The sequence below is a fragment of the Vibrio sp. E150_011 genome (genome assembly GCF_053544015.1).
In genome coordinates this window covers 57,672-115,342 of the sequence record NZ_JBHFOL010000009.1, presented here as the reverse complement: position 1 = coordinate 115,342, position 57,671 = coordinate 57,672, and the positions used below count along the sequence as shown (strand labels likewise).

General features: G+C 43.3%; 53 protein-coding genes (2 of these 53 cut by a window edge). 24 read left to right on the top strand and 29 right to left on the bottom strand.

Going from position 1 to position 57,671, the window contains the following annotated elements; all coding sequences use genetic code 11:
- The 3 genes from ACE1OE_RS15035 to ACE1OE_RS15025 form a co-directional block, all read right to left on the bottom strand.
- A protein-coding gene (locus ACE1OE_RS15035; protein ID WP_449211539.1) for an acetyl-CoA C-acetyltransferase crosses the window boundary here: on the bottom strand, positions 1 to 831 show its 5' portion. It extends 375 nt beyond the left edge of the window; only the first 831 of its 1,206 coding nucleotides appear in the window; the start codon lies at positions 829 to 831; its stop codon lies off the left edge, out of view.
- Positions 832 to 844: 13 nt separating this feature from the next.
- A complete protein-coding gene (locus ACE1OE_RS15030) occupies positions 845 to 1,585 on the bottom strand; it encodes an SDR family oxidoreductase (RefSeq protein ID WP_102467820.1) in 741 nt (246 codons plus the stop codon).
- Between the two features lie 479 nt (positions 1,586 to 2,064).
- Entirely contained in the window at positions 2,065 to 3,708 is a 1,644-nt protein-coding gene (locus ACE1OE_RS15025; RefSeq protein WP_449211538.1) for a methyl-accepting chemotaxis protein, read from the bottom strand.
- Positions 3,709 to 4,015: 307 nt separating this feature from the next.
- Between ACE1OE_RS15025 and ACE1OE_RS15020 the strand changes: the two genes are divergently transcribed.
- Positions 4,016 to 6,436, top strand: a complete 2,421-nt coding sequence (locus tag ACE1OE_RS15020; protein WP_449211537.1) for an ATP-binding protein — start codon at positions 4,016 to 4,018, stop codon at positions 6,434 to 6,436.
- Positions 6,437 to 6,634: 198 nt separating this feature from the next.
- Here ACE1OE_RS15020 and ACE1OE_RS15015 read toward each other — a convergent pair whose 3' ends face one another.
- Both ACE1OE_RS15015 and ACE1OE_RS15010 read right to left on the bottom strand, forming a co-directional pair.
- The gene (locus ACE1OE_RS15015) at positions 6,635 to 8,554 is read right to left on the bottom strand and encodes a PhoX family protein (protein ID WP_449211536.1); all 1,920 of its coding nucleotides are present in this window, start codon (positions 8,552 to 8,554) and stop codon (positions 6,635 to 6,637) included.
- A gap of 283 nt (positions 8,555 to 8,837) precedes the next feature.
- On the bottom strand, positions 8,838 to 9,485 hold the full coding sequence (locus ACE1OE_RS15010; RefSeq protein WP_449211535.1) for a glutathione S-transferase family protein: 648 nt from the start codon (positions 9,483 to 9,485) through the stop codon (positions 8,838 to 8,840).
- Between the two features lie 272 nt (positions 9,486 to 9,757).
- On the opposite strand from ACE1OE_RS15010, the gene sbcB reads away from it, so the two are divergent.
- From sbcB to purT, 5 genes are all read left to right on the top strand, one after another.
- Positions 9,758 to 11,179, top strand: coding sequence for an exodeoxyribonuclease I (gene sbcB / locus ACE1OE_RS15005; protein ID WP_449211534.1), 1,422 nt, complete (start codon positions 9,758 to 9,760; stop codon positions 11,177 to 11,179).
- A 149-nt stretch (positions 11,180 to 11,328) separates the two neighbouring features.
- Positions 11,329 to 11,694, top strand: a complete 366-nt coding sequence (locus ACE1OE_RS15000; protein ID WP_372060245.1) for a CidA/LrgA family protein — start codon at positions 11,329 to 11,331, stop codon at positions 11,692 to 11,694.
- Positions 11,694 to 12,380, top strand: a complete 687-nt coding sequence (locus ACE1OE_RS14995; protein ID WP_102467827.1) for a CidB/LrgB family autolysis modulator — start codon at positions 11,694 to 11,696, stop codon at positions 12,378 to 12,380. Before ACE1OE_RS15000 ends, ACE1OE_RS14995 begins: the two co-directional genes overlap by 1 nt.
- A gap of 254 nt (positions 12,381 to 12,634) precedes the next feature.
- Positions 12,635 to 13,522: a cytidine deaminase gene (gene cdd / locus ACE1OE_RS14990; protein WP_102467828.1), complete on the top strand. Its 888-nt coding sequence runs from the start codon at positions 12,635 to 12,637 to the stop codon at positions 13,520 to 13,522.
- Positions 13,523 to 13,681: 159 nt separating this feature from the next.
- Complete coding sequence (purT, locus tag ACE1OE_RS14985) at positions 13,682 to 14,857, top strand: formate-dependent phosphoribosylglycinamide formyltransferase (protein WP_449211533.1); 1,176 nt, start codon at positions 13,682 to 13,684, stop codon at positions 14,855 to 14,857.
- Between the two features lie 146 nt (positions 14,858 to 15,003).
- Here purT and ACE1OE_RS14980 read toward each other — a convergent pair whose 3' ends face one another.
- On the bottom strand, positions 15,004 to 15,657 hold the full coding sequence (locus ACE1OE_RS14980; protein WP_102467830.1) for a thiopurine S-methyltransferase: 654 nt from the start codon (positions 15,655 to 15,657) through the stop codon (positions 15,004 to 15,006).
- Positions 15,658 to 15,887: 230 nt separating this feature from the next.
- Between ACE1OE_RS14980 and ACE1OE_RS14975 the strand changes: the two genes are divergently transcribed.
- Positions 15,888 to 16,664, top strand: coding sequence for a RelA/SpoT domain-containing protein (locus ACE1OE_RS14975; RefSeq protein WP_102467831.1), 777 nt, complete (start codon positions 15,888 to 15,890; stop codon positions 16,662 to 16,664).
- An 81-nt stretch (positions 16,665 to 16,745) separates the two neighbouring features.
- Here ACE1OE_RS14975 and ihfA read toward each other — a convergent pair whose 3' ends face one another.
- The 4 genes from ihfA to ACE1OE_RS14955 all read right to left on the bottom strand — a co-directional run bounded on the left by ihfA (position 16,746) and on the right by ACE1OE_RS14955 (position 21,862).
- Complete coding sequence (gene ihfA, locus ACE1OE_RS14970) at positions 16,746 to 17,039, bottom strand: integration host factor subunit alpha (protein ID WP_102467832.1); 294 nt, start codon at positions 17,037 to 17,039, stop codon at positions 16,746 to 16,748.
- 504 nt (positions 17,040 to 17,543) lie between these two features.
- Positions 17,544 to 19,964 (bottom strand): phenylalanine--tRNA ligase subunit beta, encoded by a 2,421-nt coding sequence (gene pheT / locus ACE1OE_RS14965; RefSeq protein ID WP_449211532.1) that lies wholly within the window; start codon positions 19,962 to 19,964, stop codon positions 17,544 to 17,546.
- Positions 19,965 to 19,982: 18 nt separating this feature from the next.
- Positions 19,983 to 20,966, bottom strand: a complete 984-nt coding sequence (gene pheS / locus ACE1OE_RS14960; protein ID WP_372060249.1) for a phenylalanine--tRNA ligase subunit alpha — start codon at positions 20,964 to 20,966, stop codon at positions 19,983 to 19,985.
- Between the two features lie 194 nt (positions 20,967 to 21,160).
- Positions 21,161 to 21,862, bottom strand: coding sequence for a class I SAM-dependent DNA methyltransferase (locus ACE1OE_RS14955; RefSeq protein WP_449211531.1), 702 nt, complete (start codon positions 21,860 to 21,862; stop codon positions 21,161 to 21,163).
- Positions 21,863 to 22,030: 168 nt separating this feature from the next.
- Between ACE1OE_RS14955 and ACE1OE_RS14950 the strand changes: the two genes are divergently transcribed.
- From ACE1OE_RS14950 to ACE1OE_RS14920, 7 genes are all read left to right on the top strand, one after another.
- Positions 22,031 to 22,654 (top strand): NAD(P)H-dependent oxidoreductase, encoded by a 624-nt coding sequence (locus ACE1OE_RS14950; RefSeq protein WP_102467836.1) that lies wholly within the window; start codon positions 22,031 to 22,033, stop codon positions 22,652 to 22,654.
- A complete protein-coding gene (locus tag ACE1OE_RS14945; RefSeq protein ID WP_449211530.1) occupies positions 22,651 to 24,576 on the top strand; it encodes a monovalent cation:proton antiporter-2 (CPA2) family protein in 1,926 nt (641 codons plus the stop codon). Before ACE1OE_RS14950 ends, ACE1OE_RS14945 begins: the two co-directional genes overlap by 4 nt.
- Positions 24,577 to 24,677: 101 nt before the next feature.
- The gene (locus tag ACE1OE_RS14940) at positions 24,678 to 25,967 is read left to right on the top strand and encodes an MATE family efflux transporter (protein ID WP_449211570.1); all 1,290 of its coding nucleotides are present in this window, start codon (positions 24,678 to 24,680) and stop codon (positions 25,965 to 25,967) included.
- Between the two features lie 55 nt (positions 25,968 to 26,022).
- Positions 26,023 to 26,361, top strand: a complete 339-nt coding sequence (locus ACE1OE_RS14935) for a rhodanese-like domain-containing protein (RefSeq protein WP_449211569.1) — start codon at positions 26,023 to 26,025, stop codon at positions 26,359 to 26,361.
- 239 nt (positions 26,362 to 26,600) lie between these two features.
- Positions 26,601 to 28,709: a transporter substrate-binding domain-containing diguanylate cyclase gene (locus ACE1OE_RS14930; RefSeq protein WP_449211529.1), complete on the top strand. Its 2,109-nt coding sequence runs from the start codon at positions 26,601 to 26,603 to the stop codon at positions 28,707 to 28,709.
- Positions 28,710 to 28,964: 255 nt separating this feature from the next.
- Entirely contained in the window at positions 28,965 to 29,612 is a 648-nt protein-coding gene (locus ACE1OE_RS14925; protein ID WP_449211528.1) for a CatB-related O-acetyltransferase, read from the top strand.
- Positions 29,613 to 29,663: 51 nt separating this feature from the next.
- Positions 29,664 to 29,939, top strand: coding sequence for a nitrogenase-stabilizing/protective protein NifW (locus ACE1OE_RS14920; RefSeq protein ID WP_102467841.1), 276 nt, complete (start codon positions 29,664 to 29,666; stop codon positions 29,937 to 29,939).
- 67 nt (positions 29,940 to 30,006) lie between these two features.
- Here ACE1OE_RS14920 and ACE1OE_RS14915 read toward each other — a convergent pair whose 3' ends face one another.
- Complete coding sequence (locus ACE1OE_RS14915; protein WP_449211527.1) at positions 30,007 to 31,086, bottom strand: TRAP transporter substrate-binding protein; 1,080 nt, start codon at positions 31,084 to 31,086, stop codon at positions 30,007 to 30,009.
- Between the two features lie 677 nt (positions 31,087 to 31,763).
- Between ACE1OE_RS14915 and ACE1OE_RS14910 the strand changes: the two genes are divergently transcribed.
- The 7 genes from ACE1OE_RS14910 (at position 31,764) to ACE1OE_RS14880 (ending at position 39,115) form a co-directional block, all read left to right on the top strand.
- Entirely contained in the window at positions 31,764 to 32,384 is a 621-nt protein-coding gene (locus tag ACE1OE_RS14910; protein WP_102467843.1) for a LysE family translocator, read from the top strand.
- 357 nt (positions 32,385 to 32,741) lie between these two features.
- On the top strand, positions 32,742 to 35,300 hold the full coding sequence (gene nirB / locus ACE1OE_RS14905) for a nitrite reductase large subunit NirB (RefSeq protein ID WP_449211526.1): 2,559 nt from the start codon (positions 32,742 to 32,744) through the stop codon (positions 35,298 to 35,300).
- A gap of 2 nt (positions 35,301 to 35,302) precedes the next feature.
- Positions 35,303 to 35,626: a nitrite reductase small subunit NirD gene (gene nirD, locus ACE1OE_RS14900; protein WP_372060257.1), complete on the top strand. Its 324-nt coding sequence runs from the start codon at positions 35,303 to 35,305 to the stop codon at positions 35,624 to 35,626.
- 143 nt (positions 35,627 to 35,769) lie between these two features.
- Positions 35,770 to 36,627 carry a formate/nitrite transporter family protein gene (locus ACE1OE_RS14895; RefSeq protein WP_102467846.1) on the top strand — a complete coding sequence of 286 codons (858 nt, stop codon included), beginning with the start codon at positions 35,770 to 35,772 and terminating at the stop codon, positions 36,625 to 36,627.
- A 124-nt stretch (positions 36,628 to 36,751) separates the two neighbouring features.
- Positions 36,752 to 37,504 (top strand): uroporphyrinogen-III C-methyltransferase, encoded by a 753-nt coding sequence (cobA, locus tag ACE1OE_RS14890; protein WP_449211525.1) that lies wholly within the window; start codon positions 36,752 to 36,754, stop codon positions 37,502 to 37,504.
- Between the two features lie 232 nt (positions 37,505 to 37,736).
- Complete coding sequence (locus tag ACE1OE_RS14885; protein ID WP_449211524.1) at positions 37,737 to 38,024, top strand: CG2 omega domain protein; 288 nt, start codon at positions 37,737 to 37,739, stop codon at positions 38,022 to 38,024.
- A 44-nt stretch (positions 38,025 to 38,068) separates the two neighbouring features.
- Complete coding sequence (locus ACE1OE_RS14880) at positions 38,069 to 39,115, top strand: DUF4382 domain-containing protein (RefSeq protein ID WP_449211523.1); 1,047 nt, start codon at positions 38,069 to 38,071, stop codon at positions 39,113 to 39,115.
- 63 nt (positions 39,116 to 39,178) lie between these two features.
- On the opposite strand, the gene ACE1OE_RS14875 is transcribed toward ACE1OE_RS14880, so the two are convergent.
- From ACE1OE_RS14875 to ACE1OE_RS14810, 14 genes are all read right to left on the bottom strand, one after another.
- Positions 39,179 to 39,847, bottom strand: coding sequence for an OmpA family protein (locus tag ACE1OE_RS14875; RefSeq protein WP_449211522.1), 669 nt, complete (start codon positions 39,845 to 39,847; stop codon positions 39,179 to 39,181).
- Between the two features lie 6 nt (positions 39,848 to 39,853).
- Positions 39,854 to 41,419: a TadE/TadG family type IV pilus assembly protein gene (locus tag ACE1OE_RS14870; RefSeq protein WP_372060680.1), complete on the bottom strand. Its 1,566-nt coding sequence runs from the start codon at positions 41,417 to 41,419 to the stop codon at positions 39,854 to 39,856.
- 85 nt (positions 41,420 to 41,504) lie between these two features.
- The gene (gene tadF / locus ACE1OE_RS14865) at positions 41,505 to 42,029 is read right to left on the bottom strand and encodes a tight adherence pilus pseudopilin TadF (RefSeq protein ID WP_449211521.1); all 525 of its coding nucleotides are present in this window, start codon (positions 42,027 to 42,029) and stop codon (positions 41,505 to 41,507) included.
- Positions 42,026 to 42,514: a TadE family protein gene (locus tag ACE1OE_RS14860; protein WP_102467852.1), complete on the bottom strand. Its 489-nt coding sequence runs from the start codon at positions 42,512 to 42,514 to the stop codon at positions 42,026 to 42,028. The genes tadF and ACE1OE_RS14860 overlap by 4 nt, the downstream gene beginning before the upstream one ends.
- A 5-nt stretch (positions 42,515 to 42,519) precedes the next feature.
- Positions 42,520 to 43,233, bottom strand: a complete 714-nt coding sequence (locus ACE1OE_RS14855; protein WP_449211520.1) for a tetratricopeptide repeat protein — start codon at positions 43,231 to 43,233, stop codon at positions 42,520 to 42,522.
- Positions 43,234 to 43,235: 2 nt separating this feature from the next.
- Positions 43,236 to 44,084 (bottom strand): type II secretion system F family protein, encoded by an 849-nt coding sequence (locus ACE1OE_RS14850; protein WP_449211519.1) that lies wholly within the window; start codon positions 44,082 to 44,084, stop codon positions 43,236 to 43,238.
- The gene (locus ACE1OE_RS14845; protein ID WP_102467915.1) at positions 44,081 to 44,983 is read right to left on the bottom strand and encodes a type II secretion system F family protein; all 903 of its coding nucleotides are present in this window, start codon (positions 44,981 to 44,983) and stop codon (positions 44,081 to 44,083) included. The genes ACE1OE_RS14850 and ACE1OE_RS14845 overlap by 4 nt, the downstream gene beginning before the upstream one ends.
- The gene (locus ACE1OE_RS14840) at positions 44,983 to 46,260 is read right to left on the bottom strand and encodes a CpaF family protein (RefSeq protein WP_102467855.1); all 1,278 of its coding nucleotides are present in this window, start codon (positions 46,258 to 46,260) and stop codon (positions 44,983 to 44,985) included. Before ACE1OE_RS14840 ends, ACE1OE_RS14845 begins: the two co-directional genes overlap by 1 nt.
- Positions 46,257 to 47,498, bottom strand: coding sequence for an AAA family ATPase (locus ACE1OE_RS14835; protein ID WP_372060264.1), 1,242 nt, complete (start codon positions 47,496 to 47,498; stop codon positions 46,257 to 46,259). Before ACE1OE_RS14835 ends, ACE1OE_RS14840 begins: the two co-directional genes overlap by 4 nt.
- Positions 47,498 to 47,971 carry a hypothetical protein gene (locus ACE1OE_RS14830; protein ID WP_102467857.1) on the bottom strand — a complete coding sequence of 158 codons (474 nt, stop codon included), beginning with the start codon at positions 47,969 to 47,971 and terminating at the stop codon, positions 47,498 to 47,500. The genes ACE1OE_RS14835 and ACE1OE_RS14830 overlap by 1 nt, the downstream gene beginning before the upstream one ends.
- Positions 47,968 to 49,302 (bottom strand): type II and III secretion system protein family protein, encoded by a 1,335-nt coding sequence (locus ACE1OE_RS14825; RefSeq protein ID WP_449211568.1) that lies wholly within the window; start codon positions 49,300 to 49,302, stop codon positions 47,968 to 47,970. Before ACE1OE_RS14825 ends, ACE1OE_RS14830 begins: the two co-directional genes overlap by 4 nt.
- A gap of 26 nt (positions 49,303 to 49,328) precedes the next feature.
- The gene (gene cpaB, locus ACE1OE_RS14820) at positions 49,329 to 50,171 is read right to left on the bottom strand and encodes a Flp pilus assembly protein CpaB (RefSeq protein ID WP_449211518.1); all 843 of its coding nucleotides are present in this window, start codon (positions 50,169 to 50,171) and stop codon (positions 49,329 to 49,331) included.
- A gap of 11 nt (positions 50,172 to 50,182) precedes the next feature.
- Positions 50,183 to 50,647 (bottom strand): A24 family peptidase, encoded by a 465-nt coding sequence (locus ACE1OE_RS14815; RefSeq protein ID WP_449211517.1) that lies wholly within the window; start codon positions 50,645 to 50,647, stop codon positions 50,183 to 50,185.
- Between the two features lie 13 nt (positions 50,648 to 50,660).
- Positions 50,661 to 50,870 (bottom strand): Flp family type IVb pilin, encoded by a 210-nt coding sequence (locus tag ACE1OE_RS14810; RefSeq protein WP_449211516.1) that lies wholly within the window; start codon positions 50,868 to 50,870, stop codon positions 50,661 to 50,663.
- 329 nt (positions 50,871 to 51,199) lie between these two features.
- Between ACE1OE_RS14810 and ACE1OE_RS14805 the strand changes: the two genes are divergently transcribed.
- Both ACE1OE_RS14805 and ACE1OE_RS14800 read left to right on the top strand, forming a co-directional pair.
- Positions 51,200 to 52,054 carry a LysR family transcriptional regulator gene (locus ACE1OE_RS14805; RefSeq protein WP_449211515.1) on the top strand — a complete coding sequence of 285 codons (855 nt, stop codon included), beginning with the start codon at positions 51,200 to 51,202 and terminating at the stop codon, positions 52,052 to 52,054.
- Between the two features lie 140 nt (positions 52,055 to 52,194).
- The gene (locus ACE1OE_RS14800) at positions 52,195 to 53,004 is read left to right on the top strand and encodes a transglycosylase SLT domain-containing protein (protein ID WP_449211514.1); all 810 of its coding nucleotides are present in this window, start codon (positions 52,195 to 52,197) and stop codon (positions 53,002 to 53,004) included.
- A 27-nt stretch (positions 53,005 to 53,031) separates the two neighbouring features.
- On the opposite strand, the gene ACE1OE_RS14795 is transcribed toward ACE1OE_RS14800, so the two are convergent.
- The 3 genes from ACE1OE_RS14795 to ACE1OE_RS14785 form a co-directional block, all read right to left on the bottom strand.
- The gene (locus ACE1OE_RS14795) at positions 53,032 to 54,585 is read right to left on the bottom strand and encodes a hypothetical protein (protein WP_449211513.1); all 1,554 of its coding nucleotides are present in this window, start codon (positions 54,583 to 54,585) and stop codon (positions 53,032 to 53,034) included.
- Positions 54,586 to 54,874: 289 nt separating this feature from the next.
- Positions 54,875 to 55,783, bottom strand: coding sequence for an N-acetylglucosamine kinase (gene nagK / locus ACE1OE_RS14790; protein ID WP_102467865.1), 909 nt, complete (start codon positions 55,781 to 55,783; stop codon positions 54,875 to 54,877).
- A 153-nt stretch (positions 55,784 to 55,936) separates the two neighbouring features.
- Positions 55,937 to 56,689, bottom strand: coding sequence for a tRNA-uridine aminocarboxypropyltransferase (locus ACE1OE_RS14785; protein WP_372060682.1), 753 nt, complete (start codon positions 56,687 to 56,689; stop codon positions 55,937 to 55,939).
- Between the two features lie 91 nt (positions 56,690 to 56,780).
- On the opposite strand from ACE1OE_RS14785, the gene ACE1OE_RS14780 reads away from it, so the two are divergent.
- Complete coding sequence (locus tag ACE1OE_RS14780; protein WP_449211512.1) at positions 56,781 to 57,566, top strand: sterol desaturase family protein; 786 nt, start codon at positions 56,781 to 56,783, stop codon at positions 57,564 to 57,566.
- 21 nt (positions 57,567 to 57,587) lie between these two features.
- On the opposite strand, the gene ACE1OE_RS14775 is transcribed toward ACE1OE_RS14780, so the two are convergent.
- On the bottom strand, positions 57,588 to 57,671 hold the final stretch of the coding sequence (locus tag ACE1OE_RS14775; protein ID WP_449211511.1) for a methyl-accepting chemotaxis protein. It continues 1,959 nt past the right edge of the window; only the last 84 of its 2,043 coding nucleotides appear in the window; its start codon lies beyond the right edge, outside the window; the stop codon is at positions 57,588 to 57,590.

Sequence of the window (57,671 nt, the reverse complement as noted above, 5' to 3'; positions counted from 1 at the left end):
GACGATTTCACAGATCGGTGTTAAGCCCATGCGTTTTACTGCGCTTTCCGAGGCAACCACGACCGCGCTCGCACCGTCGTTTATACCCGATGCATTCCCAGCCGTAACTGACCCCTCTTTATCAAAGGCTGGCCTAAGCTTCGTTAATCCAGCTAACGTGGCATCTGATTTCGGGTATTCATCTGTTGCAAATGAAACGATTTGACGTTTCACCGTAATGTCGACTGGCACAATTTCATCGGCAAAACGACCTGCTTCTATCGCCGATACTGCTTTCATTTGACTTTCTATCGCATAAACATCTTGTTCCGCACGAGAAATACCGACATGTTTAGCCACATTTTCCGCGGTCACGCCCATATGGTAGCGATTGAAGACATCGGTTAACCCGTCGGAAACCAACAAATCTTTAGCTGACATATCACCCATTTTATGGCCAAAGCGAGCCGTCGCAGGTAATGCAAAAGGTATTTGGGACATGACTTCAACACCAGCCGCAACCACGACCTCGGCTTCATTTGCCTTTATATGAGCAACGGCATCCATGATCGATTTCATACCACTTCCACATACCATGTTCAGTGAATATGCCGGTACCTCGTCTGGGATTTCAGCATAAATAGCCGCTTGTCTGCCCACACCCATTCCTTGATTAGCACTGACAACATGACCAACAATGACTTCATCAATGTCTTTAACATCAACAGGGCAAGATGCTAGGGCACCCTTGATCGCTTCAGCCGCTAACAGCCCAGCTGAATAATTTTTCAGACTCCCTCCAAAACTACCAATCGGAGTACGTTTTGCGGCGACGATATATATTTTTTCCATAATAAGTGCTCCGTTAAGCCATGTATAAACCGCCATTGACAGACAAGGTTTCACCCGTAATATAAGCGGCATCATCACTTGCTAAAAAAGCGACCGCTGCCGCTATTTCTTCAGGTCGCGCTAATCGTTTAAGTGGGATCGACCCCTTGATTGAATCAAGGACTTCCTCTCGCATTGCCTCGACCATTGGTGTGCCGGTATACCCGGGCGCAATGACATTGACCGTCACGCCAGAGCGAGCACCTTCAGCAGCCAGTGCTTTTGAAAAACCAATCATGCCAGCCTTAGCAGCCGAGTAGTTAGTCTGGCCAAATTGTCCCTTCTGGCCATTCACTGAAGAGATATTAATAACGCGCCCACCACCTTTCTCACACATTGCTGAAAATACAGGTTGAGTGACGTTAAATACACTGTTCAAATTCGTATTAATCACGTCAAACCACGCATCCGCTTTCATTTTCTTAAACTGGCCATCTCGTGTAATTCCTGCATTATTGACCACGAGATCGAATGTACCCTCTTCTTCTTGAAGTTGTTCAAGCTTCTGATGACACTCTTCGGTATTCGTAACATCCAGTTCAAATAAGCGTACTTGATCATCAGAAAAACCTTTTTCTTCAAACCATTCTTTCGCACATTCATAATTGCCAGTATAATACGTAGCTACTAGCCTATAACCATTTCCAACAAGACGTGATGATATTGCAGAACCAATACCCCCTTTCGACCCTGTTATTAATGCGAGCTTATTCATCCCTTGACTCCATTCTAATTAAGTAATGCATCATTAAATAACTTGTTATTAAATACCAGTTCAAATCGCAAAGGGTTATTTATTTACAATCAAAGCTACGCAGCAAATATTACAAAAAATAGAAAGCAAAGAGGTTTAATAAAACATTAATATAGCAGTGTGACAAATGATAATTTCATTATTTAAATTAACCCATGACAACACAACAAACCTTTTAAAAACAACAAGTAATGATAGTTATTAATTTTATTGATTCATTTGTAATTATTGCTATCGTTAACACTAATAATATAAGGTAATGATTAAAATGATATTACCAAGAACGGAGCGACGATCTAACTGCCGATTACCATGAGTACACTTGATTTATATCTGAGGCCAAATATATTTTATTATCGATACGTTGACGGAAAATTATTGACATATCACTTTCGTGATACATCAATAATTTGATATGTTAACCGCAAAATAAATAGCAATTAAACTTTGAATTTCCCCACTGCTTTGTCTAAGTCCGCACATCGATATTCTAAAGTCAAACAAGCTTTTTCAGCTTGCTTTATAATGTCTGACATTTTGTGACTATCTGAAGCAATTTTTTGAATACTACCATTTAACTCTTCACTCACTGCTGTCTGTTCGGTCGCTGCGGTCGCAATATGTGCATTCATGTCATTGATGATCGTAATCGAGTTAGTAATTTCGGCTAAAGATGATGATGCTGCTTGAACCAGTACTATCGTCTCATTACTGGTAGTACGACTGGACGACATGGCATCAACCATCACCGTAGCGCCTTGCTGCAAACGCTCAATCATGGTTTGAATATCTCCGGTACTTTCTTGTGTTTTACTCGCCAATGAACGAACTTCATCTGCGACAACGGCAAAACCTCGCCCTTGCTCTCCTGCCCGCGCCGCTTCAATAGCCGCATTCAACGCCAGTAAATTAGTTTGCTCTGCTATCCCACGAATCACATCGAGTACAGAAGCGATATTCGTCACATCACATGTTAGCCTGTGTACGCTTTCTTCTGATGTCACCAACTCTTGGGCAAGACCTTCTATCGCTGTTACCGTTAATCCAATTCCGTCGTTCGCATGCCTAGCTTCATCGGTACTTCGGTCAGTCGCTTGTGCAGCTTCGTGGGCATTTTCACTCACGTTGTCACTTGTCGCGCGCATTTCATTAATCGCGGTCGCCACCATTTCACTCTCTTGTTGCTGGGAAAGAGATGCTTGTGTAATTTGGCCAGCCAAACTGGTCAGCAACGACGTATGTTCTCTTACCTGTGCTGTTGACGCGATGACTTCCGTAACCGTGCCTTGAATACGCTCGATGAAACGATTAAATGAGCCAGCTAATTGTCCTATTTCATCAACGGTGTCCACTTTGATTCGTTGCGTTAAGTCACCATCTCCAGAAGCAATCTCTGCCAATGACTTTTCCAACGCCAATACCGGTCCAACAATTAACGTCGAGACAAATACGGCCATAACAAGCGCCAGAATAATCGCAATAACGGTCCCTACCTCCATCGCTAACTCTGCTTTCTTGACCGCTTGGTCACTATCCAATCGAGCTTGTGCTTGCAGACGCTCTATTTCGTCTAAAATCACTTTCAAATTGCTGCGGATATCAGTAAAAAGTGCCGTCACCGATTCTTCTTTATCCGCAAAATACTGACGCGCCGTTTGTGGGTTGGCAAACAACGCCTCATATTCAGAGACAAATACGTTTGTATCTGAGATTAGTTTCTTTAAGTAAGGTGCAAAACGTCGATCGAGGATCCCTGCATCAAGAAGGATTTGAACCTTACTCACTCTTGGTTCGGCATTATAAGCGTTATCTTCAAACTCAAAGCGTTGTTGAGCAACCGCTTGAACGTTATTCTCGGCAAGAATAAATGCATAACCGGCTGTCGACACTTGGTAAAAATCCCTATATGCGTCCTCCAAGGAGTTCATCACAGGTTGTATTTCGTCATTGAGTTGATCGTTGATCGCTGCCTGTTTACTAAAAAGAACCACGTTGTAAATCACTAACCCACTAAAAATAGTGGCCATCAGAATAACGGGAATCAATACCTTGACTCTTAGACTTAGATTGTTAAACCACTGCATATTGCTCTCCAAATGATGATTAATTTGGCTACAGTATCGACGGTCAAACGCGCGGCTTTAGATTCTTGCTCACTTTAGGGGTATATATCGCATTAAGCCGACTGTCATTACGCCGTTTCCTACGTAATACAACATGTTTTATAAAACCCCCACGTCAATCAACTAAAATATTACAGAAAGTTACCTCTGTGATATTTCGCTTAGTCGAGTCGAGATTTCGAACAAACGACAATGTGACATTTTTGTTACAGGGCAATTTGATATACACTAAACACTGCTCATAGCCGTATCAAAAGGACTTGAATTAATGCAGCAAAACGAACCATCCCATGCGCGTCAGATTCGTAAAACACTCATTACTGGTGCCGTCACTATTTTAGGCTTCTTGGCGTTGTTTTTTTATACTGAATACACGGTAGAGCGAGCTAAAAACCAGCTAATGGCGTTAAAGTCCGACATATTAACCGCATCAAATGGGATGCTAATGATGCGACGTCATGAGAAAGATTTTATCGCTCGTGTCGATAGTCAATATATTGAAAAGATGAGTGACAGTTATAAGAGTTTGATGATTCAGCTTGGTGAAGTGAACGCAAAACTTATCGAGTCCGATATCAGTATCGAATATTCCAGCCAACAAGCACTTGCCTATGTTGACGACTATGTTGAATCTTTTTTATCTTTGGCTGATCTGGTTGTAGTGATTCACGGCAATGACAAACAAAACGGACTGATTGACCACTTCAAGGACCGCACCCTTACGTTAGGGCATCAGCTCGTCAAAGCGAATGATTCCGCTCTCGATAACATGGCACTGACTACCCAAGATTTGATGTTTCAGTTTTTTTCTGATTTTGATTCATCAACCTTGGCTCGCATTGAACATACCCTTGAGCAGATGGAGTCAGCGATAACAGAACGTCATCATTCGTTTGCATTGTTTAGCGCGTTTGCTGAATTTAAGCTGTCATTTTATGCCCTTCAATCTGCTTATGAAGACTTTGGCTACAATCATAACAGCGGTAGACATGGTGATTTACGATCAACCGTCCACCAACTTGAAATGAAACTTGACGCCATATTCAAAGTCCTCCCTGAGCAAATATCAAGACAGATCACGAGTTATGAAAATTACCGTGTGTTAGCAACTATCGCATTAGTCGCCGCGATTATACTGACATTACTTTATGTCATTCGGCAGACATCTTCACTCGAAAAACAATTGATTAATGCTCGAGAACACGAACGACAAGCAAACCGAGCAAAAAGTGCCTTTCTTGCTAATATGTCCCATGAAATTAGAACCCCACTCAATGGCATATTAGGCATGACCGAAATCTTGTCAGATTCTAAGCTCACTGCCATTCAAAAAGATTATTTGTCGACCATTAATTCATCGTCTCAAACATTATTGATGCTGATTAACGACATCTTAGACCTATCTAAAATCGAGTCCGGTCATCTGGAGATTTGCCCGCATACTTGCGCGATAAAAGAAGTCGTCTTTGACACCGCAGCGTTAATTGCACCTAAAGCACAACAAAAATCCATTAACATCGACATCAATATAGACTCCGATATTCCAAACTACGTGAAAGCAGATGAGCAAAAGGTTAGACAAGTACTCATGAACCTTGCCTCCAACGCGATTAAATTCACTGAAACTGGTTCTATTACGTTTGCAGCTAAGCTCTGTGCATCCTCCACCAATACTGTGACCCTATTCTTATCGGTAACCGATACAGGGCTGGGTATTGATAGCGATAAGCAAGCCCATATTTTTGAAGAATTTAAGCAAGAGGATACCTCCACTTCACAACAATATGGTGGTACAGGGTTAGGTCTTGCTATTTCCTCAAAAATGGTTGACATGATGGGCGGTAAAATCGCTCTAAAATCGGTAAAAGGACAAGGCAGTGAGTTTTCATTCAGGTTAACGTTTGAGCTCGACGACCAACAGCTCAAACAAGAAAACCAAACTCATGTCGTGTATGTGTCTGACCATAGTAACCCACTGTTAATGGATGAGTTACATCGGTTCGGGTTCCAGTCAAATCACGTTGATAAAGAGGCGTTTTTGACAACAACTCCCCCTCCCCACACCGTCGTTGTTGTCGACGATATAAGTACTTATCGGACACTAGAAAACGCCTTCGAACCATTTCATGTTATTTTCTTACGTGACAATCACACCGTGATCGACGGTATTCAGTTGGATGTCTCTGCCTTCATAACTGCACCGCTTTATGGGATGCGATTGAGCAACACCATCAAATCGACGTTAGAACAAGTAATCACGGTATCCCCACCATTGAGCAGCAAAGCACCAGCTCAAAACTCAACCATTCTTATTGTTGAGGATAATAAGGTTAATCAACAAATTGTAACGATCAATTTGAAAAAACTGGGCATCGAATTTATCGTCGCCAATAATGGCCAAGAAGCAGTCGACTTCTATCAGCAGCAACACGCCACGATTGGCCTAATACTAATGGATTGTATGATGCCGATCGTAGATGGTTTTCAGGCGACGAAGCTGATTCGTGCATACGAAGACACTAATAATCTGCCACGTAAACACATTATTGCGCTCACCGCTTCGGTGCTCGATGACGACATTCAAAAGTGCTTTGATAGTGGGATGGATGACTACTTACCCAAGCCCTTTAAGAGAGACGTGCTCATTGAGAAATTAGACAAACAAGTTAATTTTTTTGCGACAACTTAGAAGCCAATTATTCATTTGGATTGACTCAATTTCACGATTAAACAAAAGAAGGGTTCTGAACAATTCAGAACCCTTCTTTTGTTTTCAAACTATGGTGTATGTGCAGCACTAAGCAATAGCCACGTCAGTATGACGTAGCTATTGACTCTCTAATTATGTAGCTTTTAACTCTCTAATAGACAGCTATTAAGTCTCTAATTACGCCCCTATCACGCCGCCATCATTACGTGTAATGGCCATAACAGAAGAGCGAGGAATCGATTTTCCACCATCAGGAAAATGTGACGGCGCCAATTCTTCGCCTGGATGTTGAACCCCAACGAACATGGTTTTATTATCCGGTGACAACGTTAAACCGGTAATCTCACAGGCTATTGGCCCGGTTAGGAATCGGCGAATTTCTCCCGTTTTAGGATCACCACACAACATCTGATTGTTGCCCATTCCAGCGAAATCCCCCTTGTTTGAGTATTTACCGTCAGTTTGAATCCATAGTCGTCCTGCACGGTCAAATCCGATACCGTCGGGGCTATTAAACATGTTGTCTTGGTTGATGTTATCAGAACCAGCCATCAAGCCAGACTCATGTACATCAGGGTTACCGGCTAACACATAGATATCCCACTCGAAAGATTCAGCGGTGTGATTTCCTTCCGTTGGTCGCCAACGAACTATATGTCCGTAAGGATTTTTTTCTCGTGGGCTAACCGCATTTAACGGTTGATTCTCTTTTACACCACGATATTTGTTATTCGTGAGCGTACAAAATACCGATTGCTTATCTGGGTGTACGGCTACCCATTCAGGACGATCCATGGTGGTTGCACCGACTTGCGTTGCGGCCATTCGAGCAAAAATCATGACCGAGGCAGGGTCTGCGAAACCATTCTCAGGCGTTAAACCATTTTTGCCCCAGGTCAATTCAATCCATTGACCTTGTCCCGCCAACTCACCTTCTTCGCCAACAAATTTAGCGACATACAAGGTGCCTTCCTCTAACAAATCTCGGTTACTGTCCGCGCCTTTGACAAATTTATTTTTGGACACAAATTTGTAAAGGTGCTCGCCGCGTTCGTCATCCCCTAAGTAAACAACAACATGACCATCGTCATTCACCATTAGTGCCGCATTCTCGTGCTTAAATCGACCGAGAGCACTGCGTTTCTTTGGTGTCGAATTTGGGTTCATCGGATCAATCTCAACAACCCACCCATGGCGATGGGGTTCGTTAGGCTCCTTGGCCATATCGAAACGCGAGTCATGCTTATACCACTCGTAACCCCTATCTTGGTCTGCCAGTCCATAACGGTCATACGATTCCGAAAGAGCTGCCCCTGAGGTGTTGGCAAAATAGCCGTTAAAGTTTTCTTCACATGTTAAATAGGTGCCCCATGGCGTCTCACCATTTGCACAATTATTAAATGTGCCCATGATGGTTTTACCCGATTTGTCATCCGATGTTTTTAACAATGTGTGACCCGCAGCGACGCCCGTCATTTCCATCTCGGAAAATGCGGTTATTCGACGGTTTAGGCGACCTTCAATATTTACTTGCCATTGTCCATTTATTTTTAACAGTTCAACGACTGAAACACCATGCGCCGCTTGTGCTTTACGCACATCATCTGCAGAAATATTTTTACCTTGATGCTCATACAAATATTCATTATTGGTGTATTCATTATTAACGACTAACACCGCTCTTTCATCTGAAAGTAAGAAAAAGGTCATGCCGTCATTGTTATCACCAAATTGCCTTTCTTGCGCTTTTGAGTTATTGGATTGCTTAAAGCCCGGCGCATTGCTGAAAAGAGGATCGCCCCATGATATCAACACATCGGCTTGGTAGCCCTCTGCAACCTTAACCGAATCAGAAGTAGAAATAGGAATAGCGTCAAAACCCAGCAAGGGTGAGTCTTTCGCCATGGTATTGGCGATAGCGCTGTTGACAGGACTCGCAGCAAAGAAACCAACCGTGCCGGCCGCACCCGTTGCTTTGAGGAAAGAGCGACGTGATTGGAGCAATGCTTCATTTGCTGCAGCAGCGTCAACAAACTTGTTAAATTCAGGCTCGTGCTTAAGAGGGCGTTGATCATGGTCATGATTAAATAGCTTCACAGAACTTCCTTTCTTCTACCGGTTAAGCCTTTTGGGTAAGGCTACTAATAATATATGAAAGTGATAATGCGCTGACTATATGACATATGAGTTACATGTAATTAACATTTATGTGTCGCAATTAAATTTTAAACGCTAAGCCGAATCATTACTCATCCGTTTTGCGATAGCGCAACGCTTGCAAAGTCTATTCTCAGTTAAATCAGAAGACGAATCGCTCGTACATAAACAGATTATTCACATGTAAATAAAAAACCATTCGCATGTAAATAAATAGTGGCCATCACTCAGACAACCGAAACGGTATAAGGCTAATCCCTTCAATTCCACAAACAGCCGCGATGGTTGGGTGCCAAGATAATCTTTCTAGGTATTGCCCTAGATAGCGATATTGCATTGGAGACGGAGAAATCGTTAAGGCCCACTCAGAGAGCATAAACAAGAAAAAGTCACAAGCTGAAAGCTGATCACCAAGTAAATACTGACCTTTACTGAGTTGCTCATCGATGATGGTTAAGGCTTCTCCAATCCTCATATCTTGTGCAGCAATAATGCTGGCGATCGCGCTAGAATCCACGGTGTGTCTATGAGGGTAATACCGCACCATCAATTCAGCTTGTAAGGTGTTCGTTAAAAACATCATCCATTGAAAAAACAATGGTCGCTCAGTATCCCCAACTTTAGGTAGTAAGGTTTTTGATGGATATTTTTCGGCTAAATGTACACAAATTGCTGGGCTCTCGAAAATCGGTTGCCCATCATCGACAAGGGTGGGAATACGACCTGCGGGGTTTAATCTCAGGTAATCTGCCGATTTATGATGCTGGTTATCTCTATCGACGAGAATTAATTCATACGGCACATCCAAGTGATGCAAAATAAAATGAGGCGCTAGAGACGCGTTATTAGGATAGTAATAAAGTTGATACACGTTAGTTCCTTAACTGAGGTTCATGATGGGAGGATGCCTCAAATCCACTTAACCATAACGCATCGCATTTAACGTGTGAAGCGGCGAAGAGTGAGAATCTGATGATTATTCACACAACTACTCACCCATTTATTCAAGCATTTAGTCATCACCTTAGAATAGGGCTTTTGGCGTTTGCCTTAAACCTAACGCAGTGGTCTAATAGTTAAATCAGTCGTATCCCTATATCTGTGCTCTAACGCGCATCCTGATAGGAACAAAGGAAAGACCCCATGTCTCAACACGAACCCTCTTATTTCTTTTTTGATTATGAAACATGGGGCATTAGCCCTGCTAAAGACCGTCCATGTCAATTCGCTGGTGTTAGAACCGATATGGATTTCAACATTATAGGCGAACCCTTAGTCATTTACTGTCAACCCCCTTCTGATTATCTCCCCTCTCCAGAAGCAGCGTTGATCACCGGTATAACACCGCAAATCTGCATTGAAAAGGGATTACCTGAACCTGAGTTCATCAAAAAGATCCATCAAGAGTTGGCGACACCAAATACGACGAACCTGGGCTACAACAGCATTCGCTTCGATGATGAAGTCACACGTTATACCTGCTACCGCAACTTTATCGATCCTTACGCGTGGAGCTGGAAGAACGGCAATTCACGCTGGGATTTATTGGATTTGATGAGAACCTGTCATGCACTGCGCCCGCAAGGGATTGAGTGGCCAGAGAATGCGGACGGCTTTACCAGTTTTAAGCTAGAGCACCTTTCCATCGCTAACGGCATTGAACATGCAAATGCTCATGACGCAATGGCTGACGTCATCGCAACCATTGAACTCGCCAAAAAAGTGAAAGCGGCGCAGCCAAAACTGTTTGATTATTTTTACTCGATGCGCCAGAAACGTAAACTAAACGAACTGGTTGATATTGTTAACATGACTCCGCTTATGCATGTCTCAGGTATGCTTGGACGCGAGTGTCAATACACCAGTTGGGTTGTGCCTATTGCTTGGCACCCAACCAATCAAAACGCTGTTATTGTGGCTGATTTAGCAAAAGATCCACAACCTATCTTAGATTTAACAGTAGAAGAGTTACATACTCGCCTCTACACGAAACGGGACGACCTTGCCCCAGATGAACTTCCAGTACCACTGAAATTAATCCATTTAAATAAATGTCCAATCTTAGCCCCAGCTAAAACACTGACCGCAGACAACGCAGAAGCAATCGGCATCGACCGCCAACAATGCTTAGCAAACTTGGCTCTGCTCAAAAAGAACCCTGAGATTCGAGAAAAATTGATTGGCTTGTACAATATCGAACGCGAATTTGATAATGATAACGACGTTGATACTCAGCTTTATAGCCAGTTTTTCTCGCCGTCCGATCGCGCAGCGATGGATATCATTCTTGAGACCGACCCTAACAACCTTTCAGCGCTAGACATCAGCTTTAGTGATACAAGAATTGAACCTTTACTGTTTAGGTATCGTGCTCGACATTATCCTTGGACGCTTGATGAAACCGAGCAACAAAAGTGGGCCGGCCACTGTCGAGAATTTTTCGAGAGCCGGATTGAAAAATATATGTTCAACCTAGAAAATCTGGTGATGGAAAACGAATCTGATGAGAAGAAACTCACCGTATTGAAATCGGTGTACCGCTACGTTGAAAAATTAACGTCTTGAGCGTCCTTCCCTTCTTGCTAAACATGAGTCTGAAGGGAAAACAATTGCTACCAAAGCGTTTACGTTAGCCTTTACAACTCATTCATTTCCACTTTCAAATTGGGCATAACGTGATTTGTTGTTTGCCCAGCGCCGTCGAAGAGAATGTCATGATAAAAACTGTGCTTCACTACATCTTATCTTTTGCCTTAATTTTTGCCGCTTTGTTTGCCGGTAATACGATCCAAAGCCTGCTCGATGTCTCTATCCCGGGCAGTGTTTTCGGCATGCTGTTACTCTTTACATTAATGGCGACGGGGATTCTTCCCGTCAAAGCCGTTCAACCGGGTGCGCACGCTTTTATACGCTATATGATCCTTTTGTTTGTTCCCGTTAGCGTGGGGTTAATGAACCATTTCGATACGCTTATCGATAATGCACTTCCAATCCTTGCAAGTGCAGTCGGCGGCACCATGATCGTCCTCGTTTGTCTATCTGTATTTTTAGACAGATTTCTTAAAAAGGGGAATAAATAATGTGGATATTCGCGACAATTATCGTGTTCTTTATCGCTCGATTTATTGGACAAAAAGTCAAAAACCCGCTGTTCAACCCATTATTGATAAGTATCGCCATCCTTATTCCAACATTGCTAATTTTTAATGTGCCCTTCGACACTTACTATCAAGACAACGAATGGATAAGTTATCTATTGCAACCAGCCGTGGTTGCCCTAGCCTACCCTTTGTATGAACAACTGCCACAAATTCGCGCAAATTGGCGCATCATTATCTTAGCTTGTGGGGTAGGCAGTGTAGGCTCTATGTTTACCGCGTCCGTTATTGCGGTTTGGCTAGGTGCTGACATGCAATTAGTCGCGAGCTTATTAGGTAAATCCGTTACTACACCAATCGCAATGGAAGTCTCAAGTCATTTAGGTGGTGAGCCTGCGATCGCCGCTATACTTGTTTTATTGGTCGGCTTATTTGGTGCGATCTTGGCTTACCCTTTATATCAATTGCTCGGCGTCACACACCCGATTGCAAAAGGACTGACTATGGGCACCGTTTCCCACGCACTTGGAACCGCAACATGCGCCGAAAAAGATCCAAGAGATGCCGCTTTTAGTTCATTGGCCTTGGTTATTTGTGGGATAATAACCTCAGTGTTAGCACCTTCGTTTTTTGCCTTCGCTCTCTGGTTAAATCACGTTTTGGGCTAAGCGAGTATGGTGATTACGTCACTATCTGAGCGCAATTACGATTTTGGCTCACTTACTGTTCTGGTTGAGCTAGGTATCTTGCTAGATCGTTGCTGCGCATCTTGATGCACCAACAAACGAGCATTGCGTGATATCACTCTAATTATGCAAAATGAATCATTGTTGCACCATTAATTGTGACACAGATCGATATAAGTGATAATAAAGTTACATAGAATAAATAAAAACACTTATAGAAAATAAAGGGAACACGAATGACAGATCGTTTTGACTCTGTACTCAATGAAGCGCCAGCAATCATTAAGCAGTACTTAGAACCTATTGTCACCCATGAACAATTCGATGCGACGCTTAGCCCTAGCCAATTTGAAACGCTGCTTTCTCTTTCAGGGCTTGCCGATAATGAGCTGCGCCTGGCGTTGCTCCCTTTTGCAGCGGCATATTCCTATGCCCCTATTTCTGAGTTCTTTGTTGGTGCAATTGTTCGAGGTACGTCTGGTAAGCTCTATTTTGGTGCCAATATGGAGTTCCTTGGTGCTCAGCTCGGTCAAACGGTTCACGCAGAGCAATCGGCGATAAGTCACGCTTGGATGAAAGGTGAGCAAGGCGTCAAAGACATCACCATTAACTTCAGTCCTTGTGGGCACTGCCGCCAATTTATGAATGAATTGACCACCGCCCAACAGCTCGTCGTTCAGTTGCCTGAACGCGACGAAATGACATTACAGCAATACTTACCTGAAGCATTTGGTCCTGGGGACTTAGGGATCACTGATGGTTTAATGACGCCTCTTTCTCACGGTAAAGATATTAGCAATGTCAGTCTGTTAATGAAGCAAGCCGTTGACGCATTGAACCGTAGCCATGCACCTTATACTAATAATCTTAGCGGCGTTGCTATCAAGATGAACGATGGTCGTTTATTTCAAGGTGCTTATGCCGAAAATGCGGCGTTTAACCCTAGTTTACCGCCGCTACAGGTTGCACTTGCTCAGCTATTATTGGCGAAACAATCGTTGAATGATATTAGTCTCGTTGCTTTGGTTGAGATGGCTGACGGCAAAATTAGCCACCTAGCAGACACTCAAGCTACGCTAGAAGCCATTAATCCAGACATTCAGGTCGAATACGCTACTATTTAAGCAATAAATAACGTGCTTCCAAGCTGAAGCACGTCTGCCTTCCCAACTCAAAGTGATTCTCTTAATTACGGCATAAAACACGCGCGCAAACGATTGCTTTTTCTGTATAAATCAGTATTATTCACCGGAATTTTCCTGATTTATACACAAGGATCTAATATGTTTGGTACCGCAACGAATGAAAATGCTACCCGAGTGTTATTACTGGGCTCAGGCGAGCTTGGTAAAGAAGTCGCTATTGAATGTCAGCGTCTCGGATTAGAGGTCATTGCGTGCGATCGATATCCTAACGCACCAGCCATGCAAGTTGCTCATCGCAGCTATGTACTCGACATGCTAGACGGTGATGCACTTGAAGCGATCATCACAAAAGAAAAACCTGATTTTGTCGTCCCAGAAATTGAAGCTATCGCCACAGAAAAGCTGGTGGAACTTGAAGCTCAAGGGCTAAATGTTGTGCCAACGGCAAACGCCACCAAGTTGACGATGAACCGCGAAGGTATTCGTCGACTTGCCGCGGAAGAGCTCGGCCTTAATACCTCTCCTTATCGCTTTGCCGACAGCTACGAAGACTTCGTAAGCGCCGTAGAATACGTTGGTATCCCTTGCGTCGTAAAACCCGTAATGAGTTCTTCAGGCAAAGGCCAAAGTATCATTAAAAATCAAGACGATATCGATAACGCCTGGACGTATGCCCAAGAAGGTGGACGCACTGGTGCAGGACGTGTCATCGTAGAAGGTTTCATCGATTTTGATTATGAGATCACTCTACTCACTGTCCGTGCCGTGGACGGTGTGTCTTTTTGTGCGCCTATTGGGCACCGTCAAGAAGATGGTGATTATCGTGAATCGTGGCAACCACAAGTGATGTCTGAAAACGCGACTAAAGCCGCTGAATATACCGCTGAACAAGTGGTTAATGCGCTTGGTGGTTATGGTTTGTTTGGTGTTGAATTATTTGTAAAGGGAGATAAAGTCATTTTTAACGAAGTCTCTCCTCGCCCACATGACACTGGCTTAGTGACGCTCATTTCACAAGAAATGTCAGAGTTTGCACTTCATGTGCGCGCATTCACAGGCATGCCTATCAATCACATCGCACAGTATGGCCCATCGGCTTCTGCAGTAATTCTTGGGCAAGGCACATCAGATAACATTCGTTTTACCGGTGTATCTGAGGCGGTTTCAATGCCTCAAACACAAGTTCGTTTATTTGGTAAGCCTGATATTGATGGTCGACGCCGACTAGGCGTTTCTCTGACTCGCCGTAAGTCGATTGAAAGCGCTATCGATGATGCGATTGACAGTGCGAAGCACGTGAAAGTGGTTTACTAACCTAATTAGCGGTATGCACGGTTGTTACATACTGTACGATTGTCGCCCCCGCTGCTTTCCACCAACCTGAAACATGAATGCAGAGAGATAGTAGCCCAAATAGCCGCTATCTCTCATTATCATATCCAAACTAACCACTGATCAGACTATTTTAACGACTCAATTAGCCACACATCCTCACAGAAATGACTCAGCCCTTGTTTAATCCTTCGGTGTTCACTATCCGCTTCGTCTCTTGCTAAACGCGTCACACGAAAACCGTTATCGAAATAGTTTTCGACTTCTAGTTGCGGCACGCTATATGGCGGTCCAGCCATTTCGTCTTGAATATAATCCAAAGTCACCAGCAAAATCCGACCGCCCGGTTTAAGCACCTGCTTGAGTTTATCGATGTAAAGCAAGCGCATATCCGCAGGCATGGCAATTAACGCCGCCCGATCGTAAATCAAATCAACACTTTCTATTGGCGCTGTAAAAAAATCCCCGACATAAATATTAAGCTCATCAAACTGATACAGCTCAAATTGATGGTTAAGTGTTGTGACGAGTGGCGTATAAAAGTGTTCCGCAAAAAAAGAGCGGACCGCTATTTGGCTTAACTCAACTCCTTGTACGTTATCGTGACGCTGCGCCAACCAAACCAAATCTTCTGACTTACCGCACAATGGCACAAATACAGATTGCTCACGGGTCGGTTCTAATACTGGCCAATGTTCTATCAAAAGTGGGTTCACATCCTCAAGATGAAAACCAATTTTGTTTGCTGCCCATTTATTGTGCCAAAGCTCAAAGTCGTTCATTTTAGATTCATTTTAGGTGTGGATAATGGTTAACGTAGAGTTTACAGATTGAGGACAAAAAGTCATGTCTAGCTGGGGTATTATTTCTATGAGACAGGCATCACAATTTGCTTAAAGACCTTAACAACTGACTTGGTAACCAAATAACTGTCCCCATATCATAGTTAGCACTACTCCAAACGTTATAGCACTTTTTTTACACCGTTTTTGTAACGTAACCAGGAGAGAGCATGAGCATGTTTTTCCGTGCCGCAGCACTAACGCTGTTGGTACTCAGCCGCGCACCAGCATTTGCGGCTCCGCTTGATGAATCCAACTCTAACCAGACAAAAGGGAACCAAGAACAAAACCAAATAAGTCCATCGAACTTTAAACATAGTCTCAGTGGCCTTTATGGTATTAACCCTGTCGATACCGATGTCGCGCAACCGCATGCGGATTTTGATGTGTTGTACAGCAAAGCCCATCAGGCTCAACATGAGTTAGAATCGTTGTGTAAAAGCACAGCATTACTGACTCAAACTGACGCACAATTTTCAGGTGTTAAATCGTCAGAGCGCGCTCTGGAAAAAATCAATACTGAGTTAAACGGTGAAGTAAACCAAATTACCGATTTGGCTCGAGCGACCATCGTCGCAAATGATGTATCTTCATTGGTCAGTGCATTTGAAGCCCTCAGCCGAGAGGCTAAGGTCGTTAGAGTGAAGAATCGATTTAAGTCCCCTAACCCATCCGGCTATAGAGACCTTAATCTTTTAGTACAACTTCCTAAAACGGGTATTGTCGCGGAGGTTCAGCTGCACTTAAAAGCCATTGCAGATGTTAAGAACGGACCAGAACATGACCTTTATGAAATTATTCAAGGTATTGAGCGAAATGCAGCTACACACAATCGTTCTTTGAACGACATTGAAACGGCTCAAATTACTAGCCTACGCCGCCAATCCATGGAGCTGTATCAAAATGCATGGCAACCTTATATCACTACGCATATTCAAGCCGCGTAATTACGCTTAATGACAGTAATAACATCATCACCAGAAACAAAAAGACCACGCATTGCGTGGTCTTTTCGTAACAATCAAATATTAATCTAGTTTGATGTTTTCAACACGAGCCTTCAGTTTTTGTCCTGGACGAAACGTCACGACACGTCTAGCGGAGATAGGGATATCTTCTCCAGTCTTAGGGTTGCGACCTGGACGTTCGTTTTTGTCTCGAAGATCAAAATTACCGAAACCAGACAGCTTTACCTGCTCGCCATTTTCGAGTGATTTTCTGACTTCTTCAAAAAATACTTCTACCGTTTCCTTGGCATCCCGTTTACTAAACCCGAGTTTCTCAAACAGGTTCTCAGCCAAATCGGCTTTTGTGAGCGCCATAAAACTCCCCTCAAAGCTATTTCATACCTAGCTGTTACGAACGCAACAACACATATTTAGTTCGACCAATCAACAACATAACAGCCTAACTGTGAAAAGTGTAAGTCAACCTTATGATTTTCGCCAACTTTTTTATTTCATGGAAATGTCAGGATTTTATCTTACACAACCAAGCACTTACCCCTATTTCGATACAATCATCCAATACAAAGGAAAATAAACAAAAAAACCAACATTAAACGCCATTAAAACCCATTAAAAAAGAATAAAAGGGATACCCCACTAAATACAAAAACCTTAATCCAGCACACATTTTTTACAGAAATAACAAGCAAAAACAGAGAGTTGCGGCTAAATATCGGATATGAAACACGTTTAATTCCCACTCTGGAACTGGACAAAATATCCGGTTGCAGACTAGAATTTCAGGTTGATTATTTCTTTTAGATACAAAAAAGGCGAGCTTCATATCGCTCGCCTTAGTCTTATCATTGGAACGTCAGATTAGTCGCGTAATACCGCGCTGAACTTATCAGCAACAGAGGCGACGATAGCATCGACTGATCCAGCGATGTCTGCATCTTCAAGTGTGCGCTCTACAGACTGTAGGCTAAGTGCGATAGCTAGGCTCTTCTTACCTTCTTCTACACCTTTACCAACGTATACGTCGAATAGCTTGGCGTCTGTTAAGAACTCACCACCAGCAGCGATACACGCTTCAACGATGTCGCCAGAAGCAACAGCTTCATCGACAACCAGTGCGATATCACGACGGTTTGCAGGGAACTTAGATACTGCGACGGCTTCTGGAAGCACGCGAGTGTTAATAGCTGCCCATTCGATTTCGAATACGATAGTACGGCCGTTAAGCCCAAACTTACGCTCTAGTTCTGGGTGAACAGTACCAATGATACCCACTTCTTTCTCAGTTTCGAGACCAGCGTCTACAACGATCGCCGCAGTTTGACCTGGATGAAGTGCTGGGTGCTTAGCGGCTTTAAAGCTGTATGCTTTTTCGTTCGCTGAAAGCTCAAGAACGGCTTCTAGGTCACCTTTAAGATCGAAGAAATCGACAGTGTTCGTTGCCATGTCCCAGTGCTCTTCGCCACGCGTACCAGAGATAACGCCCGCAAGCATCATTTCTTGGCGCATGCCGTTTTCAGCGGTTGCTTCAGGGATGAAACGTAGGCCTGATTCGAATAGACGAACGCGAGACTGTTGACGCTTCTGGTTGTGAACAACGGTGTTTAGAAGACCTTGGATTAGGCCAAGACGCATTGCTGACATATCCGCAGAGATTGGGAATGGCAGGATTAGCGGCTCAACACCAGGTACAACAAGCTTTTGCTGTTCTGGTTCTACGAAGCTGTATGTGATGGCTTCGTGGTAGCCACGGTCGACAAGAAGGTCACGAACGCGCTTAAGCGGTTGGTTAGCTTCTTTGTGGTCATTCATTTTAAGTGCCGCTTTAGGCGCTTGGTTTGGAATGTTATCGTAACCGTAGATACGACCTACTTCTTCAATTAGGTCTTGCTCGATTGCGATATCAAAACGCCAAGATGGAGACGTTGCCGTCCAACCTGCGTCTGTGCTTTCTGTATCTTCAACAACAGTAACTTCACAACCTAGGCGAGTAAGAATTTCCACTACGTCTGTAGATGGGATTTCGTGACCTAGTAGGCTGTCTAGCTTAGCGCGACGTAGAGCAACGACGTTTGCTTTAGGAAGATCAGCGTCAGATTCGCTGCCGTTTACTGGCGCAACTTCACCACCACAGATTTCAACGAGAAGCTGTGTTGCACGCTCCATAGCGGCTGCTTGAAGTGTTGAATCAACACCACGTTCGAAACGTAGAGAAGAATCTGTGTGAAGGCCGTAAGCACGTGCGCGACCACGGATGTGGTCCGGTGCGAAGAATGCCGCTTCAAGAAGTACGTCAGTTGTTTCAGTAGTCACACCTGAATCTTGACCGCCAAAGATACCAGCGATGGCTAGTGCTTTGTTTTGGTCAGCGATAACAAGCGTGTTGCTGTTTAGTTCAGCTTCGTTGCCATCTAGAAGTGTTAGCTTTTCGCCCTGCTCTGCTAGACGAACCACGATACCGCCTTCGATCTTAGCAAGATCAAATGCGTGCATTGGTTGGCCTTGCTCTAGCATCACGTAGTTTGTGATGTCTACCACTGGGTCGATTGAACGGATACCACAACGGCGCAGTTTTTCTTGCATCCAGATTGGAGATTCCGCTTTCACGTTTACGTTCTTAACCACACGGCCAAGGTAACGTGGACAAGCATCCGTTGCTTTGATTTCAACAGATACTGTGTCTTCAATGCTTGTTGCAACAGCGTCAACGGTTGGCTCTGTCACGTCTGCGCGGTTTAGTACGCCAACTTCACGAGCAAGGCCACGGATGCTGAAGCAGTCTGCGCGGTTTGCTGTTAGGTCTACGTCGATGGTGACGTCGTTAAGCTCAAGAAGCTCACGTACGTCTAACCCTAGCGTTGTGCCTTCTGGCAGCTCAAGGATGCCGTCAGACTCTACGTCGATGCCTAGCTCAGAGAAAGAACAAAGCATGCCGTGCGATGGAACGCCACGTAGTTTTGCTTTCTTGATTTTGAAATCACCAGGAAGTACTGCGCCAACGGTTGCTACTGCTACCGTTAGGCCAAGACGACAGTTAGATGCACCACATACGATGTCTAAAAGCTCTTCTTCGCCGATATCAATTTTTGTAACTTGTAGTTTGTCTGCGTCTGGGTGCTGACCGCACTCAACCACTTTACCTACTTTAACGCCGGTGAATTCACCAGCAACAGGTTCTACATCGTCAACTTCCAAACCAGCCATAGTGATTTGGTGAGCTAGCTCTTCGCTGTTAATTGCAGGTTTAACCCACTCGCGTAGCCAAGATTCACTGAATTTCATAGTTTTGACTGCCCCGGATTACTTGAATTGTTTAAGGAAACGAAGGTCGTTCTCGAAGAACGCACGAAGGTCATTTACGCCGTAACGAAGCATCGTTAGACGCTCTACACCCATACCGAATGCAAAACCAGAGTATTTCTCAGGGTCGATGCCAACAGAGCGAAGTACGTTAGGGTGAACCATGCCACAACCTAGAACTTCTAGCCATTTGCCATCTTTACGTTTCACGTCAACTTCAGCTGAAGGCTCTGTGAACGGGAAGAATGAAGGACGGAAACGCACTTCAACTTCTTCTTCAAAAAAGTTACAAAGGAAATCGTTAAGAATGCCTTTAAGCTGCGCGAAGTTTACGTTCTCATCAACTAACATACCTTCCACTTGGTGGAACATTGGCGTGTGAGTTTGATCGTAGTCGTTACGGTAAACACGACCCGGAGCAATGAAGCGGAAAGGCGGTTTGCCGTTTTCCATCGTACGGATTTGAACACCAGAAGTGTGCGTACGTAGCATTAGATCAGGGTTGAAGAAGAAAGTATCGTGATCAGTACGAGCTGGGTGATCGTCTGCGATGTTGAGTGCATCAAAGTTGTGGAATGCATCTTCAATCTCAGGGCCAGACTCAGTGCTAAAGCCAAGCTCACCAAAGAACTGTTCGATACGCTCAACAGTGCGAGTCACTGGATGAAGGCCACCATTCTCGATGCGACGGCCTGGAAGGCTCACATCAATCATTTCTGCCGCTAATTTCGCTTCTAGCTCTGCACGTTGTAGTGCATCTTTACGCGCAGCGATCGCTTGTTGAACCGCACCTTTCGCTTTGTTGATCTCTTGACCAGCAGTACGACGCTCTTCAGGTGGCAATTTACCTAGGCTTTGTAGCTGAAGAGTGAGTTCACCCTTCTTACCTAAATACTGAACTCGCACTTCATCGAGTGCGACTAACGAATCTGCTGTATCAATCGCAGTGGTTGCGTTAGCAATGATCTCTTCTAGCTGTTGCATCGTATCCTCATCTACCTATTGGTAGTGTGTCCATAACGGTGTTTTTTGATAGCTGTCTATAGTAATCAAACACGCCAGTAAAGCCAAATTGATTCGTGATTTGAGCAGGTTACCGAGCAAAAAAAGACCATTTTTAGCCAATTAAGATCAAAACCACCCGCAACATGAGCAAAACTGAACGGTATGAAGCTCGCTCAACTCGCTTTCATTGCGCGAATAAACACAAAATTGGGGCATCGTGACAGCTTTTTATAGGTTGCTGGTGCCACTGTTTTCATTTTGATGTCTGGCGTGCCTTCCGAAAATGTATCCAATACAAATCCATGATCTTTTAATGCTGCAAAGAGACTCGTCAAAGAACGACGATAGAAACTTACCTCAACGGGTTCACCCGTCGTATCCCAAAATTCAGTAATTTTCTCTACCGCAAAATAGTGACTATTTTGATTCGATGCGTCGAAGTCAATAATGGGATGATGTGTTGAAAAGACAAAGACTCCTCCTGTTTTCAGCACTCTGGCTACGTCGGCAAATAACGGTGCCAAATCAGGTAAGTAATGAATCATGAGTGGGCAAACCACCACATCAAATTTGCTATCTGTTTCCTGCGGTAAACCTAACGATAAATCTTGCGCATAGACACGACCATTGCCGTTCAGTTTCGCTAAAGTAATTTGCACCATTTCGTCTGATGCATCGATGGCGGTCACATTTGCACCTTGTTTCTGAAAAATAGCCGCGTAAACGCCAGATCCGCACCCGAGATCGAGGACATGTTTATGGTTTAGATCCCCTAGCAACCCCAACGTTGTTGGTCTTTCATACAAAGCGTTATAAGCATTATTTTGAATCGCTTCATCGTATTTCTTTGCATGCTTTTTATACATTTCACCCATTTTTCTCTCGCTTTTTGTCTACATCACTTACCAATTAATAGCCATGACTTAAAAATAGATTAACGACATAATAAATAGCTTAACTAATTGATAAATAGCTTGTTGTATACTAAACATTATAACTCGTTGACGATAATATCCATACGTTCAGGAACGATACAAAACCATATGAATGATCTTAAAAACAAAGTCTTAGTGCTTTATGCGCATCCTTCTCAGCGACGCTCTGAAGTCAACATGCCAATGTACAAGGACGCGCTAAGCGTTGAGGGAGTGACTGTCGTCGATCTATACTCCGAATACCCTACTTATCATATCGATATCGACAAAGAGCAACAACGACTGCTTGAGCACGATATCATCATCTTCCAATTTCCTTTGTACTGGTATTCTACGCCATCAATCCTCAAAGAATGGCAAGATCTAGTGCTTGAATATGGCTTTGCTTATGGTCATGAGGGTACACAACTCGCCGGTAAACGGTTTTTCTGCTCCATCTCAGCAGGTGGAAAAGCAGAAGCCTATCAAACCGATGGTTATAACCACTTTACGATCAGGGAACTCCTTCAACCTTTGGAGCAAATGGCCAACCTAACCGGTCTTGTCTATCTCCCGCCTTTTGTTTTATTTGGTTCTCGGACGGCCAAAGAAGAGCATCGTATCACCGAACATAGACAACAATGGAAAGAACTCCTTGAGTTACTCGTCTCAGACCAATTTAACGTTGCGAAAGCCGCGCCTTTAGAAAAACTCAACCATTATTGGCCTCACGACACGGAGTCATCGTTATGACCGGATATTTTTTACAAGCGTTCATCTATCTGTTTGCCGCTGTCATCGCCGTTCCCATTGCAAAGCGCCTTGGTCTCGGTTCAGTTCTTGGTTATCTGATAGCAGGCGTTGTCATAGGGCCTATCATCGGGCTCGTTGGCGAAGAGACGACAACGATACAACACTTCGCTGAGTTTGGCGTTGTCATGATGCTATTTTTGGTCGGACTAGAACTTGAACCAAAAATGTTATGGGCGATGCGACATCGTTTAATGGGCCTTGGCGGATTACAAGTTGGCGGGTCCGCAGCCATTGTCATGGCGATCGCGCTCTTCGCTGAGTTTACTTGGACCGTATCATTGACCATCGGCTTGATTTTCGCACTCTCTTCAACGGCCATCGTATTGCAGACTTTCAATGAGAAAGGACTAACCAAGACAGAAGGCGGGAAAAACGCTTTTTCTGTATTGCTTTTCCAAGATATTGCTGTCATTCCAATGCTTGCTTTTATCCCTTTACTCGCCCTTCCCGAATTAATAGAACAAGCTCAATCCGTTGCGACTAACGTCGCGGAACACCACGATGATCTGAGCCTCGTCGCCGATCTTCCAGGCTGGGCTTATGGCATCGTCATTATAACGTCGATCGCCATTGTCGTCGTTGGAGGACACTACCTCAGTCGCCCACTATTTCGCTTTGTTGCCTCATCGGGCTTACGAGAAATTTTTACCGCAACAGCCTTAATGTTAGTGATTGGTATCGCAGCGTTAATGAGCTTAGTGGGTCTATCCCCTGCACTGGGCACATTCCTAGCCGGAGTCGTATTAGCAAACAGTGAATTTAGGCATGAGCTCGAATCGAATATTGACCCGTTTAAAGGACTGTTGCTAGGACTCTTCTTTATCACTGTTGGTGCAGGTATCAACTTTGGTATCTTGTTCGATGATTTCATTCTTATCATCACAATGACCATAGGCGTGATGGCAATCAAAGCGCTTGTTCTCTATGTTTTAGCCCTCATGTTCAAGATTCGTGGTAGTGACCGATGGTTGTTTACGTTAAGTCTTGCTCAAGCCGGCGAATTTGGTTTCGTTCTATTAAGCTTTTCAGTGCAAAACCATGTGTTACCGACTGATATTGCGCAAATTCTGTCGTTAGTGGTTGCGCTTTCGATGTTCCTTACTCCAGCCTTATTTATCTTATTTGATAAGGTCATATTGCCTAAGTTTGAAAAGACGATAAACGATAGAGAGGAAGATACTATCGACGAGCAAGGCAGCGTGGTGATTGCTGGGATTGGCCGTTTTGGTCAAATCATCAACCGCCTACTGGTTGCCAACAACGTGCAGACCGTCGTTCTTGATATTAGAGCGGATCAAGTGGATTTGATGCGACAAATTGAAACCAAATCATTTTTTGGAGATGCGACCAAACCTGACATGCTGCACACTGCTAAGCTTGAAGACGCTAAACTATTCGTGATTGCTATAGACAATTACGAAGCCAGTGTAGAGCTTGTAAAATATGTGAAACATACGTACCCTCACGTTAAAATATTGGCTCGTGCGTATGACCGGGGACACAGCTACCAGCTCAGACAAGCAGGGGCTGACTGTATTGAATCAGAAACCTATCACTCTGCACTAGAGCTAGGCTCAAAAGCGATGAGAAGTCTTGGTTTCCATCCTTTCTTTGTTGAGCAACAAAAAACCATATACAAAACGATTGAGAATAGGCAGTCAGATTCGCTATATGAAGGCTGGACCCAAGCAACCGACGAATCACGTTATGATAATAACTATCGCCAACTCTTTATGGAACTCGAAGAACTCATCAAAGAGGCAATGAAAGTCGATAGGAACGATAAACATTCTCGAGAACGTGGTTGGACACCGCCCCCTAAGGGCTATGCTGACAATCTTGATAAGTCAGACCCATCCTAATCCAGTAAAAAGCGGGCATTGGTGCCCGTTTTTTATTCAACCAAAATAAAGATGATACCGTGGATACAGAAACCAAAAACCTCGCTCACCAGCTTTTTAAAATGACGCTCCCTATGGTTTTAGGTGTGTTGTCATTAATGAGCTTTCAACTTGTCGATAGTGCCTTTATCGGTCAACTAGGCGTCTTACCTCTCGCTGCACAAGGCTTCACCCTGCCAATGCAAATGGTGATCATCGGTATTCAAGTTGGCTTAGGTATTGCGACAACCGCCATTATCTCTCGCGCACTAGGCTCGAATGATGAGCGCTATGCCAAACAACTTGGTGGGCTCATTCTGTTATTTGGTAGCTTAGGGGTCAGCTTTATCGGCGTTATTATTTGGCTGTTACGTTATCCAATTTTGTCAATGCTCAGTGCCCCAGAGGCCGTGTACCCTGTCATCGACAGTTATTGGCCTTATTGGTTAGTCAGTTCGTGGGTGGGCGCGGTATTGTATTTTTACTACAGTGTCTGTCGTTCAAACGGTAACACTGTTTTGCCTGGTATGATGATGATGGTCACCAGCTTAATCAACCTTGCATTGGATCCACTTTTTATCTTCACCTTCGATATGGGAATAAACGGCGCGGCTATCGCAACTATTGTTGCGTTTGGGATTGGCATTCTCGTCGTCGCGCCGAAAGTCACAGGTAAAGGCTGGGCATCATTTGATTGGAGTGATCTTAATATAATCCACAGCCTTCGGTCTATTTGGAAGATAATGGCACCGGCGATGGTCAGTCAACTCTTGCCACCATTGTCTTCCATGCTCGCAACAAAACTACTCGCCACATTTGGTACCGCAGCGGTTGCTGCATGGGCGGTGGGGTCACGATATGAATTCTTTGCTATCGTCACCGTCCTAGCGTTAACCATGTCGATGCCTCCAATGATTGGAAAGCTATTAGGCGGGAAGAACATCCATGATATTAAGAAGCTAGTAAAGATCGCCGTGTTGTACATTTTAGGCTTTCAATTTATCGTAGCCATTATCACATTCATCTTTGCACAACCGCTCGCCTCGTTAATGACGAGTGAAGATCAGGTGTATCAGGTTCTCCATTACCATCTGCTTCTCGTGCCAATTAGTTTAGGGCCTTTAGGGGTTTGCATGTTGATGGTTTCAATATCTAATGCACTTGGTAAAGCCAAAACCGCTCTAACTATTTCGACCCTTCGGTTATTTGCTTTCTTCTTGCCCTGTTTGTGGGTTGGATCTCAGCTTGGGGGCATTGAAGGATTATTCTATGGTGCACTTACTGGTAATATTCTGGCAGGATTGAGCGCTTGGTTAATGTATAACTTTTCGATGAAACAGTTAGAACGCTCATTGCTCGAGCACCACAGCTAAGGCACACTATCTAATAGGACGCAGAGGAGCATCATGCATGAACATCAAACGATTAATGGCGGGTATTGCACTACTATCCGCGCTGCTGAGCACAGGCACTTTTGCATCAGAAAGAGCGGCGATCGGTTGGCAACAAATACAACAAGGTGCCATGGTCATTGATGTTAGAACCCCACAAGAGTTTGCTGATGGACACTTAGATAACGCCATTAATTTTCCTCTGTCGACACTAGATCAGCATGTTTCAGACCTTGATAAAGCAACCCCTATCGTTTTGTATTGCCGCAGTGGTAACCGTTCTGGTCAAGCCTACCAATATTTAACGTCGCTAGGATTCACTCAATTGCACAATGCGGGCGGGTTACAAGAGATACAAATCGAAATCGCTAAATAAATTGATCCATTCGTCGTGAGCGTTCGAGATAGATAAACGCGCTTCTTACCGTTCATCTATCTCACCAACCCCGCACAACTCGGCCCTCGATCTTATATTCTCTAGCAAAACATCATTACTATGATCACTTAACTTCGATATACATTTACTATTCAGCAAGTTAACATTGAATTATCTATTTATATGTTTAGTATTAAAGCCATATAGACAACCCCATGCATTAGAGAGAAGAATTGGAATTGAGCACCAAGTTATGTCGTTCTTTAGAGGTTCTGATGCTTATCTTCATCAGTTCTTGGGGGATACTCCATGCTTCTCTAACGCACGCTGAGGATCACGCTAAAACGTATTATGTGTCTGCATATAAACATGATTTTTTAGCGCGGTTTATCTTTTCGACGATCGAGCAGCAAACAGATATAACCTTTACGTATGTCGATTATCCTACCTTTAGTGATCGCCTTGACGCTGTAGAAAATACCGACTTAGACTTTGTCGCCAATATTACTTTTACGAAAAGCCGTGCCCAACGTTTTTCTTATTCTTCACCAATGAATATTGAACCGACTTATGTTTTTAGTCTCGATGGTAAACCCTTTGATGAGTTGAACACTATCGGTAACACTATGGGTACCGCCTTCACCGATATCATTCAGAGATATTATCCAGATAAACGTGTTTTAGATTTTAACGACAATGATGTTGCTTACGAGGTACTAAGCAACGGAGACATCGACGGCTACATTGGTACTTTCCTTCAGTTAGAAGGTTTTCTCAATGCAGGGTTTAAGTCCCAAATGATCAATGACAAAGTCACTATCCCACCCGTTTCAATCATTACCAATAAACCTGAAAATATCGATTTGCTTGAGATCTTCAGCCAAATAATTTCGCAAGAAGACGTCCAAAAGCAAATGAGGAAATACGTAGATGACTATATTAGCCGCGTCGCCATCGAGCAGCTACAAAGAAAAATAGAAGTGTCGAATTTGGATTTGGACAAGCCTATCTCCATATATCTGAATCCACGACAGCCTTATGTTTTCTCTCATAAAAATGGTAACCCTGGCGGTATTTCTGTCGATTTTGCTAAGGCAGTTTGTGAATTGAATGCTCTTGATTGCGCTTTTGTTTATGACCCCACCGAACCTTGGTCCGAGAGCATTGATAAGATAAAGAAAGGCGAACGCGATGTTACGACCCCTATTGCACCATCAAAAAATCGCCAAACATTCGCCTATTTTAGCAGGCCTTACGTCGCAATCGATGGTGTGATAGCCAAACGTATAGGATTTAAAGAAGAAGTTCACAGGCATATTTCTGAGCTATTTGCCGAAAAAATTGGCGTCGTGACTGGTGACATATTTGCTAAAGTCACTCAACGTTTACTTCCAAATAAGGCGCTGACTTTTTATCCCAATACAAAAAGCATGTTAGCCGGATTGACCAACAAAGAGATTAATTACGCGGTAACCAATCGCGTGACGTTAAATAAGCTTTTATATGACGAGCAAATCTCGAATGTCATCGAAGATAAGTATTTTCATCCTTTCCACCGCTCTGAACTCAGTTTCGGCTTTCCCAAAACCGAACGCGGAGAGGCCCTCTCTCGTCTTTTCAATCGAACGCTGGACTTTATTGATGCGGATACCATCAATAAACGTTATCTGCCACCAGCAAATTGGCGGGAGTTACACGAAAAAGAACAAGAAACACAACGCTTAGACATTATTAATACACTCCTAGCATTATTGGTCATGGTTAGCCTCTTTTTCTGGTTCCTTACTTACCATAGAGCGAATCAGGATGCGCTGACTAAGTTGAAAAACCGCCACGCCTTGAATCGAATTCGCAAGCAAACGCTGGGGAAAGGCAATTATCTTATTTACATCGATCTCAACAAATTTAAACACATTAACGACACTTACGGCCATAATGTCGGCGACCAAGTTTTACGCTGCTATACAAAGCGACTTAACGAAACATTTAAAGGCAATATTTACCGCATCGGGGGCGATGAGTTTGTCGTAATCAGTGACTTATCCGGCAAGCGTATTGAGCAAACCCTGCCTAAGTTAGAGTCATTTGAATTTTCGCTACGTGGCAAAAATATTAATCTGACACTATCGGCCTCTGTTGGCGTATTTTTGCCAGACACCAGTAACTTAAGTATTAAGCAGTTGCTTATTTATACCGATTTTGCGATGTATGAAGCAAAGAATGACGATAAGAAACAAAGTGTTCTGGTTGACAAACAAAAACTACGTGAGCTTATTGAACTCCACGATCCTACGCTAAAAGCCCACCGGTCAGGGCAAACCGACATGACAAGACGCCCTATGCAATAACATTGATTGATCGCACAACTGCTATCGAATTGTTATGCGATCATCCGGCTTACAATAAAGAGTCCAATAATGTTACGACAGCTTCGACTCATCATAGGGCTCTGCCCTTCCTCATCCAGGCTTTGTTGCGGTACATTAAAAATGGCACTTATTCCCTTGTTAAAACAACCACGAATCCACTGACGTTGAATGATCACTGCTGAGCCTGCGTTTAGGCTTGCACACCATCAATTTCAACCGAAACAAGGTAACAAGATGAACAATAAACATTGGTCTACATTCCAGTTATTGCACGAAGTCGTTCAAAATAAAAATATATCGATCAAAGGTAAACACAGCTATTACAGCGACTGTTGGGATAATGGATTCGAAGAATCTGCCATACGCTACCTACACGGCGACAAAGTAAGCCGCGAGTGGGATCCACGGTGGCCAATTGATCGGCTACATATTGGTGATTACGTATGCATCGCCGCAGAGACCATTATTTTAATGGGTGGAAACCATAACCATCGAGCAGATTGGTTTTGCCTCTATCCATTCATGCAGGATATTGAGCAATCCTACCAAGGCAAAGGTGACACACACATTAAAGACGGGGCATGGCTGGGGATGCGTTGTATGATTATGCCCGGCGTCACCATTGGCGAGGGTGCAATTGTCGCCGCAAACAGTGTGGTTACCAAAGATGTTGCTCCCTATAGCGTCGTTGCCGGCTCCCCTGCCGCTTTAGTGAAAACTCGCTTTGATGCGGAAACCATCAGCGAACTGCTTTCATTTAACATTTATGATTGGTCAACCGACAAGTTTAATGCGTTGAGGCAGTATTTAAGCAGTTCAGACTTCATTGCGTTGAAAAATGCTATCATCGCCTATGATTTAAATGAGTCAAAAGCTAGATGAAACAAGAGCTACGTAAATCAAACGCTACGTGAACCGAGAGCTAAATAGAACATGAGCACCGTCGATATTCAAAAAACCATCGCCAGTTTCACCTCCATAGAGCAGGCACTGACCTATTTTGATATCGGTTTTGATAGCCGATTCATCGATGAAAATCGAACGCAATTAGTCAAACGTTTCAACGGATACTTGCTACTGGAAAAGCCTGATGATTGGTTTTCTGCAAGGCGAGCATTAAAAAATGCCTACTGTAAAGTCCAACGCAGTCTTTTGGATCGGCATACTCGATCAGCCTGTCGTGGTTGTACCTCCTGTCAACGTCGCTAATCAATATAAAGCCCCAATGACCATTCAATCATTGGGGCTTAGTTAAAATCTGCGTCGTTACAGCGTATCAATCTTGATCGTTCAAATACGCACGTAATGACATGTTGGTCCATTCACGCATTTTTGCAAGATACTGCGCTTGTGAATCTAAGATTTCTTTGGCAAGTTTGTCATTACTTGCTTGTTCCTGTAACAAGGTATTATTTGCCTGTTTCAACTCTTCAATGACTTCTGGCGGGAAGCTACGTACCTTGATATTTGGATAATCCGTACTCATCTTCGACCAACTTTGGGCGTTCTCATGCAATGCTTGTGTATACATGTCAAATGCAGCAACACGAAACGATGTTTCTAAAATAACTTTCAAGTCGTCAGGCAGATCAGCCCAAACCTTCTTATTCACCATAAATTGGGTTTCTGAGCCCGGCTCATGCCATGCGGTGTAGTAATAAGGCGCAATTTTTTGAAATCCCATGCGCAAGTCGAAGGCTGGACCAACCCACTCAAGCGCATCAATCGTGCCACGTTCAAGTGACGTATACAGCTCACCAGGCGCAATGTTCGTAGGTTTAGCCCCTACCTTTGCCAACACTTCCCCTGCGAAACCAGGGATACGCATTTTTAGTCCCTGCAAATCTTCAATTGAGTTGATCTCTTTCTTAAACCACCCGCCCATTTGAATATCTGAGTTACCCCCTGGAAAAGACAGCATATTGTGAGGTGCGTATACCTTTTGCATTAACTCAACACCTCCACCATGATAGAACCACGAATACTGTTCCATTGTCGTCATACCAAAGGGCATAGAAGAAAAATACAGGGTGTTCGGCACCTTCCCTTTCCAGTAATATGAGCTCGAGTGCCCTAAATCATATTGCCCTGTCTTCACCATATCAAACACACCAAGTGGCGCTTTATGCTTGTTGGCTGAATCTATACGAATAATGAGACGACCATTCGACATCTCCTTGGCGAGCTTAGCCATATTTTTACTCGCGTCGCCTAAAATCGGCGTATTTGGGCCCCAAGTCTCCGCTAGCTTAAGACGATATACCTTTTCTTCTGCCTGCACCGCTGAAATGCCGAGCACGGAGCAACTAACAATAAGAAGCCAACTCACTTGGCGAATGGTTTTTTTGAATTCCATTTCTTAGATTCCTTTCTGTTTTATTGGGTTATGTTTACGGTATTGGATTCACTATGACACCATGCGGGCTTGAAACTGCCATGTCAAAACGTTCGACCAACACCCAAACCGAGCCATTATCTCTATAGAAACCAAAGAACAAAGTATTTCACTAAATAATAGTGAATAACACACACTTCTCACCTGATTAAAGCACATTTATGGCGAGCATGACGTTTATTAAATTGATAGATCTATCACGCTATTCGAAAAGCGAAGAGTTCCTATTTTTACGACGTGAGGTGAATGCGTAATAATCACCTCACCATTTAAGATAAACCGAGCATACAAACACAATGGAAAGAATTCGCCGAAATTATATTGAACGCCTCTTCGCCGCTAAAAAGTTCAAATTCGAAGGGAAAATTATCTACACGTTTCGCTGGCAATAATGATGACAACCATGCTTGTTGCAACACGTTACAAGCGCGGATACCTAATCCGTACACCCAAAAATAAATAATAACAATGTCTTTGGCTAGACATCGCCCATAGGGATTGGGCACTCCTTTCTTTCAGCTTATATGCATTATTTTATTGAATTTCCATTTCATTCACGCCGTCGACTTACTTTATATAGTTTTTACTCATTAACTCTGTTAAAAATAATAAACTGATTCCTTCATCAATTGAGCACTATGAGCTGGTCAACGTTAACTATTTTTATTCCCACTTTTTTCTTTGTCTCTATTACTCCAGGTATGTGCATGACATTGGCGCTGACAATGGGAATGAGTATTGGCTATCGACGCACATTATGGATGATGATAGGCGAGCTTATTGGTGTTGCCGTCGTCGCACTTGCTGCCGTTCTCGGTGTGGCGGCAATTATGCTGCGCTATCCCGAATTGTTCGTCATATTTAAAACGATAGGCGCAAGTTACCTCTTCTATCTGGGCGTACAAATGTGGCGCTCAAAAGGCAAGCTGGCGATTTCGGCAGATTCGGATGATACCGTCCAACATAAAGATTGGGATCTCGTTGTCCAAGGATTTGTAACAGCGATTGCCAATCCGAAAGGTTGGGCTTTTATGATTTCGTTGCTACCCCCATTTATCGACCAATCTCAACCAATGACACTGCAAGTATCAATGATGCTGGGAATTATTTTACTTAGTGAATTTATTTGTATGACTATTTATGCCACGGGTGGAAAGGGATTAAAGCGTTCCTTAGGTCAATCTAAAAACGTCAAGGCAATGAACCGTTTTGCCGGGACCTTGATGTGTGCGGTTGGAATATGGTTATTTGTCGGTTAAATACGGCATTTTGGCTCATCTATGTTACTTATTCATAATTCTTCACAATCCACTCACACCAATGAAGGAAACTTTCACTTTTGTAACTACATTCTATTTGTATTACAAAAGTGAATGTCACTACCGCATATTAATAACACACGCATACCAATAAAAAACCCATCCATTAACAACCCATTTACTCACCATTGCCTTTTCCGATATGTCACGCAGGCAAATGCATAAAAGCACACTATTTGCTCAAGACGCCTACCCCTTTAGGGTAGTTTGAAAGTGTAATTGATTTACATCATATATTAATTTTCTTTCACATTTAACAATGCGCGTAGAATTGAAGAATAACCCTTAGGTATTAATATGAGCAAGATGAAGCTTGTCGTGATCGGTAACGGCATGGTGGGACATCGGTATCTAGAAGACTTAGTCGACAAGACCGATGCTGCCAACTTTGACATTACCGTTTTTTGCGAAGAACCGCGCGTCGCCTATGACCGTGTCCACCTCTCCTCTTATTTCTCTCACCATACTGCAGACGAACTTTCTTTAGTCAAAGAAGGCTTCTATGAAAAACACGGTATTAATGTTCTTATCGGCGAACGCGCGATCAACATAAACCGCGAAAACAAAATCGTCTACTCAAGTACTGGTCGTGAAATCAAGTACGACAAGCTTATCCTTGCAACCGGTTCTTTCCCGTTTGTTCCCCCTATTAAAGGCAACGAGAGCAAAGATTGTTTCGTGTACCGAACCATCGAAGACCTCAAGTCTATCGAAGCCACCGCGAAGAAAAGTAAAAGTGGTGTCGTCATCGGCGGTGGTCTGCTTGGCCTAGAAGCTGCCGGCGCGCTTAAAGCACTTGGTGTTACCACACACGTTATTGAATTCGCACCTGTATTGATGGCTGAACAGCTTGATCTACAAGGTGGTATGCAACTTCGTAACAAGATTGAACGTATGGGCGTTCAGGTACATACCAGCAAAAACACCCAAGAAATCAAACCTGAAGGCAAAACCGCACGTAACACTATGATATTTGCAGACGGTACTGACCTTGAAGTGGATTTCATTGTGTTCTCTGCAGGTATCCGTCCACAAGACAAACTGGCTCGTCAAATGGGGCTCGGTATTGCGCCACGCGGCGGCATAGAAATTAATAACAAGTGCCAAACCACTGATGCTGATGTATACGCAATTGGTGAATGTGCCTCTTGGAACCGTACTTTCTACGGTTTGGTTGCACCTGGCTACAAAATGGCAACAGTGGCCGTTGATCACCTTGTTGGCAATGACAGCCAATTTGAAGGTGCTGACATGAGCGCGAAGTTAAAGCTTCTTGGCGTAAAAGTTGGTTCAATTGGCGATGCTAACGGTCGTACTCCTGGCTGTAAGAGCTACGTTTACCAAAACGAAGAGCAAGAAGTGTATAAGCGCATCATTGTTTCTGAAGATGGTAAGCAATTGCTTGGCGCGGTCATGGTAGGTGATACCTCTGACTACGGTGACTTGTTGCAACTAAAGCTCAACAATATAGAGCTTCCAGAACACCCAGATATGCTTATCCTCCCAGCTCACGCTGGTGCGGAAAAGCCCTCTCTTGGTGCCGATTCACTGCCTGAAACTGCCGTTATTTGTTCTTGTTTCGACGTAACAAAGGGCAAGATTGCTCAAGCTGTTGCGGATGGTCACCACACGATTGGCGATATTAAAGCCGTAACTGGCGCAGGTACGGGGTGTGGCGGTTGTATCCCACTTGTAACCTCTGTCCTTAACGCTGAGCTTGCGAAATCGGGTATTGAAGTTAAAAACGACGTCTGTGAGCACTTTGCTTATTCTCGTCAAGAGCTGTTCCATCTGATCCGTATCGAAGAAATCAAAACATTCGATGAGCTACTAGAGAAGCACGGTAAAGGCTACGGCTGTGAAGTGTGTAAACCATTGGCAGGCTCCATCTTAGCGTCATGCTGGGGCGAGCATATCCTTAAACCTGAACTGGTTAAGCTTCACGATACCAACGATAACTTTTTAGGTAACATCCAAAAAGATGGTACGTACTCAGTGATTCCTCGTATGGCGGGTGGTGAAGTCACACCTGAAGCATTAAAAGTGCTTGCTGAAGTAGCAGCAGAATACAACCTATATACCAAAGTAACCGGTGCACAGCGTATCGGCTTATTTGGCGCACAGAAAGACGACCTTCCAACAATTTGGAAAAAGTTAATTGCTGCTGGTTATGAAACCGGTCAAGCGTATGCAAAAGCGCTACGTATGGCAAAAACGTGTGTCGGCTCAACATGGTGTCGCTATGGCGTACAAGACTCTGTCGGTCTTGGTTCTCGTATCGAGAATCGCTACAAAGGCATTCGCACTCCACACAAAATGAAGTTTGGTGTCTCTGGTTGTACTCGTGAGTGTGCCGAGGCGCAAGGTAAAGACCTTGGCATCATCGCAACGGATGCCGGTTGGAACATGTATGTATGTGGTAACGGCGGCATGAAGCCTCGTCACGCAGACCTTCTTGCTTCTGATTTAGATGAAGCGACACTACTTCAATACATCGACCGTTTCATGATGTTCTACATCCGTACAGCTGCACCGCTGCAACGTACGTCGGTGTGGATGGACAACATGGAAGGCGGCGTTGACTACCTTCGCGAAGTCATTGTCGATAACAAACTTGGTATTAACGAACAGCTTGAGACTGACGTTGCCAAGCTAATCGGTAACTTTAGCTGTGAATGGACGAATGCAGTGAACGATGAAGCGCAACATCAGCGTTTTGCTCACTTCATTAATAGTGATTTGCGTGATGACAATGTCGTGTTCGTTCAAGAACGCGAACAACACCGTCCAGCTACTTACACAGAGAAGCACCCTGACGCTAAGGGCGACATCCTACACGTAGAGCTGGAGAAATAATCATGGCATTTCAAAAAGTATGCGATATCCAAGACATCATTCCTGGTACTGGCGTTTGTGCACTCATTGATGGACAACAAGTGGCGATCTTCCGTCCTAGAAACAACGACGAAGTTTTTGCCATTAATAACATGGATCCGTTTGCTCGCTCAAACGTCCTTTCTCGCGGCCTAACCTGTGAACACCAAGGTGAACTTTGGGTCGCAAGTCCGTTGAAAAAGCAACGCTTCAACCTCGCCACTGGTCTGTGTTTAGAAGATGAGCGTTTTAGCGTGAAAGCGTATAAGACTCGTGTGACGAAAGGCACCGTCGAAATCTCGGCTTAGCCTTCGGTACGGAACGACATAGTCTTCGAGACTGAATAGCCTATAGGGGTTATTCATTCTAGTTATTGAAAGTCATGACTAGAACTAGCCCCTATCACTATTCAATCTTAACTTTTAACTTAAACTTTTATAGGGACAATTTTATGTCTGGTGATTTTAAACCTGCACAATTCGTACAAACCATGATCGACGTTGGCGAAGCGAAAGTAAAAACAAGCACTCGTGATTTGCTATTACGCGGCACAATGGCAGGGATTATTTTGTCTATCGCGGTTGTTGTTGCAATCACAACGATTGTGCAAACTGGTATTGGTATTGTCGGCGCACTTGTGTTCCCAGTGGGTTTCGTCATTTTAAGTGTGATGGGTTACGACCTCGTGACGGGTGTTTTTGGTCTTGCTCCGCTCGCCAAGTTTGCTAATCGTCCTGGTGTGACTTGGAACCGTATCTTCCGATGCTGGGGACTGGTTGGCTTAGGTAACCTGATTGGTTCTCTTATCGTCGCTTATCTTGTTGCTATCTCTTTAACAGGTAACTTCTCTCTAGAACTCAATGCCGTCGCGCAAAAATTTGTTGCGGTTTCTACGGCTCGCAGCCTTGGTTTCGAGAACATGGGAATGGACGGTTGGATTACGTGTTTTGTGCGTGGTATTTTCTGTAACTTGATGGTCTGTCTTGGCGTCATTGGTAACATGACAGCTCGCACTGTATCTGGTCGTGTGGCGATGATGTGGTTCCCAATCTTCATCTTCTTTGCACTTGTTTTTGAACACACTGTCGTTAACATGTTCCTATTCCCACTAGGTATGATTCTAGGGGCTGATTTTGGCATCGCAACGTGGTTGAACTTCAACTTAATCCCAACCATCCTTGGTAATATCGTTGGTGGCTTGGTGATGACTTGCATTCCTCTGTACCTGACGCACGCAAAAACAGCGCCGTCTCTAGACGCAGAAAGCAACGTGTCTATCAACGCTGAACCAGCAATGGGTAACAAGTAATACTTTAGCTTGGTCTCACGTTAACGTGAGACCAAGCCTCGCTATTTGGCGATAAAAAGTAACCACTCCTCATTCGGTTTGAGTGTTACTTTTTATAATCAAATTTCAATGGGTATACATTGCTATGACCACTAATAATACCACCACAAACCGCGGCTTTGTTTCTCTTGTCGGCGCAGGTCCTGGCGACCCAGACTTACTTACCGTTAAAGGTTATCGCGTCATCCAGTCCGCAGATGTGGTCGTTTATGATCGTTTGGTCTCCGATGAAATTCTTGCACTCGCCAAAGTCGATGCGGAAATGATTTATGTCGGCAAAAAATTAGATTTTCACTGTGTACCTCAAGACCAAATAAACCAAATTCTCGTCAAAAAAGCGCAAGAAGGCCACAACGTTGTTCGCTTAAAAGGTGGCGACTCGTTTATCTTTGGTCGTGGCGGTGAAGAGCTAGAAACGCTGGCCGAAAACAATGTTCGATTTGAAGTTGTCCCTGGCATTACCGCCGCAGCCGGCGCTACGGCTTACGCAGGTATTCCGCTAACCCATCGAGACCATGCACAGAGCGTTCAGTTTATTACTGGGCATGTACAAAAAGATGGCAGAGAAATTAATTGGCAAGCCTTGGCACAATCCAATAACACGCTTGTTTTCTACATGGGTTTAAAGCAAAGCGCTCATATCACCACACAATTACTCGAACAAGGCCTCAACGCGGACACACCGTGCGCGATCATCGAGAATGGCACTCGCAAAGAGCAACGCGTATTTCAGGGATCACTGAACACACTGCCTGAATTAGCCGGCCAAGCAAAAAGCCCTGCACTCATTGTTGTTGGGAGCGTGACCCAATTGCATAACAAGCTAAAGTGGTTTTGATTACGACCACCTCACTTGTTACACACCTCGTCACGCTAGCCTCTGGGCTAGCGTTTTTTTTGTACTAAATCCAATCTCATGGAACATCAACTTCTACGCAACATGTCTCAATCTTGCTATTGACTAACACTCCCCTTTCCAAGCATTGAATAAACCTGACATATGACTACTACGCTTAACTAACCTATGCACGGCTTTCGTGTTTTGGATAAACCCCAAAGGCAGGTTCGTTATGAAACAGTTACTACTCATTCCAATTACGTTTTTCTTTTCGCTTTCTATGGCGCATGCCGACTTAACGATAAAAAGTGACCGTATGGAAATCAGCGAAGATTGTCGTCAAGTCAAAGGCGATGTGATGACGTTAAAATCCGAAGATTGTGACGACAGTTCAAACGGTAGCAGCAAAGACAAAGGGAATGGTATGAGCAAAGGAAACAACCGCAGTATTCATGGCGACGACAACCCGGGTAAAGGACACGACAAAAGCAAAAATAAAACAAACAAAAAGGATGAGTAATCGCCTCCTTTCATATTGCAGTGTTCAAGAACAGGAATTTAATAATGCATAGCACAAAACTTACCGCTCTAGCGGGCATCATCGCATTTACCCTTACAGGGTGTGGTGGAGAATCGGGATCTGACTCGCCAACGAGCACTACGCCTTTTACGCTAAGCGTAACTGATGCGCCCGTTGACGATGCCAAAGAGGTCGTTATCACCTTTGGTAAAGTTGCGCTACTACCACAAGATGGTGGCTCACCACTTATTTATGAGGTCTACTTAACCGACGACGAAGGCAATCCAGTCGATGAAAATGGCGAACTCCTCCCTGATGGTGCAGACACCATTCCGTTAAGCGTCAATTTATTAGATTACCAAGGTAGTGCATCTTTACCCCTCATCCAAGACCAAGTGGTGTTGACCGGTCGCTACAAATTGTGTGTATTTGCAAATGACGGCGACCATCCAACACACCGTTCTTACGTCGTTGTCGATGAAGACGAAACACCTGAAAATCATCCAGGCTTGTCGGTCAAAGGTGATGGCGCGTGCCCGCAAGGCGTAGGTAAAGAAGATAAGGCAGGCGTGCTTTACTTTAATAACACCTTCAATGTGAATGCGGACAATAACGACTTTGCCGTAGAATTTGATTTACGTCGCGGATTGAAAGATGCTTCAAGTGCGCCGGATTACACAATTCAACGTACCTCAGTCTCACTTATTAACACTGTGACAACTGGGAACATTGAGGGCACCATTGATACTGCTACTTTCAGTGCTTGCCACCCTCAAGAAGATCTTACGTCCGTTCAGTCCGTCTATCTATATAACAGTAATGTTGCCCAAGAAAATATGGCACCGATTGGCGGGTCAGATGAATCAAAGCCACTCACCTCAGCATCAGTCAACTGGAATGAATCACTAGCAGCGTATACATTTTCATTCGGATTTATGGAGCCAGGCTCCTACAATCTAGGCTATACCTGTACGGCTCAATTTGATGGCGGAGAAGAGAACCATGACCCCGTTGCCGCGGGATTTAGTATTTATGATTCTCAAAGTGATGTGACTGTAGCAGTAGGCAAAGACACTAAGGTTTTGTTTTAGCGTTGCTTTGATATCTTGAACGTAAAAAGAGACTAAACGTATATGCGATTAGTCTCTCTTTCATTATGGTAGCGAATTTTCAGCATCTCCCGCTGGGATATAAACATCGGATCGTCGATTTTGAGATCGTCCATCTTTGGTTTTGTTCGATGCGATTGGCTCAGACTCTCCAAATGACTTTAACGTGGTATTTTGTTTTTCAATACCATACTTATGAAGCTCATTTGCGGTACTTTGTGCTCGATTAAGCCCTAGAGCTTGATTATAGGCATCAGAGCCAGCCCAATCCGTGTGCCCTTCCACGGTAACCTGATAGTTATTCTGAGCCAATTGCCTTGCTACACCAGAAAGGACATCTCTTGCTAACGGTGTTAGGTTGTATTTGTCAAAAGCAAAATGCACTCTGGCCACCAAATACCCCTTGTCTGTTGCCTCCCCAAACGACGCGATACCTAAGTTAGATATATAGGTTAGGCAATCACTCTTATCTGTAAGCAAGGATGAGCGCTTTAGTAGCTGCATTTTTAACTCGTCATCGTTACTGGTTTCAGTCACTTGTAAAAAACCGTCTCGGTGGCTAGCTATGCCATTAATTTCGCCGATAGTAATTTTATGCGAATATTCATAAGCCTTGGTACCACAATACTCATTAATAAAGGTACTTGGATCTTCGGCTACAACAACAGAAGATGCGAATACGCTGGTTGCAATCAATGCATTTATTTTTGACATTCCTAATCACCCATACAGTCTCGTCACACCGGTACCACGAGATCCTTTTTGAATAAGTTCTTCAATTACTTCAATAAAGTCTTCTGTATCTGTGACGTCAATAATGTCTTCGTCAACATCAATAACACAGTCCTGAAAACCACTTTGATCAGAGGCTTGAAAATCAATACCGATCACCGCGATGTACAAACCCGGTATTTCTTCTCTGGCCTTATCACACATTCCTTCATCGACTAACGCACCAAGGATGCCATTATTTGGACTTTCTACACCATCACTAAGCACAATAACCATCTTGATTTTTTCATCATAGGTCGCCAACTCGTCCACATCTTCGGTGTCTGGCTTACCTTCAGCTAGATGTTGAAAGCCCCTTAACATACCTTGAAAGGCTGCCGTACTGCCGTTGGCGTTCATATCATCAACTTGGTCTATGTCATCTCGATTATTCGTGAGCGCAATGTTGTAAAATTGTCCCGCGTCCGAGTCACCATATCCACGATACAGTTCATTATCATCGACCCGATATTTTGTTTTCATGTCAGGGAAAGTATTCTCGAACATTTCTTCAACGGTTAAAGAAAAATCTACATAGTCGTAAACCTCAACGCGATAAGAGTCATCGTCATCATCTGAGTCAATGTCGAAAATACTGACCAGTCTCTGTGCTTGTTTTCTCTCCCAAAGTTTTTGACTGGGACAATCATCTTGGTCCTCAGCACAGTCATAAACCTCACCAGACGTGTGTTTTCGCCATTTATTCCAGCTGACTTGTTCATAGGTTCGTTCGGAATCGGATGCATCCACATCATCACGGTACCGTAATTGACTAACGGTAAACTCTCTTGCACTTAAATCAGCGGTCGCCTCTCTTGTTTCTCGTGTCCTGATGTTAAACGGTACAATCGCTATTCGGTTGTCTAGCTTACTTGTAAGACCACTTTGATCATCATCGTCACACACATCATCGCCACTCACAGCATCAGTCGACACATTCGAACACAGAAGCTTGTCTGCTATCGCCTTAACCGCGACTTTTAGATCCGCTATTTTGCAACTAGAACTGCTGCACGAATCGTTACTTCCCCATTGCCAACTCATCGACCCAGAAAAATCCGACACAAATACGATGTCTATATTTTTATCGCCCAATATGATGGGATATTTTTTAGCTACCCCAACCCCGTTTAAGTTTTCACTGGTATCAAACGAAGGGATAATATTGCTCGCAAACCATGAGTGATGCGTTGTCGTTGCATTAACCGAGTACTCAATATACTCATCTTGAGTATCGGTTTGTTGTTGATGAACCCAGTCAACCGTTACGTTGGAGACTTGGATGTTTCTCACATAGTCATGGATATACGCGTCAGAAATCCTTTGCTCATCAGCACCATACGAATCTCTCTTGTCTTCAATGGTTTCCGCTATGGACGCGGCTTTCGCGGCATCTCTTAACCGGTTCGTTTCTTGAATGTAACGCGTGCCCTCTACCGCCCAAAAGGTCAATCCCAATACCGGTACAAGAGTAAATGCCATCCAAACTGCCGCCATACCTCGTTGGCGCGACATTGGTGCGTATGGTCTGGTATCCAGCGTTAACGATTTTTCATTCCGGGTTAACGTCTTTTTCTTCAGTGTATTTAGGTACTTCATGTTACCTCCCCGCCACGACTGAACTTGATGTGATCGTGAAAGTAGGTGTCCCAGAGTCTCCCCAAAAATTTGCAAACCAAGAATCCTTTTGGTCACACAAACTCACTTGATACAGTGAGTAAATTGTTCCGTCTTCTACTGGAGCTAGCGCCCCTTTTTCTGAAATATCCACCGCCTGGCAACCCAAGGCTTCAAACGGGGCACTTGTAAACACATCAACTGTCGATTTGTTATGCAGTGCTTCAATCTTGATAGCAAGGTTAGTCTCATCTTTGTCGAGCATGCGATAAGCCAACTGTCGCATGTCCGTTTGATCTGAGTCACTCAGAGAAGAAACGCCACCATAAAATCGAGTGCGTTCTTTTAGTATGTTGACGAGAGCAAAGCTGGTTCTATCCAACTGCGCTCTCACCAATAATTTATGGCTGATGTCTGTCATGAATAAATAGATGCCAGCAAATATAAGCAGCACGATCATCAGTTCAATGGCAAAAGCGCCTTGTTGGGATTGTATAGGGTGCTTCATAACTGCTCCCCCCAACCTTCATGCTCAAGGTTTAGCACTGTCGTTCTTGAAATAGTTTGTGGCTCGTTACCGAACAGATTTACGATCGGCGTATATTCATAAGATAGAGTCAACTCAGCAAGCGTGTACTGCCCGGTAAAACTGGGATCATCTTCCGACAACCCAGTATTATTGACGAATTCTGAATACGAATTGAAGTACTTACCCGTCAACGTGAAGTTTTCATGTGGCGTCATAAACGACCACAAATGCCCATCGTCAGTCACTAAGTCATCAATTCGGCTTTTATAATTGTCATGGGTGCTATCCCCTGCATAAAATTGAGTATTACGCACAGTTTCTCTCAGAGCGTATTCCACTAAGTTATTGACATAAATATGATAACTGGCTTCGAAGATCATCAGCGTCGTCAAAATCAATGCCATGGCACCAATTGAAAACTCGACTGTTGTCACCCCTTTTTGACGTGATTTATGAGCACCCATAACAACTAACCATCAATGTTGTAGAGTTGTCTCGAGATTAATGACACTTGTGTTTCTGTATAATCTCCACTTAACAACTCTCTAGCTTGTCCAAATTGGCCAAGTTTGAAAAAAGCGATTGCCAAATTCGCCTTGACCACCTCATTGCTTGGATTCTCTTTGAAAACGGGTGCCAAAAGCTCAGTCACTCTTGCATATTTGCCTTGCGCCAAATACACAACCGCTAGATTGTTTTTGACGGCTACATCATTATGTCCTTTTAATCTTGCTTGATTAAATTGCTTTTCTGCTCGTTCAAAGTTATCCAATTTACTGTAAGAAATTCCCGATAAAACATGAATTTCACTGGTTTTATTACCGAGATCAACCGAGCGTAAATAACGTTCGATCGCCTGTTTGTCTTCGCCTCGTTTATCATGAATCTGCCCGCGAAGTTGATACAACTGCCAATTGCTGACCCCTTTATCTAACAAATGGTCAGCATAAAAACGAGCGGATTCAATATCGCCTTTGCCATAATAAACTTTGGCCAGTTCTTGCGTGACTTTCAGGTCTTCAGGGCTTTGTTGTAGGTGCCCTTTATAATGCTGAATCAAACCTTCGTGGTTATCGACTCTTTCCATGCTTGCGACCATCTCCTGATCCGTCGGTGCATTACTCGACGCACAACCGAGAAGCCATGTCGTAGTCAGAATTAGTAAAATCCATTTAGTATTCATGATCATTTTCCTACATTGAAGTCCACCTGCATCACGCCAGGTGCAAGAATCAAAATGACGATGGGAAACATAATGAGCAAGATGAGCGGAACACTCATTTTTGCCGCTAACTTCCCAACCTTTTCCTCAACCTTTAATAACTGAATTCTCCGCATGTCTTCCGCTAAATCACTTAATATATTGGCAACCGAGGTACCGTAATGCAGGTTTTGTACAATCGTTAAAACAAAACTCTGTACCTCTGGCGCAGGTAATCTAACGTTTAAATCATTTAGCGCTTTCTCTATACCGTGAATTTTGCTTGCGTCTGACGTTTTCTTGATTTGATAACTTAAGTCTTTATCGAATGCCTTTAATTCCCCGTGCAAGTAGCTAAAAGCCGCTTCTATCGTCATACCGGTTTGCACACACACCGACATCATGTCCAACAAATAGGGCAAGCTGCGGGAGATCTTTCTCACCATGTAACGTTTTCGCATCTCCAGTAACAAATCGGGGACCACAATAATGCTCACTAGAGCGATCATCAAAGCGACTAACTGGTTGATGACTGGCAGACCACTGAAGAAGATGATGATCGCTACCAAAGTGGCAACGATGACCTTCGCTGGTAGATAATATTTCGCGAGATTTTTGTTGTAATACCCCGCATCCAGTAGCTTCTGCTCTAAATCTTTTCTCTGCTCCTTCGCGAACCCAATAATAATTCGATTGGTTTTAACCGGCACCAAAGGCTGGTTTTTAATCATCAACGTCGATAAACGTTTATGGCGAGCATGTGAGCGCATCCCCTCACTCACCATGAACACAATTGCAAAAACGACAAATAATATACTCGCAATCAAAATCATAGCTTCACCGCCTTAACCAGCAACCACACGATAAATAACCCCAATAACTCGCTACCCACTACGTAATACAAGACGTACACACCTTCAGGGTCATGCAGAATAAAGTTGATATTGTCCGGGCTAACTTGATACAAAATAATGGCAAATATGAGGGGTATCGCAGCCACAACCTTGGCTGAGATACGTGCTTCTGACGTCATTGCCATTTTTTTCGTTTCCATCGTCCTCGCGTCTACCAATACTCGAATAAGTCGCGCCAGCACGCCTCTTAACTGACCACCTCGGCTAATGTTGGCTCTAAGTGTAATGGTGAAGAAAATAAACTCAGGATATGGAAAGCGCTTAGCGGCTCGTAACAACACTTTTTCAGGGGTCTCTCCAAGTTTGAGTCGGTCGCCCATATTCTTAAATTCACGACCTATTTCATTATCAAGATTCTGACCAACAAAACTGATTGCCTGCATCAAACTTTCACCGGCCGTGATGGCGCTCATCAATATATTCAACGCATCAGGAAAGCTCTGCTGAAAGAGCTTACGTCTCCGCCCGAGCAGCCATTGATAGCCAATAAACACTAATCCAATCATGACGAGAATGGAGATGACAATGGCGTTCGTTTTTAAGAACTGAAACCCGATATACCAAGCAACAAATCCACACGCCATTAAGTAGGTAAAGACCAAAAAGTTCGCTCTAGGACCCAAGCTCTGGGCCGAAAATTTAAAAGAGTCCTGCGCTCGCTTAAAGCCTTTTTTGGGCACCAATGACCCTACATTGATTGCAGAAGCAGACTCCACATCCGTTTCTGAATCCGGGAAATAATCACCAATTTTGTGCTTTTGTCCTGTCATCAGCATGAGTGCAACCACACCAAACAACACAAGTGAGAGCCAAATCATCATAATCTCGCTCCTTGGAATGAACTCATCAGTTCATCATAAAGGCCGTAAAACTGGGCCTTTTTGACAAGTTCCGAGCGCTGCATAATGCCCTGGGTAACAAACTTACCTTTTACCGCTTCACCATATCCTGACTCTTGGTAATCAAAACGATAGAGCTCCTCCATCACTACACTGTCGCCTTCAAGCCCGACGATTTCAGAAATGTTCGTAATTTTTCGCGTACCATCCCGCAATCGACTAATCTGCACGATCATTTGAACCGCACTAACAATGGAGCGGCGAATAGCATCGAGGGGTTGGTTGAGATTTGCCATCATGATCATCGACTCAACACGACTGATGGCGTCTCTTGGTGTGTTGGCATGCAGGGTTGACATCGAGCCATCGTGGCCCGTATTCATAGCCTGGAGCATTTCAAACGCTTCGGGTCCACGGCACTCCCCTAAAATAATTCTATCGGGGCGCATCCGCAGCGCGTTAATAACCAAATCTCTTTGCGTCACAACGCCGGTATGTTCGATACTCGCGGCACGAGTTTCCAAACGTACGAGGTTAGGTTGTTGAAGGCGTAACTCGGCGGCATCTTCTATCGTGACGATTCGTTCATCTTCCGTAATGTACTGAGACAATGCGTTGAGCAAAGTGGTTTTACCTGAACCAGTACCACCAGAGATCAGTACATTCATGCGACAACGAGAGGCAATAGATAATACCCTTGCCATATCAATCGTCATCGACCCAAAATCAACCAGGTCTTCAACGCCAATGGTCTGCTCTCTAAATTTCCGGATAGAAATAGACGTTCCATCTAACGCAATCGGTGGAATAACAATATTGACACGACTGCCGTCTTCTAAACGTGCATCCACGGTAGGAGAAAGCTCGTCAACACGACGCCCTACTCTTGACGCAATTTGCTTCGCGATCGCCAGTACTTGCTCTTCGCTTACAAAGGATATCTCTGATCGTTGCAACTTACCGTCTCGTTCAAAAAACACGTCAGAAGGCCCGTTGATCATGATATCGGTAATACTCTGGTCTTCAACGAGAGGCTGAATGGGCCCGAGACCGAACAGTTCATCCATCATACTTTTGACCAAACCGCTCTTCATCATGGCGGTAATCGGTCGCTCGAAACTGTTTGCCAATACATCTACCGCACTGCGGATTTGGTGCTCAACCTCTTTTTCAGAGAGCGTTTGAATCGCTTCCGGATCTAATGCTTCAAAGATCTGGGAGCGAAAAGCAACATAAATTTCTTTATTAGAGCTCATCGGATACCCAACCTTTGTAGTAGTCCTTTACTTTTATTCGCCGAACGTCCGTTAACCAACCGAACTAATTGTTCAATCGATTGGTTTACGTGTCTATCGTGTTTATAGGCACGCTTACCATCAACGTGGAGGTGAGGCAGGTTTTTGCAATAGTTGAAATCCAGGTCGACACTAGAGCCTAAGTATTTTTCTAACTCATCGCGCTCAATGACAAAACTTTTATCGGGTCTGTGGTGATTCACAACGGTGATAATACGAGTACGTTTTCGTGTGGCATCTCGTATCGCGTCAAGACTCGCTATAATGGATTTGGCTTTTCTTACCGCGGCAACTGAAGGCTCAACGATAATGGCAATCACGTCATAATTTTCGACAAGCAGGTTACAATCCACTTGAAAATCAACGCTGCCAGAGAAATCTTCAACAATAAAATTGGTATTTCGAGTCAGTAAGTCGCAAAGTGTCTGATTATATGCGAGCAGGTCACTTTGAGAAGCCTCCCCTTGAAGCGACAGCAGTCTGAGATCTCGACTAACTGGATGTAAATAATTGACGGCCCCATCAAGATCCAGCTCATGGAGCGGTACTGAAAACTCATCTAATGCTCTAGGCGTATGGTCGGTTAACCCCAATAGCACATCTATGTTGCTGTCATTGTATTGGTGGTCGACCAGAATGGTATCCACCCCATCGTCTGCCATCTTGGCACTTAATTCGGTAGCAATGTATGACGTCCCGATGCCCCCTTTACTTCCTACTACCGCGACTCGTTTCGCTCTTCGTTCTTTGCTCACGCCCGAGTATGACTTCAGATCATTATGTACGTGCATAACAAATTCAGCGAACTCGTATTTGTTAATCGGCCAGAACACATAGTAAAAACCCATGCCCTTGAGTGAACGAAGCGTCGATATTGCGTCTTCTTGGCCGATAATCACCACCCCTTTATGGGTGGGTAATGTTGCAGCGATCGCTTGAGCATCTTCAACAACACTGGATGATTCATTGAGTTCAACAATAATCAAATTACTATCTTGCTTTGCATAAAACTGGCTGTCGACTTTATGGTTATCCACACTATTTGGGGCATCCCACCCTTCAAATTCAAATAACTCTTCGACCAATGTTTTGCATTCTTGTGTTTGAAAAATCAATGCGCAACCCGTTGGACCAGAACTGATCGGTATCTCTTGTTTTGACGCTTCAACTTCAGGAAGTTTTTTCGTAATATCGAACATTAGATTCCCTCCACTAAACGTTCTTTATGCGCTACCTGGTGTACTCTCGCCGCTTCAGAAAAACAATTTCGACTCGCGTTATCTGATTCAATCCTTGAGGGTTCACACTTTTTCATCACCAACGTGTGAAAGGTAATGGTGAGCTTAACGTCACTCGCTAGCGTGCTGTTTTGCGTGACCGCGAACGCCTCGGCTCGATAAGGTAATAGTTTTTTATCCGCTAGCGATGCATCGAGTAATTTTTTGGCCTTCGCATTTTTGTATTCAATGGAATACGACGCGCCAGAGTCAATCTCATCAACTGAATCAAAGATTTGAGATAATTTATCGATAGCTTCTGCTTTCGTTTTTGCAGTAAATTCATAAACGTGCTGTTCTGGATAAACCAACATTTCCGCTCCCTTACCGTTGTAGTAACGTTCACTACACCCCGTAAGCAAGAGAGTGATGAGCATTCCTTGCCATAGTTTCATTGGATAAATCCCCCTTTAGATAACAGCTCAATCGTTGGATTATCTCCGCTGTTAGTTTCTTCTGGTTCCGAAATATTCAACCAACGTCGTAACGTGTTCGTCTTGCTGATATAAGGAAGCTGGATATCTCTTTTCTTCATCGGCTTCACAAGGTTCACTGTCGCAACGATAAGGAGTTCGGTTCGACGACGATCCGTTGATGACTTTCTAAATGCAGCACCCAAAACTGGAATGTCACCAATAATGGGCGTTTTCTGGATTTCTTCGAAGTCAGTACTGCTCATTAATCCACCCAATACGAAGCTATCACCATCACCAAGCTCTATCGTTGTCATCGCACGACGAGTCGCGAGCTGTGGGACTTCAATGCCGGCCGCACGAATGTAACGCTCGACCTCGCTGACTTCAGGAAACAATTGCATGCGAATTTTTTCTTCAGAAAGTACTTTGGCGGTCAAATCCAATTTGATACCAAACTCTTTAAAGGTGATATTGACGTTATTGTTAGTCGAGACAATTACTGGGATTTCTCCACCAACGAGGAAGCTCGCGGATTCGCCTGAAATAACGGTAAGATTAGGTTCGGCTAATACTTGAGCAACATTTTCATTACCTAGCGCGGTGATAAGTGTGGTGAGATCGGCGGCTTCAAATTGCTGAAATAAGAACTGCCCAACATTTGCACCAAGTGATGACCAATCCACGCCGACCGTTTCGGCAAAACGCTCCGTGACCTGAGCTACCGATATTTTTACGTTAACTTGTTGCACTGTCGCGACTTCCAGCTGCTCTAAGATGCCTTCCCACGTCATGTTTCGTGCAAATATCATGCTTTCTGGTTCTTCTAAACTGACATAATCAGTTTCAAATTCTAACTTCTGAGAATCCTCCCATCGCTCCGTTTTTTCTCGCCCTAACAACGTCGCTATCATCCGATAAATATCATCACGTTGCTGCTCTGAATGGACAATCCCACTCACCGCGACTTGGCTTCCAACAGATTCAATCTTTATATCCACGTCGGAGAAGTGAAGCTTTACCTGACGACGAACTTGGCTTAAGTCAATGTCAGCAATAATCCGATCAGACATCAGCAGTTTCTCAGACGCCCCATAAACCATTAGGCGGGCTTGGCCGACCGCTTTTGCAAACACTACAATAGTGGTCTCGTTAATTACGTTGTAATCAACGACATCCGGGTCACTAATAAACACTTTCGTAATACGTTCATCCAATTCGATGTGTTTAGCGTCATTAACGGTTATATATTGTTGCCCAGCATAGGCATGGAGAGAGCAGGCGAATAATAATATTGCCGTAAACGTGTGCATCCAATGCACTTGATAATTGTCGTCCATTACAATTCACCTCCACGTCCATTCTTGTTTTTGGAGCCTCGCATTTCTTCTATGCCGATGTAATTACTCATTACATTTCTGACATCGGCATACACAGGTTCTTCATATTCTCGACTTCGGTACACTTCAAGGTGCATGGTTCGCTGTGCAAGCGCTAATCTCGCGACTTCAGTAGGTGGGATCTCAATAATAATGGTGGTAAAGCCATCCTCTTGATTCCCTACAACTGGTTTTACTTTTTGCTCGTCATCCTCCGTACCCATGTTGAGAACCTTGACGTTTTGTAGGAATAATGTCGCTGTCACGCCTTTAAACCGGATGGGCTTTTCGACAGCACCAGACAAGTTGGAGCTTGGTGAACTCACCGTCAAAATATCGATGCGTTCACCTGGACGAATAAAATCACTGATCAAGTTTTTGTTACTCACTACAAGTGGGTACAGCGTCATACCATCAGTGACAAGTAAATCAATGTAGCCGGGATCGCTTTCTCGAGTAATGTGCTCAGGGAGCACAAGCGTCCCTTGAGGAATATCAGTATTAAATAAGGTGGAAGGGCTAAAATCGAGCTCCACATCTGAACGCAGACCTTCATCCAACGCTTTAGTTAGTAGCATTTGTTCGCGCTTGAGGACATCTGTCGTTATCGCCTCACCCCGCTCTATCGTATTGATGGATCGCCAAACCGTTATATATTCAACAGTCTCTTTTTTAGTTTGTATCGGGTCTGCTTTGACCACAACGGGCGCACCGTCTTTGTTATTCAATACGCTATCGTAGATTCCATAGCCACCAACTAATATAGCTATGAGAGCGACGAACATTATTATTCGAGATCTCATAATTTCACCTGTTAAATATATAAGTTACATATCGCATTAAAAAAACCAAAACTAATCGCTAAACCGTAAGGTAAGCCCATCTCACCACTTTCTGGGACTAATTTAAAAATACGGTATTTTAGCAAGTAAAACATTGCGAGAACCCCTCCAATAATAGCCACATTAAAAATAGCAACGCCTAAATAATGAAATGGAATAGCAATTGAAAAAGCAATCATCAACTTAACATCACCACCACCTAATATTCTGAAACCAAAAGCAATCAGTGTTACCACACAAACAATCACGGCACTTAACAAATGTTCTACAGCACCTTGCTTAGACTCAGATAAAAGAAGAATGGAACAAGTTAAAATAACAACACCATAGATGTTACTTATTTTTCGTAATGCAACATCACTTGCACAAATCAGAGCACTAGTAATGAGCATTACGAAGATAAGTATCAAATCAAATTGTGTATTCTCAGATAACAAAATTGTATTATTTCTAAGAGCTAGCGTTAGTTATATTCGTCGCCACTGTACCAAATGCCGTTTTTAGATTTTCTACAAATCCTCCGTCAGCAGTTAACACCGCAGCCAACAATACAGCCATTGCTACTGCAATTAGTCCATATTCAATGGCGGTAACACCTCGATTATCTTCCTTAAGACCAGTAAGAAAGTTAGTCGCTTTTACATATAGTTCAGTCATCATGGTAATATTCCCTCTATCAACTGTTTGCACTTAGCATTGATAACTGTAGGAGCTGGATCACTGTCTCAAAAGTGAACAGTATCGAGGATACCGATAGTGCATATTAATAAATTGAATTCCCTTCTAAGTCTATCGCATTAGTAAAAATTTAAACCTAATAAAATTCATATATATAAGTACAAAAAACTAATTTTACAAATTGGTTTAAGTACAATAATTCATAAAAATAAATGTGACACTCGTCACGCTTTATGGATATTAGCATTCAACATTCACAGGGAATGTTACGCTTTGAAGTAGGAATGCTAAGTGAAATAGGGATGCAGATAATGAAGTTACCATTCGATAATTTGCTCTCTTTTCATGCAGTTGTTAGCTTCGGATCGTTCAGTAACGGTGCAAGAAAACTTGGAAAATCTCAGTCAACCATATCAGGTGCGATTAAGAACTTAGAAAACGAACTTGACTATTCGCTGATTGACCGCAGTAAGAAGTCGTTGACGTTAACAGACAAAGGGAAAAAAATTTACCAGCTTTCAGCACCTATCATTTCCAAATACTATGAGTTAATTCAAGTCGCAGAGTCTCTTCATGATAGCGACACTAAAAAAATCCGCATTGGTATCGACCCATTAATATTTAATGATGATGTGAAACAGGTGCTTATCGAGTTTTCTGAGATATTTCCGGATACAGAGCTTACGGTATTTACAAAACCGAGCCAAATTCTGGGACAGTACATACACAATCATAAAGTCGATATCGCAATTGGTAACCCTTATCATAAGACTGAATTATCCTTTAATATAGATGAGTTATTTAAAGTTAACTGCAGCTGGGTGATTCACAAGGATGTCTCAACTGACTCAAATCTTGCTTCAATGCGTTTATTATTAATCGATGGATGTGAGAGTTTTGTGGATATCTCCAGTATTGCAAAGCACAATACTTGGATACTTGATGATACCAGCACGATATTAGACCTTTGTTTAGCTAAAAAAGGTATCGCTTTTCTACCTCATCACTTAATTAAAAACCACAACCGGCGTGCTGATCTTATTACATTTTCTGACGAAATTAATTTGTTTGGTAAACAACTTTACGCATCTATGTTTTGGCCACTCCATACCGATTTCACTAGGCAACATCAATGGATTCATAATAAACTACGTAACGCTCACTAGCGCTAAAAAACCAAATTTAACACCCTCCACAAAACTAATGGACAATTCCATTCTATTCCACCTTTATCAAAAACAAGACGGTTTCTTGTCGCGTAGATAGCTACCATTACAATTGAATCGAGGAGATGCGGAGGGGAAAAATGACGAGTGTGTGCGGAAGTCCCAGAGTAATCATACCAACCATTTGTGTGTGTGTGATGATAGTTTGTTGTACTAAATTGGCCATTGCGAGCGAACTTACTGCGCTAGAAAGTAAAACATTACCGAGCATTCATCACAACTCAACAAAGCAACTAATCGTCAAACCAAGAACATCGTCTGGTAAGTACAAAAACAAACCATCTTCTATCGTGGAATTACGAGGAGGGCTTACGTCCTCTAAATATCTGACTAAACAAACGAGCAACACCAACCCTCATAAAAAGGCGACTCAATACTTCCCTATCATTCAAAAAGCATCTCAAGCATGGGATATCGACGTTAGCTTGATACTTGCTGTTATTCATGTAGAGAGTTATTTTGATCCTAGAGCCCGCTCCCTTGCTCCTGCCTTTGGTTTGATGCAAGTAATGAAAGATGGAGCTGTTGCTGAAATTTCTCAACGTTATTATTCTCAAACGACGTTCACAACTGAGCAATTATACAGTCCAAGCATTAATATTAACATTGGAACCGCTTATTTAAGTGTCTTAAAATCGCATTATCTTAACGGGATCCACTCCTCAGTTTCTAAAGAGTGGTTAGCCATAGCTGCTTATAATTGTGGTCCATCAAACTTATTCAAATATTTTAAAAGAAACAACTCTGTTGAAACCTTTTCATCTACAGTAAACAGAATGACTGACACTGAAATATTCAATTATCTAATTTATGACTTTCCTATTAGTGAAACTAGAGATTACGTAAAAAAAGTAATCAATAGGCAGCGTAGCTATCAAAACAAACTATAACCCTACTTTCAATCGATATAAAATAAACTACTGTTTCTTTCTAATATACACTTCGAATATCGTAGTTTTGACTTTAGACTGTTCAACTTTCACATAATTAGAAAATATATTCCTAAACTCAATATCTTCTAACAAAACATGAAACAAATCAGTTTCACCATAACGTTTATCCGTTTTTTCTCTTTGATGAACTACCAACAATTCAGGCTGATAACGATTCATGTCGTTCACTGTGGTTTGTTGAACAAATTTGAGTACCTTTCGGTGTTTATCATCTTGTCTGTTTTTCACCGCCAATGGCAGCATCCAATAATTGGGTTGCTTGGCCAACGATATAAGTCCAGAGTGAATCGGTATGGTATGATGAGGATACATCGACGTTGAGGCAATGAAAATTATATTATCACCCCGTGTTGCATGTCTATCGACTAGCTGTGACAACCGAAGTACTTCTGGTTCTACAAATAACTCTTTAGATAAATTTTGTTTATTAGAAATAAATTGATTCCAAGCTACATTATAATCAACTTGATAGTTGCGAAAAATGTCTTTGTGTTGAAAGGTCACTATGGGAATAAATGCAACCAATAACAACGCTACATTTCGAAAAGATGGTTCTCGTTTTATTTGTCTAAGCTGCAAAATAATAGCCATATAGACCAAACAAAACGAGAATGTAAGAGTTGGTATAAGGTGGTATCCAAATGCTGTTCTGCCTGCGACAAATGCGCCTAAGCTTGCAACAAAAAAAAGAAACACAAGAAATACCAGATCATTATCTTCCATTGTTTTTCGTACCACAAAATATGGTATCATCAGAACTAAGAAAACAACCGATGCCGTAAGAATTACTTCGAATAAATTAGCAAAATTCACGCTGTAATAAATGCTCGCCAAAGGTACAATAACATCCAAATACTCTGACTGGTAAGCAACTACAACATACAAATAGATTAAGCCAACAAGAAAAACTGTCGCTATTTCTTTCCAGCGAACTATTCCCCTTTGTTTAACAACGCTATATATTTCGGCAACAACGAGAACCAAACAATATTGAGGTTTTAAGCAAATTGATATTGCCACCATAAATAATGAAACCAAACTTGATAATTCGAATGGCTTCCCCTCTCTTGAACGCAAAATATTTGAAAGATAAACCACTAGACCAGCCGCAATTAAATGTTCGCGCTGACCATAGACCGACTGTGAGACAGTAAAAAGACTGAGTGCTAGCGAAAACACAAGAAAAATTCTTTTATTGATCGAAAATATATCTGTATTGAACCAGGTGATCGTAATCGATAGCAGTAGGTATACGATAACACCTACTCGTAATGAAGAAATATCACTTATATAACCAAAATTAAAAGGAAGTAAAAATACTTTGTAAATATAAACAATCAACGGTGGGTTCACTTCATAGAAGTCTCGATAAAAATGGCTTAACCCAGTGTTTTTTGCCATATTTAACAAGAATGCCACATCACCATTTAGTGGCATCAAGGCTTGTACCATCAATGTATGCATGGCCATTATCAAAATTACTAAAAAAAGTAATTTCTCTTTTAATGAGTCTGACATTCCTGCAGTTCCTTCCTTGCGTTCACCCCTAATACATTAACGATTAGCAGTGACACGCAATAAAGAACAGTTCAAAGTGAACAAACATGCCATTGTCTTTAGATTGCTACAAATACAAACAACAGTCGCTTCTTTACTTTTCCACTATCTTTTTAACTACCATACTGTTGCCTTAACTTGATATGCACGAATTTTTTGAAACACAGAAGAAATCATAAAAAAACCAATGACTTTCACCATTGGTTTCTATTACATAACGTTTATAGACCTTTACGGCCATGATAAATCGTTATTTGATATTCAAGAACGCCGCACCACGCACACCACCAGAGTCGCCGTGCTTCGCCTTAACGATTTTCGGGCACTTCGCCACAGACATTAGATACTTAGGCACACGTTTAGGCATTTCTTCGTAGATAAGTTCGTAGTTTGAAAGGCCACCACCAAGCGTCACGACATGTGGATCGTTGGCTGTGAAGATGTTCGCAAAACAAATGGCTAGCAGTTCCATGAACATATCAACAAACTCGGTTGCAGACGGGTCGCCCGCTTCTCGCGCCTTGATAATATCAATCGCTTTCTTCTGCTCACCGTAGTAGTTCGCATAGAGAAGCTCAAAACCTCGACCCGATAGGTAGTTATCTAGGCAGCCTTTTTTACCACAGCCACAATCAAGCAACGGCGCTTTTTCGCCTAGGTGGAACCAAGCGTCGATAGGCAAACGCATATGACCTAATTCACCAGCGACGTTGTTACGGCCTGAAAAGACTTTACCTTCATAGATAAGCCCGCCACCGAATCCTGTACCCAAAATCAACCCCATTACGGATGGTGCATCTTTTAGTTCATCATCCCATGCTTCAGAAAGTGCAAAACAATTCGCATCATTCTCGAGCTTCACTTCTCTACCGATTAACGCTTCTAGATCGCGGCGTAGTGGTTGTCCTTTCGCACAAGCGATGTTCACCGTTAGTACCGTTTCATCATCCGCATCTTCCATTCCTGGAAGCCCAAGTCCAACTTTTCCTTCTACCCCGAGTTCACGGTCATATTTCGCGACTAAACCAGCTAATGTATCAAGTAGTACCTGGTAATTATCACTTGGTGTAGGGACACGTTCAGTAGCGACTCGTTCTAATTTCTCGTTGAATGCACCAAACTCAATTTTTGTGCCGCCGACATCAAAGCCGTAATACATAGAAAACTCTCCTTGCTAACCCAAAATACGGGTAAAAATAAGATCACTTTAGACATTATCCATATCCCTACCCCCTCAAACCGTGACTCAACCCAAAGTTATCCCCTTGGTCGAGCTACTTGGTCAACAAGTCAGCACAATATCGAGTGTACTTTAGAGCGACGTCTCGTTTCTGATGAGTGCGATGTATTTATGCAAGTCCGGTCTTGTATGGTCAACCGAATATCGGGTTTTGCTCATCATGTAGCTCTCTCTAAAAGCCGCAAACCAATGGTCTAACACTCGAGCCATATTCGTCTCACCAAATTGCTCAAACACCAAACTCGCCACTTCTGCCGTCGCTAAATGCTCTTCAATATCTGATTTTCTCATTACGTAGTTGGACATCACTTCGGGCTTGATTGAGCAAACGGGAAATCTATCAAGGTATGGTGATTTTCGAAAAATACGTCTTGCCTCTCGCCAGCTTCCATCTAAAAAAATGAACAACGGCTTCTTGACGGTCATCGCGACGTTGTCTTTATTATCAGTGCTCAATAGCCTTGATTTATCATCCACATAATCTTCCGGAAACACGACAATCGGCTGATAGGACTCATCGTTTAACAACGCGAGTAGACGCGGATCAGGTTCTGTGCGGCGCCAAGCGAAAGCGTAACCCTCTTTCACCGCATCCAGAATCAACCGTCCAGTATTACTAGGCTTTAAAATTTCGTTATCCGAAACCAGCAGTAACACGGCGACATCCGACTCTACGTCGGGCTGATGTTCGCAGATACAGTATTGCTGCGCGATTTGACATTGTGGGCAACGTTTAACCTTAGCTCCGCGAGCGTTGAAAGGCTTAGTGGCGATCGCGAGTCGCTCGTTGTACATTCGGTGGAAGGCGTGAAGTCTCATTTTTATGGTAATCTTAGGGCAGATGGCGGGATTCTAACCTCGCACTCTATATTTAAACAGCGGAAACCGTCATTTAAGTAAAGGAAATAGCAAATTGATGGAAAATAGCGACGCTTATCGACTGATCATCTTCGTCACTGTGCTGGTTGTTTGTGCCGTCTGGGAATATCGAGCCCCAAGAAAAGCGCGAACTCGAACTCGACAACTGCGTTGGAGTAATAATCTGGGATTGGTTGGCCTTAACTCGGTTCTACTCGCGGCTGTTATGCCTGTTCTCGCGATCGACGCTGCTTATATAGCCCAGCAACACCAAATCGGTCTATTTAATCAATTCCAACTCTCAGCATGGCTTTTGGTGCCACTCGGGGTTGTGCTTCTCGATGCGGTTATCTATTTCCAGCACTTACTATTTCACCGCATACCGCTACTATGGCGCTTGCATCGTATGCACCATTCTGACAGAGACATAGACGTCACAACGGGCGCAAGGTTTCATCCCATTGAGATCCTATTGTCGATGTTGATAAAAATCGCAGTAATCACCGCACTTGGCTTGCCTCCTCTCACTGTATTGCTATTTGAAATCATATTGAATGCCAGTGCCATGTTTAACCACAGCAATGGATTTCTGCCCCTGTCACTCGATAAGAAACTTCGACGACTTATCGTGACACCTGACTTTCATCGTGTTCATCACTCTATCTTAGTGGAAGAAACCCATTCAAATTTTGGTTTTTTTCTATCCGTATGGGATATCCGCTTTGGTACCTATCGCGAACAGCCAGCACGAGGTCATGATGACGTTGAAATTGGCATTCCTCAATTTAGTAACCCAAGCGAACAGAGGCTGGATAAGATGCTCACCCAGCCTTTTCGAGAATAAACACTGGCCAAGGAAGGATGATCAATGACGCTGTACCAATTCATATTTGTGAAGCATGGCTTGTTGGTGACCGGCAATATCAGCCACTTGCTCGGCACTTTCTAC

Excerpts from the sequence above, each read along its gene's own strand:
- ACE1OE_RS15030 (WP_102467820.1), bottom strand. The coding sequence starts at position 1,585 with ATGAATAAGCTCGCATTAATAACAGGGTCGAAAGGGGGTATTGGTTCT.
- ACE1OE_RS15025 (WP_449211538.1), bottom strand. The coding sequence starts at position 3,708 with ATGCAGTGGTTTAACAATCTAAGTCTAAGAGTCAAGGTATTGATTCCC.
- ACE1OE_RS15020 (WP_449211537.1), top strand. The coding sequence starts at position 4,016 with ATGCAGCAAAACGAACCATCCCATGCGCGTCAGATTCGTAAAACACTC.
- sbcB (WP_449211534.1), top strand. The coding sequence starts at position 9,758 with ATGTCTCAACACGAACCCTCTTATTTCTTTTTTGATTATGAAACATGG.
- ACE1OE_RS15000 (WP_372060245.1), top strand. The coding sequence starts at position 11,329 with ATGATAAAAACTGTGCTTCACTACATCTTATCTTTTGCCTTAATTTTT.
- ACE1OE_RS14995 (WP_102467827.1), top strand. The coding sequence starts at position 11,694 with ATGTGGATATTCGCGACAATTATCGTGTTCTTTATCGCTCGATTTATT.
- cdd (WP_102467828.1), top strand. The coding sequence starts at position 12,635 with ATGACAGATCGTTTTGACTCTGTACTCAATGAAGCGCCAGCAATCATT.
- purT (WP_449211533.1), top strand. The coding sequence starts at position 13,682 with ATGTTTGGTACCGCAACGAATGAAAATGCTACCCGAGTGTTATTACTG.
- ACE1OE_RS14980 (WP_102467830.1), bottom strand. The coding sequence starts at position 15,657 with ATGAACGACTTTGAGCTTTGGCACAATAAATGGGCAGCAAACAAAATT.
- ACE1OE_RS14975 (WP_102467831.1), top strand. The coding sequence starts at position 15,888 with ATGAGCATGTTTTTCCGTGCCGCAGCACTAACGCTGTTGGTACTCAGC.
- ihfA (WP_102467832.1), bottom strand. The coding sequence starts at position 17,039 with ATGGCGCTCACAAAAGCCGATTTGGCTGAGAACCTGTTTGAGAAACTC.
- pheT (WP_449211532.1), bottom strand. The coding sequence starts at position 19,964 with ATGAAATTCAGTGAATCTTGGCTACGCGAGTGGGTTAAACCTGCAATT.
- pheS (WP_372060249.1), bottom strand. The coding sequence starts at position 20,966 with ATGCAACAGCTAGAAGAGATCATTGCTAACGCAACCACTGCGATTGAT.
- ACE1OE_RS14955 (WP_449211531.1), bottom strand. The coding sequence starts at position 21,862 with ATGGGTGAAATGTATAAAAAGCATGCAAAGAAATACGATGAAGCGATT.
- ACE1OE_RS14950 (WP_102467836.1), top strand. The coding sequence starts at position 22,031 with ATGAATGATCTTAAAAACAAAGTCTTAGTGCTTTATGCGCATCCTTCT.
- ACE1OE_RS14945 (WP_449211530.1), top strand. The coding sequence starts at position 22,651 with ATGACCGGATATTTTTTACAAGCGTTCATCTATCTGTTTGCCGCTGTC.
- ACE1OE_RS14940 (WP_449211570.1), top strand. The coding sequence starts at position 24,678 with ATGACGCTCCCTATGGTTTTAGGTGTGTTGTCATTAATGAGCTTTCAA.
- ACE1OE_RS14935 (WP_449211569.1), top strand. The coding sequence starts at position 26,023 with ATGGCGGGTATTGCACTACTATCCGCGCTGCTGAGCACAGGCACTTTT.
- ACE1OE_RS14925 (WP_449211528.1), top strand. The coding sequence starts at position 28,965 with ATGAACAATAAACATTGGTCTACATTCCAGTTATTGCACGAAGTCGTT.
- ACE1OE_RS14920 (WP_102467841.1), top strand. The coding sequence starts at position 29,664 with ATGAGCACCGTCGATATTCAAAAAACCATCGCCAGTTTCACCTCCATA.
- ACE1OE_RS14915 (WP_449211527.1), bottom strand. The coding sequence starts at position 31,086 with ATGGAATTCAAAAAAACCATTCGCCAAGTGAGTTGGCTTCTTATTGTT.
- ACE1OE_RS14910 (WP_102467843.1), top strand. The coding sequence starts at position 31,764 with ATGAGCTGGTCAACGTTAACTATTTTTATTCCCACTTTTTTCTTTGTC.
- nirB (WP_449211526.1), top strand. The coding sequence starts at position 32,742 with ATGAGCAAGATGAAGCTTGTCGTGATCGGTAACGGCATGGTGGGACAT.
- nirD (WP_372060257.1), top strand. The coding sequence starts at position 35,303 with ATGGCATTTCAAAAAGTATGCGATATCCAAGACATCATTCCTGGTACT.
- ACE1OE_RS14895 (WP_102467846.1), top strand. The coding sequence starts at position 35,770 with ATGTCTGGTGATTTTAAACCTGCACAATTCGTACAAACCATGATCGAC.
- cobA (WP_449211525.1), top strand. The coding sequence starts at position 36,752 with ATGACCACTAATAATACCACCACAAACCGCGGCTTTGTTTCTCTTGTC.
- ACE1OE_RS14885 (WP_449211524.1), top strand. The coding sequence starts at position 37,737 with ATGAAACAGTTACTACTCATTCCAATTACGTTTTTCTTTTCGCTTTCT.
- ACE1OE_RS14880 (WP_449211523.1), top strand. The coding sequence starts at position 38,069 with ATGCATAGCACAAAACTTACCGCTCTAGCGGGCATCATCGCATTTACC.
- ACE1OE_RS14875 (WP_449211522.1), bottom strand. The coding sequence starts at position 39,847 with ATGTCAAAAATAAATGCATTGATTGCAACCAGCGTATTCGCATCTTCT.
- ACE1OE_RS14870 (WP_372060680.1), bottom strand. The coding sequence starts at position 41,419 with ATGTCGCGCCAACGAGGTATGGCGGCAGTTTGGATGGCATTTACTCTT.
- tadF (WP_449211521.1), bottom strand. The coding sequence starts at position 42,029 with ATGAAGCACCCTATACAATCCCAACAAGGCGCTTTTGCCATTGAACTG.
- ACE1OE_RS14860 (WP_102467852.1), bottom strand. The coding sequence starts at position 42,514 with ATGGGTGCTCATAAATCACGTCAAAAAGGGGTGACAACAGTCGAGTTT.
- ACE1OE_RS14855 (WP_449211520.1), bottom strand. The coding sequence starts at position 43,233 with ATGAATACTAAATGGATTTTACTAATTCTGACTACGACATGGCTTCTC.
- ACE1OE_RS14850 (WP_449211519.1), bottom strand. The coding sequence starts at position 44,084 with ATGATTTTGATTGCGAGTATATTATTTGTCGTTTTTGCAATTGTGTTC.
- ACE1OE_RS14845 (WP_102467915.1), bottom strand. The coding sequence starts at position 44,983 with ATGATTTGGCTCTCACTTGTGTTGTTTGGTGTGGTTGCACTCATGCTG.
- ACE1OE_RS14840 (WP_102467855.1), bottom strand. The coding sequence starts at position 46,260 with ATGAGCTCTAATAAAGAAATTTATGTTGCTTTTCGCTCCCAGATCTTT.
- ACE1OE_RS14835 (WP_372060264.1), bottom strand. The coding sequence starts at position 47,498 with ATGTTCGATATTACGAAAAAACTTCCTGAAGTTGAAGCGTCAAAACAA.
- ACE1OE_RS14830 (WP_102467857.1), bottom strand. The coding sequence starts at position 47,971 with ATGAAACTATGGCAAGGAATGCTCATCACTCTCTTGCTTACGGGGTGT.
- ACE1OE_RS14825 (WP_449211568.1), bottom strand. The coding sequence starts at position 49,302 with ATGCACACGTTTACGGCAATATTATTATTCGCCTGCTCTCTCCATGCC.
- cpaB (WP_449211518.1), bottom strand. The coding sequence starts at position 50,171 with ATGAGATCTCGAATAATAATGTTCGTCGCTCTCATAGCTATATTAGTT.
- ACE1OE_RS14810 (WP_449211516.1), bottom strand. The coding sequence starts at position 50,870 with ATGATGACTGAACTATATGTAAAAGCGACTAACTTTCTTACTGGTCTT.
- ACE1OE_RS14805 (WP_449211515.1), top strand. The coding sequence starts at position 51,200 with ATGAAGTTACCATTCGATAATTTGCTCTCTTTTCATGCAGTTGTTAGC.
- ACE1OE_RS14800 (WP_449211514.1), top strand. The coding sequence starts at position 52,195 with ATGACGAGTGTGTGCGGAAGTCCCAGAGTAATCATACCAACCATTTGT.
- ACE1OE_RS14795 (WP_449211513.1), bottom strand. The coding sequence starts at position 54,585 with ATGTCAGACTCATTAAAAGAGAAATTACTTTTTTTAGTAATTTTGATA.
- nagK (WP_102467865.1), bottom strand. The coding sequence starts at position 55,783 with ATGTATTACGGCTTTGATGTCGGCGGCACAAAAATTGAGTTTGGTGCA.
- ACE1OE_RS14780 (WP_449211512.1), top strand. The coding sequence starts at position 56,781 with ATGGAAAATAGCGACGCTTATCGACTGATCATCTTCGTCACTGTGCTG.